Consider the following 57,671-nt stretch of genomic DNA (forward strand, 5'->3'; position numbering starts at 1 on the left):
GTGAACCCGTTATAGACGAACGGGTTCACGCGAGATTCTTCGCTTCGCTCTGAATGACAGTCAGTTTACAGCAAACAACTAGCGCCGGCTGCCGGCCGGGGCGGCGAAACGCATGCGGTAGTCGGCATCCACGTCGCCCTTGCTGATGCGGGCGAGCTTGCCCTTGAGCAGCTGCTTGCGCAGGCCCGAGGTGTAATCGGTGAACAGCACGCCTTCCAGGTGGTCGTACTCGTGCTGAATGACGCGGGCCGTGAGACCCGAAAAGGTTTCTTCGTGGATCTGGCGCTGCTCGTCCTCGTAGCGCAGCCGGATAACCGGGCAGCGCGTTACCCGCTCGCGGATGCCGGGAATGCTCAGGCAACCCTCCTCGAAAGCCCACGGCTCGCCGGTTTCACTCAGCATTTCGGGGTTGATGAAGGCGCGCTTGACGGGGCCCGCCGTGGGCTCGTCCACAATCGGGTTGCCGTCCTCGTCCTCATCCAGCATGGGCGCCGAGTCGATAACGAACAGGCGAATGCTCTTGCTCACCTGCGGGGCGGCTAGGCCCACGCCGTGGGCGTGGTACATGGTCTCGTACATGTTGGCAATCAGCAGGTCGAGCTCGGCCGCCGGGAAGTTGGCGGGCAGGGGTTTGGCGAGGGTTTTCAGTACCGGGTCGCCGAAGGCAACGATGGGGAAAATCATCGGGATTCGAGGTAAGATTGAAGGATAATAGTGGCCGCCACCCGGTCGACAGTGGCCTTGTCGCGGCGGTCCTTTTTGCCCAGGCCGCCGGCCAGCATGGCCGCGTGGGCCATCCGGGAGGTAAACCGCTCGTCGATTTCGTGCACCGGCACAGCCGGGAAATCCTTACGGAGCCGCCGGATCAGGCCCACTACGGCACTGGTGGCATCGGTGGGCTCGTTGCCGAGGGTGCGGGGCATTCCGACCACCAGCGCTTCCAGCGGATCACGCTCGTGGTAGGCTTTCAGGTAGGCCAGCAGCTCCTGGCTATGGATGGTGGTCAGGGGCGTAGCAATCAGCTGGAGCGGGTCGGTAACGGCCAGCCCCACGCGTTTGTGCCCGTAATCAATGGCCATAACGCGCCCCATTGCATCGAAAAAAAGAGTGTGGCGCGGGCCTGCCAACTGGCGGGCTCCGCTCCGCAAAGGTACGACAGACAGCCCGAATCACCCGGCCGGAGTTGGTTATTGGCCACAGCCTCCACACTGCCGTCGGGCGAGCAAAAGCTCCAGTTGAGCGAAAAACAGAATCGTTCTATAATTATAGAAAAACCTTTGTATTGAATAGGCGCTGGCATGTCTCTCTGTTAGGATAAAACACGTAAAAATGGCTATTTATTGACTTAAGATTATAAAAAATTGGATACTTATTCGAAAATCGATATGCCGCTATGTAACGCGCCGGTTTCTTTGAAAAGTTTCAATAAGTTTGGAGAACCGCTCCATGCCTATTGCCCGTTTATTGACTGAACTTCTACTCGCTTAGCGCTTTATGACCTTTCAGCCAAAGCAGCCACCCCGGCCCGATTCGGAGCCCGGAACCCGCAATTGGCGGTGGCAGGTGCGCCAGCCTTGGCTGCTGGGCCTGGTACTGGCCTGTGGCGTGCTGATTGGCGCCAACCCCTTCCGGCCTTCCAGCCAGAACCCCGACCTGACGGCCCGCGGCTACCTCAAGTTCAAGGAAATCCTCAGCTACATCGACCGCGACTACGTGGACTCGGTGAATGCCGAGGAGCTGTCGGATTACGCCATTACCCGCATGCTGGAGCGCCTCGACCCGCATTCGGTGTTCATTCCGGCCAAGCAGCAGCAGCAGGCTTCTTCTTTTCTGCAGAGCGACTACGACGGCATTGGCGTCGAATTCAACCTATTCCGCGACACGGTAACGGTAGTGGCGCCGCTGAGCGAAGGCCCCGCCGAGCAGGCCGGTCTGCAGCCCGGCGACCGAATTCTGGCCGTAGACGGGCAGGCCGTATCGGGCGTGCACTTCGCGATGCAGGACCTGTTTGGCAAGCTGCGCGGCCCCCGCGGCAGCCAGGTTCGGCTGCAGCTGTTGCGCCGGGGCCTGCCCCGGGCCATCACCGTGGCCGTCATGCGCAACCGCATCCCCAATTCGTCAGTCGATGTGGCTTACATGGTGGACAACGAGACCGGCTACCTGAAAATCAGCCGCTTCGCCAGCGGCACCTACGATGAGTTCAAGGCCGCCCTGGGCGACTTGCGCCGCCAAGGCCTAACGCGGCTCGTGCTCGATTTGCGCGGCAACCCCGGCGGCTACCTCGACCGGGCCACCAAAATTGCCGACGAGTTCATCGGAGGCACCAAGAAAATTGTGTACACCGAGGGCAAGGGCGACCAATACGACACCCAGACCTACTCGCGGGTGGCCGGCGAGTTTGAGGACGGCGCGCTGGTGGTGCTAGTAGACGAGGGCAGCGCCTCGGCCTCCGAGGTTCTGGCCGGCGCCCTGCAGGACCACGACCGGGCCCTGCTGGTCGGCCGGCGCACCTTCGGCAAGGGCCTGGTGCAGCAGCCCATCACCCTCAACGACGGCTCGGAGCTGCGCCTCACCATTGCCCGCTACTACACGCCTTCGGGCCGCAGCATTCAGAAATCGTACGGCCATGGGCTGGCCGAATACGAGAAAGAGCTGCAGAACCGGGCCCGCAACGGCGAATATTTCCACGCCGACAGCATTCACTTTGCCGATTCGCTGCGCTACCGCACGGCCCGGGGCCGGATGGTGTACGGCGGTGGCGGCATCATGCCCGACCTGTTCGTGTCGCGCGATACCTCGGCGCAGTCGGGTTACTACCTGAAGCTGCAAAGCCTGAACCTAGTGCGAGAATTCGCCCTCAGCTACTACCAGGACCACAAAGCTGAACTGGAGGCGCTGCGCTTCGAGCAGTTCAGCGAGCAGTTCCGCATCAGCGACGTGCAGCTGCAGCTACTGGCTACCCGCGCAATGCAAAACGGCCTGCCCGCCGACGCCGCCGGCCTGCGCCGCTGCGCACCCCTGCTGCGCACCCAGCTGAAAGCCTACATTGCCCGCAACGCCTACGGCAAGCCTGCCTACTTCCGCGTCCTCAACCACGACGATACCGAGATGCGGCAGGCCCTGAACGCCATTCGTGAGCCCGGCAACACGGCTCTGCTCGGGCTGGCCGGGCAGTAGCGCTTCAGTTGCCAGTGAAGGCACGTCATTCAGAGCGAAGCGAAGAATCTCGCGTGCGGTTGTTGCAGCAACTGTCCAACGATTCACGCGAGATTCTTCGCTTCGCTCTGAATGACGTGCCTTCACTGGCAGCTGAATCCTATTTATCCTGAAAACGGAAGCTATGGCTTACGCCGGCTAGCGGCTGGCCGTCGGCTTCGGCGTAGGGATAGATAAAGTAGTTGAGCGCCGGGCCGTGCTGGCGTGGGGCCAAGGCCAGGTCGCGGCCCCGGCTGAATTCGAGGCGGTTTTCGTCGTGGGCGCCGAAGAAGTAGTTGCGGCGGGTGGGGTTTTTGGCGGCTTCGGAGGCATCGATGGGCACCCAACCGGTGGCGGGAGTGAAGAACTCGGCCCAGCAGTGGTAGCCCTTTACTTCGGCCGTGCCGCGCTCGGGCGGCAGCGGGAAGCCGATGCTGAAGCGGGCCGGAATGCCCAGCGCCCGGCAGTAGCCAATGAACACGGCGTGGAAGTCGGTGCAGTTGCCGCGGCGGGCGTCGCAGGCGTAGTAGATGTCGCCCCGGCCCCAGCCCTGGCCGGTTTTGTCGTACGTAACGGTGCTGACGACGTGCTCATAGATGGCGCGGGCCTTTTCGAGGTCGGTTTTCGCGCCGGCTTTCGCCACTACCTCCTGGGCCCAGAGGCGGATTTTGGGGTCGAGCGGCACGAGGTTATCGGGGGCCAGCCAGCGGTTCAGGTTGGGGTCGGGCGCTTCGGGAGCGGGGCGCGGGCCGGCCGGCAACGACAGGCTGAGGTGTTCCTGGCGAGTGGCTTCCAGGCTCATTTTCACCTCGAAACCCTTGAGTTCTGGCCCCGTGGCCCGCAGGTGCAGGATGCGGTTGCCGTACTCGCCGGTCTGGATATCGTAGGCCACCGGCGCCGTTATGCGCAGCTGGCGCACCTGCTGCGACGCATCATCGTGGGGCACAGGCAGCCATAGCTCCACGGCTTTGGTGCCGGCCGGAGCCGCGGGCACAGTGGCGGTATAGTCGAAGTGAAAGGTGCGGCTGCGGGGCACTGAGGCCGGATTAGAAGGAGCGAGCAGGGCCAACAGTGGCAGCAGAAACGAGAGCATAAAAATGGTAAAGCGCCGACAAAGGTATTCGGTTGTCAGTTGCCAAACCTTGGCAACTCATAAACTTTGTACCTTCACCGACCGGTATTTCCCACCCGAAAGACTCGTTCGTTATGCCTTTTTATCAACGTTTAGGCCAGATTCCGCGCAAGCGACATACCCAGTTCCGGCAGCCCGACGGCTCGCTTTACCACGAGCAGTTGGTGGGTACGCTGGGCTTTCACGGCGTGTCGTCGCTGCTTTACCACCAGCACGCACCCACCGAAATCCGGCGCGTGGGGGCGGCCCGGCCTTTTGCACCCAAGCTACTCAAAGACCGGCCGCTGGCCCCGGCCCACCTGCGCACTCTAGCCCAGACCAGCACCGGCGGCGACTACCTCGAAGCCCGCCAAACCATGCTCGGCAACTCCGATGTGACAATGAGCGTCTGCAATCCGACGGAGAAGCGCATGGATTACTACTACAAAAACGCGCTGGCCGACGAGGTGATTTTCGTGCACGAGGGCCGCGGCGAACTGTGGAGCCAGTTGGGTAAACTTGCTTTCGAGCCGGGCGACTACATCGTGATTCCGCGCACGATTATCCACCAGATGCACTTCGAGGAAGGGCCGGTGCGGCTGCTCATTATCGAGTCGTTCAGCCCGGTGGAAACCTGCCGGCGCTACCGCAACCACTTCGGGCAGCTGCTGGAGCACGCGCCCTACTGCGAGCGGGACTTCCGCACGCCCTCGGAGCTGATTGAGAACGACGTGCGCGAGTCAGGCGAGTATGAGGTGCGGATCCAGAAAGACGGCCAGCTCCACTCGCTTTTCTACGGCAACTCGCCCTTCGATGTGGTGGGCTGGGACGGCTACTTCTACCCTTACGCCACCAGCATCCACGATTTCGAGCCCATTACCGGCCGCATTCATCAGCCGCCGCCGGTACACCAGCAGTTCGAGGGCAACAACTTCGTCATCTGCTCCTTCGTGCCCCGGCTGTTCGACTATCACCCGCAGGCCATTCCGGCCCCCTACAACCACTCCAACGTCGATTCCGACGAGGTGCTGTACTACGTGGCCGGCAATTTCATGTCGCGCCGCGGGGTCGATTTGGCCTCGTTCACCTGGCATCCTAGCGGCATCCCCCACGGGCCACACCCCGGAACGGTGGAGGCCAGCATCGGCAAAAAGGAAACCCACGAACTGGCCGTTATGCTCGACACCTTCCGGCCGCTCTACCTCACCGAGGCCGCTTTGGCCTACGAGGATGAAGGCTACCCGCTCAGCTGGCGCCCCGAAGCCCACAACCCGCCTAAAGCAGCTGATATGATGGATTAGGGAGGTATTTCACCCACTGCGGGACACTGCGGGACACTGCGTGAAATGCTAAAAGGTACGGTAGCCGCCCCCCTACTTCCCCACCGGCAGCTTGAAAATGTGGTAGTGCTGGTCCTGCTGGCCGACGCCCTGGTTCCAAGTAGCCGTTTTGTGGATGGCCGAGTTGGTGACGTAGAGCGTGCGGCCATCGGCGGAAAAGGCAAACGTATCGGGCCACTCCAAGCGCGGGTCCTGCACTACGGTTTCTATTTTGCCATCGGGGGTGCGCCGCTTGATGGAGTGGTCTTCGAAGGCCGATAGGTAAAGATTATTCTGCGCGTCAAGAATCATCCCATCGGAGGCCGGCACCTTGCCTAGGTCTTCAATTTGGGCGGCCAGCTGGGCATCGGTAAGGGCCGGGTTGCGCAGGGCTTCGGTCTTGATGCGGTAGAGCGCGTAGCTGGTCAGCGGCTTCCAGTACAGGTATTGGCGGTCGTGGCTCAGGGCAATACCGTCGGCGTTGAACTGGCCCTGCTTGCCGGTCGGGTCCACGAGTAGCTTGCCATCGGCCTTGATGTTGAGCGTGGTGTCGCCGAGCATGGACTTGTGGCGCGCCAGCAGCTGCCGCGACTTGCCCGTTTTCAGGTCGATAACCACCAGGCTGCCAATGCCCGACTCGGTGATGTAGGCGTACTGGGCCTCGGGGTCAACGCGCACGTCGTTGAGGTAGGATTTGCCGGGGGCCACGTTGGCGGGAATGGCAATGTTCTGCACCACTTTATCGGTGGTCGGGTCGATTTTAACCAGTTTGGGGCCGCCGGCCACCGTGCCTTTGATACCGGGCGAGGCCGGGTCGAGCACCCACAGCATCCCGTTCGGGTCGACGTACACGCTCTGGGGGCAGATCCAGTGTTTCTGGGGTTCGTTGCGCACCGTTTCATCCCACTTGCACCATTCAGCGTCAGGGTAAGGCGTCAACGAGTTACCGGGGCCGATTTCGGCCACCGGGGCCACCGGGTTGTTGTCCCAGCGCGGAAAGTCGCCGAACATGCGACCATCTGGCAGCACGGCCACGCCCACAATCTGCGGCTCCCGGAATTGCGCCACTATCTGCAGCGGTGAACCGGCCGGGGCAACGGGGGCAGCTGCGCCCAGCGAGTCGGCTGCGGTGGCAGGGCCGGCGCCCACGTTGGGCTCGGAAGAAGGTGCGGAACAGGCACCCAGGCAGCCCAGTGCCAGCAAGACTGCGGCGCGGGCAGGCGCAAAAAACGAGTGGGGGAGCATAGGAACGCTAGTTAGCCGGAAAGTGCGCCGGCCACGGCAACAGTGGTCGACCGCATACAATACGGGGCCTGCCGCACCAGGTTTAGCCGCTGGAAGGAACCTTAATCGTCCCGCCGCCGTATGGGCGTTCCGTTGTTCCGCAACCAGTTGGCAGCGCTTTAGGATGGGGTTGCAGCGCGCCAACCCTACTGGCACGCCAGAAAGGCCCATTTATGGTTGTTCCATAAAAAGCGCTTATCTTTGGCCCCTTCAAACAGAAACAGCATACTTAATACAACTAAATCATCAAATTGTATTAATTTATGCCGATTTTCTTCCTCTGTTGTCTGCTTTCGGTCTTTAGGCCGCAACCATAGATAAGGAAACACCGAAATATTTCAAAAAAGGTGTTTTTGCCCTTTTGCCGAGTCGGGCCGGCTGCCTACCCTCTCCAGGCCAAGCGAGAGTTCACTGACCCTATTGCCATGTCCATTGCGTTACTCCTGCTGACTTTCCTCTTCCCTCCCCGTACTGTTTCCTCAACGGCGTTGGCCTTGCCCTCCACCGTTGCCACCCTGAGCCCCCGTCCGGTAGCCGTGTCGCTGCCGGTGCTGCCCATCAAAAAGGCACCTGAAATGCTGTCGTACAAAGTTACGGCTACCACCTACTGGCCCGAAGTGGGCCAGACCGACGACAACCCGATGGAAACCGCCGACGGCTCCATCATTCCCCAGCGCCATTCCAGCAAAACCCGCTGGGTAGCCGTATCCCGCGACTTGCTCAGCAAGTGGGGCGGACCGTTTAAGTTCGGTGAAAAAGTCCGCGTTACCGGCCTCGGCAACGGCCTCGATGGCGTGTACATTATTCATGACACCATGAACCGGCGCCACCGCCATTGCGTGGACGTACTGGTGAGTGAGCAAGAATGCAAAAACGGCCTCGAAGGCCGTTGGACCGGTATTCAGCTCCAGAAATATGCCCCTAAGCCTGCTTGGCAGGCAGGTTGATCTGAGCTTAGTGCTTGGTTGACAGTGCTTAGGCGCTGTCGTTTTTTGGCCTGCTGGTACTCCGGCCAATAGCTTCGGCTCACTGCGCTTTTGCGGCCCGCTTTCCTTTTTGGCCTCACTCCTCGCCCTCTGGGTACCGTGGCAGGTGCCGGGGCTGGTCGTGCGCGTCGTACAGGTAACTTAGCGGGCGGTTCGGGTCGGCCATAATACGCTCAAGCGGAATCTGCCAGCGCTTCCACATTTCCAGCAGCGACTGGGCGTAGGCACTATTTTCCCAGGGATTGAAAATGGCCCCGGTTACGTCGTCGATGAGCGAATCCATTACTACCTCCTGGTCGCCCGGCTTCAGGGCGCGGGGGAAGTAGTCGGGCACCACATTGAGCAGGTAGGCGGCATAGTACACGCGCGCCTTGAATTCGGCTACCTGCACCGGGTGCAGCGGCCGGCGGGCATCGGCATCGACGCGCCGCATGGCCTGCCCGATGATGCCGTTATCGACCAGACAGGCCACCAACACGGTTTCATCGAGCTTGATGCTGAAGGTCAGCGTGCTCAGGTCGTCATCGTACTCGAAGGGCAACTCGTCGTGGGTGGCGTCGGTTTCGAGCACGAATATCGAGGCGGGCGCGAAATCGTCGTAGCTGATGGGTACGCGCAGGGCCTGCAGGGGCTGGAAAAAGGCCTGGAAACGGCGCAGCATCTGGGCGTTTTCGGCCAGCGGGTACTGCGGCATAGCTAACGGGTCCTGCTGGTTGATGAGCTCGGTTATCAGAATACCGTAGAACATCTTGCCCAGCCACAGAAACAGTGTCTGCTCATCCAGTTCGCGAAACCCGCGCACGCCCTGCCGACTGACGGCCTCCACGTGCGCTTCTAACGGCTCGACGTGCCGCGTGCGGCAACGGGCACAGCAGGCAATGCGCAACTCCGGATAGGTAACAATGCGCAGGTCAAGCAGCCTGATGGGCCGCTCGCGCAGCTGGTAGCGGTCCATGAGCCAGTCGGCGAAAACCGGAACCGTATCCTGGGGCGGCGTGGTGGGGGTTCCGCACAAAAAGCACGCCTCCGGCCCGAAGCGCATGCCGTCGAATGGTTCGTAAAGGGTCAGGTCGGCGACGAAGGGAGCAGAGTCAGACATAAAATAAGCAGCAAGCAGAGGCGTAAAGTTACGTCGGCGGCTGCCCGAACCCACTCATCCTCGGGCACGGCGTGCCGAAGGATGAGCGGGTTTTTTACTTTGACAGCTGCGAGCCGAGCTTCATCAGGGTTTTGCCAAGCTGAGCAAGCGGCGTAGCATAGTCGTTGGAGGTTTCTTCGGCCACCTTACTGGTTTCGTTGCCCAGCGAGGCCAGCGTTTCGGCCAGGTCGTGGGTATCGGTGTCTGACGAGGACAACTGCTTATGCACCAACTGTAGCTCCTGGGTTACTTTGGCCAGACCAGCGCGCTCGGTCGCCTTCAGCACTTCAATCCAGCGGTCGATTTCGGCCAGCGCCTGCCCCACGTCGGGCAATTTGGCGCCCAGCAGGCTAAGCGTGTCGGTAAGCAGGGCCGAGTTCTGCTCATCGGTAACGGTGAGCGGTACAGAAGGGGCGGGCTGGTTGGCAGGGGTGGAGGCGGTGGAATCCATAGGAAAGGCAGAAAAGCGAAAGAAACGACATAGATGAACTACCCGGCTATACTTGCCCGTGGCCCGAAAAGTTGGCGCATCCGGACGGCGGCGGCCTGCGTACCCTACCTTTGCACCGGCCTGTTTGGGTCGGAAAGTTGCGGCCACACCGCTTGTTCATGCTGCATCAGTACCAATCTTCCCCGTTTTTCTCACCCATCCGTCAGAAGCAGTTTGAGGCCATAGCCGCCGCGCTGGCCGCCGAAGCCGGCGCGCCGCCCACGCTGCTGCTGGGCCAAGTGCCGCTGCCGGCCGGCGAGGCCCCCATTGATGCGCTGCTGCTGCGCCCCCGCAGCCTCACCATTGTGCAGCTGCTGCCCGCCGGCGGCGAGCTGGAGCTACCCGACCTGCGCACCGGGCCCTGGTACCTCGACGGTACGCCGCTGGAGCTACCGACCCCCGAAGCCGATGAAGCCGACAACCCATTTGCCCGCTTCGAGCGGCAACGAAGTGCGCTGGCAGCTTTGCTGGGGCCATACCTGCCGGCCGAAGCGGCCAACCTGCACTTTATAACCGGGCTGGTCCTGTTCAGCGCCCCCGTGCAGTTCGGGCCCACCGTAGAGGCCCGCATGGGGGCCGTACCGGCTGCCTCCACCTTTCATCTGCTGCCCGACCCGAGCCGGTTTACGCGCCGCCTGGCCCAGCTGGCCTCGCCCGAAATCGACCTCACGCCCACCGACTTCGAGCAGGTAGCTGCCCTGCTTACGGGCGTGGAAGGGCTGGTTAGCGCCCCCACACCCGGACCGGCCGAAACGGCTGCGGCAGCCGGGCCACCAATGGCCGCCGGCATCCACGAAGCAGAACCTACCGGCTCCGGCGAGCAGCTGGGCAAGTGGGCCGGGCAGCTGTGGCGCTGGCTGGGGGCCGAAGACGTGGCCGAGCTCGACCGCACCTCTACCGGCTACGAAATCGACATTGACGCGCATTACCAGGAAAAGCAGGAGCTGGAGGCCCTGCGCCAACAGATGCAGCAGGAAGTGCAGCAGCAGCTAAATGCCCTCGAAGCGCGTGAAACCGCCCGCGAGCAGCGCATGACGGAGCTACAGGAGCAGTTGCAGGCGGCCCCGGTTGCGCCCGAAGCGCCCCACTTAGCCTCCCTCCTGAGCGCCGAGCGGCAGGAGAAACAGGCCCTCGAAGCCTCCATCGACCGCCACCGTTCCGACCTGGAGGCCCGCAACCAGGAGCTGGGCCAGAAAATCGGGCAGCTCGAACAGCTCATCAGCCAACTGGCCACGGCTCCGGCCGGAACTCCGGCGGCCAGCCCCGCCCCGGCGGCACCCCGCCCGGTAGCCGACAACAGCCTGCCCGCGCCCACACCGCACCTGCCGCCCTCGGTTGCCGCAACGCAGCTCACCGCCAGCCAGCCAAGCGCCTGGGCCAGCTATTGGGCCCGGGCGCAGGCTATTGACTGGAAACGGTTGCCAGAGCAGGGCCGGGCTACTATTGGGGAGCAGCTGGCGGCCCTGCCACCCCGCACCCGCTACGTGGCGCTGGCCGGTGGAGCGGCCCTTATCCTGGCCCTGGGTGTAACCCGGTGCAGCCCCGAAGAACCCATACCATTCGAGCATAATGGCCAGTACGGCCTCTTGCAGCCCGGCGGCGACACGCTGCTGCCCGCCCGCTACGCCCGCATCAACGAGTTCCGGGAGGGCCGGGCGATAGTGGAGCAGGATGGCGTATCCGGGTTCGTGGCCGCCGACGGAACGGAAGTCATCAAGCCGGCCTACGATGCCTTGTATCCTTACGCCGACGGATATGCCCGGGCCCGGGCCGGCGAGCTGTACACGTTTCTGAATGAAGGCGGCGAGGAGTTCAACTCGTTTTACTACGCCGCCCGCGACTTCTCGGAAGGCTACGCGGCCGTGCTCACCGCCCAGGGCTGGCACTACATTCAGGGGCCCGAGGAGCCCGCCGCGCCCGTTATCTTTCAGGAAGCCTATTCCTTCGACCAGAAGCTGGCCCGCGTGAAAACAGGGGGCTACTTCACCTTCATCGGCCCAGACTACCTGGCCGACACCACCGCCGGCAGCGCCCCTTTCGGCCGCTACGCCAGCGCCACCGACTTCGACGACCGGGGCCGGGCGCAGGTGACGCAAAACGGCCGCATCTTCTTTATCGACCGCCAGGCGCAGGAGGCCGGGAAGTAGGGCCGGCGGTGGCCCACGCTAATCGTCGTGGCGCTTGCGCTTGTACTTGCCTTTGCCTTTCCACTTTTTGCCCGACCAGAACCCCGAGCGCCCCTGCCCGGCCTGGGTAGCGGCAGGGCCGGGGCTGTGCAGCGTCAGCCGGCCGCGGCTATCGGGTTCGGCGCGGGCGGCCTCGCCGAGCATAGTGCAGCCCTGGCCGTCGCGCAGCTCGGTGCGGCGGCCGTCGCGCTCCACCACCCAGCCGTCGCGCGTAACGCGGCGGCCGTTGGGCAGCTGCACATCGTGGGGCATGGGCCGGACTTCGCCGTTGCGAACCACGAACATAGTACCGTCGCGCCGCTGGAAACCATCGTTGGCCTGGGCCGCTGCCAGGTGAGTTAGTAGAAAACAGGCAAATAAGAGCAGGCAAAAACGCATAGGGAGCAGGCAAATGGTGGCTGCCGGCCGGGGCGGCGGCCCTTCCATACGGCGAAGTCGGCTAGGAGTTGAAAGATTCGGTATGAGGCGGCCCTGACGGAACGATCCGGACAGCGCAACACAGCGAGTCCGATAAAATTCTTCCGGAAGCGGGTTACTTTTTTCGGTCACGCTTATAAAAACCTGTCCGACAGGCCGTCGGTATCCATTTCTTCCCTTTTGATTTCTACTCCGATGAAAACCCTGTTCAAAACCCTCTTCGTTGCCGCTGCCGTTACGCTCTCCGCTGCTTCCTGCACCGAGCAGAACCAGGAGAATGCCGAAGCCAACACCGAAGCTGCCGCTGACAATGCCGCCGTAGCCACCGATGACGCCCTCGAAAACGCTGGTCAGGCAGTTGAAAACACGGCCGAGAATGCCGCCGCCAACACCGAAGCCGCCGCTGAAAAAGCCGCTGCCGAAACCAAAGCTGCTGCCGACAAAGCCGACAACAAAATGGATGCCGCCGCCGGCGACGCCAAAGCCGAAATCAACGCCGCTACCCGCACCAACTAGTAGCGCGCCCGGCGCTTAGCCGCCAGCGCGGGATAAGCTGCCTGGCCGGCTGAAGCGAAACGAAGGACCTTATTACACTGAGACGAGTCGTTTTTACGGCCGCTGCAGTGTAATAATGTCCTTTTGCGTTGCGCAGCCGAGCCGTTTTTTAGGCTCGGGGCTCCGATTCGGGGGCGTTGGCCAGCTCCAGCAGCACGCTGTAGTAAGGCTGGCCCGTGACCTGCGAGCGAAGCCAGCTGAAGAAGCTCAGGGCCTGCAAATCTTCCTGGCCCAGCGACACGAACGACGGAATCTGGAGCAGGCGGGCGGCGAAGGCGGGGCAGCTGGCGGTGGCCGGATCGTCGATAAGCTCGCCCACCAGCTGCAGGTAGCTCAGCACGGTCGAGTAGCCGCCGCCGCCGGCCCCGAACCGCTCCTTCAGTAGCCGCTCGATGGCCCGTAGGCGGTTGTGGGCCAGGTCGGGGTTGCCCAGCTCGAACTGGATCAGCATTTCGCCCATGCCGCGGTTGATAACCCACTCGACGCCCATTTCCTGCTCGCAGTAGTGGTCGGTGCGCCCGATGGCCTGCAGCGTTTGGTTGGCTTTCTGAAACTGCCCTTCGGCAAAGTAGTGGAAGCCCAGGCCCAGGCGGCCCGTCAGCTCTTCGCGGGGGCTGAGCGGCAGCCGCAGCATCTGTTCAAGCAAACAGATGCTCTCGGAGTTGCGGCGCAGAAAGGCGTAGTTGGCGGCCAGCAGAAAGGTGTAGCGCGGCCACATAGCCGCCCGCAGCAGGCGCGGACCGGCTTCGAGCAGCGCCCGCAGCCGCTCCAGATACTCCACCGACTCGGTGAAGCGGCGGGTGCGGTACAGGGCGTGGGCAATCATCAGCAGCAGCCCCAGCTGGGCCTCGCGGTGGGCCGGCCGGAAGCCGTGGCGCTTCTCCATCAGGTGGTAGCAGCGCATCACGAAGGGCGCAAACGAGGCGTAGTCGCGGCGCACGAGCATGGCCGCGCGGGTAATGGACATAAGCCGCAGCAGCAGCGCGGGCCGGCGCGCAAAGGCCTCCTGCAGGTCGTACTCGCGCAGCACCTGCTGCAGAATCTCGTCAAACGACTCGGCGGCCCGACCCTTCAGGCGCGAATGGCGCAGACGCTGGCGGATGAGGCTGTCGGCAATGTTGGCCCGCTCCTCCTCGTCGGCGTCCTTTTTGTTGAGGTTGCGCTGGCGGATGATATCGTCGAGCGGGTCGGCGTGGGGGCTGTGGGCGCGGGCTATCTGGAGGTTATACACGGCGTTGAGCTGTTCGTACTGCTCGTTGGTGCGGGCCAGCTTTTCGGCCTTGCGCAGCGTGCTCCAGGCCAGCCGCTCGATGCCGGCCTCAAACAGGTACTGGGCCAGCGTGAGCAGCCCGCGCACCGAAGCGGCCGCCGTGGGGTCTTGCTGGTGCTGGCGCAGCAGCAGAAAGTCGAGCAAGTGGCGCAGCAGACGTTTGCGCAGGGCATAATAAGCTACGGCGTTGGGCTCGTTGGGGTAGAGACGGGCCAGCAACTCGGGGGTGGTATGCTCGCGCGACTGGGCCAGCAGCTCGTAGAGGCGCACATCCATGCGGCCGTTCTGCTTGCGGCGCTGGCGCTGAATAAATTGCCGAAACTCCTTGTGGTCGTCGGGCGAGAAGGTGGCAAGCGTGGTGCGCAGGTCGTCCATGAGCGGGCGGAGCTTTCTAAAGTCTAAATCTATTGCTATAAACCACTGATTTACAAACGCATTTATTGTAACCAGCGGCGGCTATCGGGTCTAAATATAGAACATCCTGGTTGCAACTAAGCGTGGCTGAATTGGCATCTTTCCGGAGAGTTTCACCCTAAGCCCCGCTACTATGCTCCCTCGTTTACTCAGCTTACTACTGCTGCTGCTGGTTTCAGCCTTCGCCGCGCAGGCCCAGGATGTGCTCACCAAGCAATCGGGCGAAGAAATTGCCGTGAAAGTGCTGGAGATTTCGCCCACCGGCGTAACCTACCGCCGCACCGACAACCCCGACGGACCGCTGATTACGGTGCGTAAAACCGACGTTTTCATGATTCGCTACGCCAACGGCACCAAGGAAGTATTTGACGTAGGCAACGCGCCCCGGTCGTTGCCGGCCGGACCGCCCGCACCAGCTGGCCAGACCTACTCCGGTCCCGCCGTACCCGGCGACGAGCTCCTGACCGAGCCCACCGTCAACCTCGGCGGGCCGCGCATCGGCTTCACGGTGCTCACGGGCGGAGCGGCTGATAAGGCCCGCAAGGACTTTAAACTCAACCCCTTTCTCACGCAGTTCGGCTGGCAGTTCGAAACGCGCATCTTCCGGCTTTCCTCGGGGCTGTCGGGGTTGGTTGAGGTGGTACCGCTGATTGGCGGGCTGGAACAGGGCAAATTTATCCCCAGCCTGAATGCGCTGGTTGGCATCCGCGGGCCCAAGGGCTTCGAGTTCGGCCTAGGGCCTAACATAACGCCGGCCGGCGCCAACATTGCCCTGGCTATCGGCACTTCATTTAAGGTTGAAGACGTTAATTTTCCGGTAAACCTGGCTGTAGTGCCCGGCAACGGCGGCGTGCGGTTCAGCCTGCTGTTGGGCTTCAACTACCGCCGCCGCTAAGGGGGCGGGCGTTTTCACCGTTTCTCGTCTTTCCTTATTTGCGGAGGCTATGCACCCCTTGTTCTGCCTGCTGCTGACTACCACGACCCTGCTGGGGGCCAGCCGGGCCCAGGTCCAGCAGCCTCCTGCCGCCGTAGCCGATTCGGCCGCCGTACAGGCCGTGCCCCATGCCCTGGGTACTGCCGACGTGATTGTGCGCACCAACGGCGACGAGCTGCCGGCCCGGGTGTTGGGCGTTACGCCGCAGGTAGTGCGCTACCTGCCGCCGCCGGACCTGCCGGGTTGGTGGTGGGCAGCGCGGTGGCCCTCAGTCCGCCGTTGCACCTCAGCCTGAAAGCGCCTGCTCCGGTACTACTCCAAGACCCAGACTACTACAAGGGTTACTACCAGCAGGCTAAAAGACGCAAAGCAGGCAAAGCCACTCTGGGCTTCGGACTCGGCGCGGCAAGCCTCACGCTTGTACTCGCAATAGTCAGCAGCACTATATTTAGTGGCAGCTTGCTGAATTTGTATTAAATCCGCCGCTATGCAAGGCGCAGCCCGGCGTCATAGCGGCGCACATGTATTATAGGCCCTAAGCCCTCATTTGAAGAAACCATGCGTACCATATTCTTTTCCCTGCTGACGACCACCGCACTGCTGGTTGCCAGCTTCAGCCAGGCCCAGCAGACTCCCGTCGCGCCCGACTCGAGCACCCGGCCGGCAATAAGTCCGGCGGCCCGCACGGGAACGGGCACTGCCACCGACGTGATTGTGCGCACCAACGGCGACGAGCTGCCGGCCCGGGTGCTGCGCATTACGCCCCAGCTGGTGCGCTACCTGCCCCTGCCCCTGCCGCCACCCACCGACTCGCTGGGCCGAGCCACGGCCGCCGATACGCTGCAGCTGGCTGCCACCGACGTGTTCATGATTCGCTACGCCAATGGCACGCGGGAAGTGCTACGGGCAACTTCGGCTCCGGCGCCCGGCACCAGCTTGGTGGGCTTGAGCACGGCGCAGCGCACCGCGCTAGGCCGCCAGGACAGCAGAAAGTATTACAAGCCCGACAAGGGAGTATTCTGGGGCACGTTTGGGGCTACGCTGGTACCCGCCATATACGGGCCCGTTGGGGGCATTATAACGGGCTCGGTAATGGCGCTTACCCCGCCCCCCCGCCGCAACCTGAACGCGCCCGAGCCCGCCCTGCTCGACGACCCGGCCTATTACAATGGCTACCGCAAGCAGGCGCAGAACCGCAAGCTGGGCAAAGCCGCCGCCGGTTTCGGCACCGGCGTAGCCGTGGGCACAGTGATACTGCTGTACCTGCTCAGCACAATTACTCACATCTAGTGGCAGCGCGCAGCAGTGGAGTTCAACCTTAGGCCACGCTAACACGTAAAGCAGGTATCTTCCACCCTAACCCTACCATTATGGACGCTAATAACAACGGCATCGACGACAGCACCGAACTCCGCGCCCGCGGCAACTGGAACGAAATCAAAGGCCAGACCAAGCAGAAGTGGGGCAACCTCACCGACGACGACATGGACTATGAGGAAGGCAAGCAGGATGAGTGGTTCGGTAATCTGCAGCAGAAAACCGGCGAAACGATGGACGACATCAAGCACTGGTTCCAGCGCACGTTCTAGCCCACTGCAATAGAATATACCTGCAACGGCCCACTGCTCCTGCAGTGCGTTGCAGGTATAAGCCAGCTTGTTTATCTTACTGATCGTAATTATATCAATATTTTATTTAACTTTATTAGTAAAAAGCTATATTTCTCTCTATGCTGACGCTGCCGGAAGAACTACGCACCCTGGGTAGCATGGCCTTGCTGGCTTTGTCTAAAACGGTGTTTTTGTGTTCTCGCGCCTATCCGGCAGCCATTGAGCGCGACACCTACCGTTGGGCCATGGAGCAGCGGCAGCAGCGGCGCTGCATTGCGTCAGGGTTTCATTCGCGGCTGGAGCAGACGGTATATCATTTTCTGCGCCAGGCACCCGAGCAACCCATCTTGTACGTGCTAGGGCGGGGCATTCAGCCAAATACGGCCTCTGAGCACGAAGCCGACCTGAAACGGGGACATTTGCTATTCATCACTCCTTTCGAGCCCGAGGTGAATGCCGTGAGCTTCGAAACAGCCGCTATTCGCAACCTGCTGCTGGCCGACATGGCCGACGATTTTTTCATTCCTTACATGACCCCCGGCGGCAATCTGGCGCAGTTGATGGCCGACTCCATGGTCCGCGATAAGCCCCTGCTCACGCTCGATGTACCCGGCAACGCTGCCCTGGCCCACCCGGGTGTGCGCGTATACCGGCCCGATTGGCTGCTGAACAGCCGCCGCCGGGCCACCTTTTAGAGTGTCTTGCCGTAAGAGGTCGGGTAGCCGGGCAAAGGCTGCCGGTTTGCCCGGCCACCCTGTGCCCGGCAGGCCTTTCTGTTCATTCTGTTCCGGCAACGGCACAATGGTCATTGTAACCTCAGCAAGCAGCTAACTCATGACACTTTCCGACACCCTTTCGAACACCCTGCCCGCCAATTCGCAGTCGAGGGGCCTACGGACGCTGGCTCGCCTGGGATTCGCCGCCAAAGGCACCGTTTATGGGCTGATGGGCATGTTGGCCCTGCTGGCGGCCACCGGACAGCAGGAAGGCCAGACGGCCGACAAGAAACAGGCCGTTCAGACGTTGCAGAGCCTGCCCGGCGGCCCCGTGTTGCTGGGGCTTATTGCGCTGGGGCTGCTCGCCTACATTGTGTGGCGGGTGGTGCAGGCAGTGCGCGACACCGAAGACAAAGGCAGCGACACTGCCGGCATTGCACGGCGCCTGGGCTACGCCGCCAGCGGCTTGGTGTATGCCAGCCTGGCCTGGTATGCCGCCCAGCTGGCCCTAAGCGGCTCGGCCGACAGCAGCGGTAACGCCCAGCAAACCCTCACGGCCCGGGTGCTGGCCTGGCCCGGCGGCGACTGGATTATTATGCTGGTAGGAGTAGCCACTATCGGGGTTGGCCTTTACCAATTTTACCAGGCGTATTCCGGCAGGTTCCACAAGCATGTGCAGGGCAGCGACATTCCGGGCGGCCAGCAGAACACGGTGTACCGGCTGGGGCAAATAGGCTACACGGCCCGGGGCATTGTGCTGGGCATCATCGGCTACTTCTTCATCCAGGCCGGTCAACAGTCGCGCGCCACGGCCGTTGGCAGCACCGATGAGGCGTTCGACCTGCTGGCCAGCATGGGGCCGGTGGTACTAGGCGTTGTGGCGCTGGGCCTGATGGCATACGGCCTCTACATGCTGGTGCAGGCCAAATACCCCGTACTAAAGGTGTAGGGCATGTTTTCATATTAACATAAGCGCGTCATCTGGCCTCGGCCGGATGACGCGCTTGTGTTAATATGAAAAGCGAACCTAATCGGCCACGTAGTCGGCCAGGTACTGGTAGCGGGGCAGGAGCTGGCCGGCACGGGCAATGGTGGCGCGCTCGATTACCTCATCGGGGCCGCCTTCGGCCAGCAGGTGGGGCAGCACGTGGGAGATGAGCTGGCGGGCGAAGTCACGCGAGGCGTTGCGGGGCAGCTCGCAGGGCAGGTTGTCAACGGCCATCACCGTGAGGTGCCCGGGTGCGGAATAGGCGCGGGCCAGCTCGCCGGTGGCGGGGTTGTAGTCGTAGGCGGGCTCCTGGATGGTGGTGCTGCGGCGGGTGGTGGGCACCGAGCCGTCGATGTCGCAGGTAACGTCGGCAATGGTGTTGATGCGGAAATAGGGGCGGCGGGTGTCTTCCTCGGCAAACAGGCGCGGGGCCTGGGGGTGCCAGTAAGCGCAGGCAATCAGCAGGTCGGTAACGGGCAGGAAGTTCTGGAAGGTGCTCTCGTATTGCTCGGGGTGGCGGTGGAAATCGGGCGTATCCCAGACGCGGCCGTCGCGGCGGCGGTTGTAGTCGGAAGAGCGCAGCTGGGTATACACCGGCTCGTTGAAATCGAGGTAGAGGTAATCGTACACGCTCACCCGGCGAATTCCCATCAGCTCGAGCACCTCCACCGCGCCCTGGGCCACGCGGCCGGTGCCGGTTACCACTATTTTGATGGGCGGCAGCTTTTTCACCTTGAAAAACTCCTCCTGCATATCCTCCATATCCACGCACTCGTAGGCGGGCTTGAGCTGGAACAGGTCGTGCTTACGGCCGTAGGTGAGCAGGCCGTTGTAGGCGCCTACAATGCCCGCCCAGCGCCCAAACGCCACAATGCGCTGGCCCTGCTCGTCGGTGAGCAGCTCGTAATCGATGAGCGTGATGTTGCGGGCCAGCACCTGGCGCAGCAGCTCGCGGTTGGCGGGCTGCTTCTTGATGGTGTGGGAAAAGAAGCAGTAGGTTTTGTTAGGCAGCAGGTCGGCCACCGGCACTTCCTTCACGCCCATCAACACGTCGCAGTCGGCCACGCTAGGGCGCACCTCCAGGCCCACATCGCGGTACTCCTGGTCGGCAAAAGCGCGAATTTCGCTCTGCTGGGCTACTATCGTCAGGCCCGGAAAATGGTCCTGGGCCTCGATGCACTTTTTGGGAGTAAGCGGAACGCGCTTATCGGGGGGCGTTTTGCCTTCGCGCAGCAGACCGATGGTAAGAGTAGGCATAAGCAGTAGTTGGATGGGATGGGGCTTAAAGGTAGCAAGCCCACCCAAGTTGCGGGCAGTTTATAGTGGCTCTGCGGCCGTGGCCAGTCACAGAATCCGAAATGCGCCTGCTTCTGGCAGCGGCGGCAAACATTTGCCCGCTTATCGGTTTAAGGGTGAAGCCTTTTCGCGCTACCTTTGTTGGAGGTTCTACCCAAGCCTTTCGTTGCCACCCTCATCCACCTCTTTATGTTGCTGAAGACCAAGCCCGCCGATGTGTTCGTGGACCGCCACAATGGACCCGATGCAACCGGCGTAGCCGAAATGCTACGTGTTATCGGCGTCGAGTCGATTGACCAGCTCATCGACGAAACCGTGCCGGCGGCCATCCGTCTCAAAAAGCCGCTGAACCTACCTACGGCCCTCACGGAGCGGGCTTTTCTAGCCAAGTTCAAAGGCATTGCCGAGAAGAACCAGCTGTTCAAGAACTACATCGGCCTGGGCTACCACCCTACCCAGCTGCCGGCTGTTATTCAGCGCAACATCCTCGAGAATCCGGGCTGGTACACGGCCTACACGCCTTACCAGGCCGAAATTGCCCAGGGTCGCCTCGAAGCCCTCATCAACTACCAGACGATGGTGATGGAGCTCACGGGCCTCGATATTGCCAACGCCAGCCTGCTCGACGAAGGCACTGCCGCCGCCGAGACGCTGCACATGTTCCACTCGCTCAGCAAGAAGAAGAACGCCACGCGCTACTTCGTCTCCGAGCAGGTGCTGCCCCAGACCATCGACGTACTGCGCACCCGCGCCACGCCGCTGGGCATTGAACTGGTTATTGGCGACCACCGCACCGCCGACCTTGCCGACGAGTCGTTTTTCGGCGCTATCCTGCAGTACCCGGCCGCCGACGGCGCCGTGTACGACTACACCGACTTCATTACCAAGGCCCACGAGCACAACCTGTTCGTGACCGTAGCGGCCGATTTGCTGTCGCTGACGCTGCTCACGCCTCCCGGCGAGATGGGCGCCGACGCCGTGGTGGGTAACTCGCAGCGCTTCGGCGTGCCGATGGGCTACGGCGGCCCGCACGCTGGTTTCCTGGCCACCCGCGACCAGTTCAAGCGCGTGATTCCGGGCCGCATTATCGGCCAGAGCATCGATGCGGCCGGCAACAAGGCCTACCGCATGGCTTTGCAAACCCGCGAGCAGCACATCCGCCGCGAGAAGGCTACCAGCAACATCTGTACTGCCCAGGTTCTCTTGAGTGTGCTGGCCGGCATGTACGCCGTGTACCACGGCCCCCAGCGCCTGCGCCAGTTCGCCAGTAACATCCACGCCCAGGCCCAGGTATTGGCCGGCGCCTTGGGTGAGCTGGGCCTGAACCAGCGCAACGAGTTCTACTTCGATACGCTCGACATCAAGCTGGAAAGCGAGGAGCTGCAGAACGCGGTGAAGAAAGAAGCCGAAGCCGCCCGCATCAACTTCCGCTATTTCTCCGAGCACGGCACACCCCGCGTGGGCATCTCGCTCAACCAGAATACCGAAATTGAGGACGTGCAGGACATCGTGGCCGTGTTTGCCAAGGTGCTCGGTAAGGACGCGCCCCAAGTGGAGCTGCCCACCGAGGTGGACGTGAACTGGGACGACGTGCTGATTCGCAAGAGCGACTACCTGACGCACCCCATCTTCAACACCCACCACTCCGAGCATGAGATGCTGCGCTACATGAAGCAGCTCGAAAACAAGGACCTGAGCCTGGCACACTCCATGATTGCGCTCGGCTCGTGTACCATGAAGCTCAACGCCACGGCCGAGATGATTCCGGTTACCTGGCCCGAAATCGGCAACCTGCACCCGTTCGCGCCCCGCGAGCAGGCCCAGGGCTACGCCGAAATCTTCGCCGACCTGGAGAAGTGGCTGTGCGAGGTGACTGGCTTTGATGCCGTATCGTTGCAGCCCAACTCGGGCGCTCAGGGCGAGTACGCCGGCCTGCTGGCCATCAAAGGCTACCACGATTCGCGCGGCGACCAACACCGCAACGTGGCCCTGATTCCGGCTTCGGCCCACGGCACCAACCCCGCGTCGGCCGTTATGGCCGGCATGCAGGTGGTAGTGGTGAAGAGCACCGAGGATGGCAACATCGACGTGGCCGATCTGGAGGCCAAAGCCACCCAGTACGCCGACAAGCTGAGCTGCCTGATGGTGACGTACCCCAGCACCCACGGCGTGTATGAGGAAACCATCATCGATATCTGCCAGACCATCCACAACCACGGCGGCCGGGTATACATGGACGGCGCCAATATGAATGCCCAGGTGGGCCTTACCTCGCCCGCCATCATCGGGGCCGACGTGTGCCACCTGAACCTGCACAAAACGTTCTGCATCCCGCATGGCGGCGGCGGACCCGGCGTGGGCCCCATCGGCGTAGTAGCCGACTTGGCGCCCTTCCTGCCCGGCCACGTGCTGATTGACGCAGACGGCCGCACGGCCAGCGCCGTTTCGTCGGCGCCGTGGGGTTCGGCCAGCATTCTGCCCATCAGCTACGCCTACATCAACATGATGGGCGGCGAGGGGCTGACGGAAGCCACGCGCATTGCTATTCTGAACGCTAACTACATCAAGGCCAAGCTAGAGGAGCACTACCCGGTGCTTTACACCGGCGCCAATGGCCGTTGCGCCCACGAGATGATTCTGGATTGCCGCCAGTTCAAAAAGGCCGGCATCGAGGTGGAAGACATTGCCAAGCGCCTGATGGACTACGGTTTCCACGCGCCTACGGTAAGCTTCCCGGTAGCCGGTACGCTGATGGTGGAGCCTACCGAAAGCGAAAGCAAGGAGGAGCTGGACCGCTTCATTGAAGCCATGATTTCCATTCGCATGGAGGTAGCAGAGGTAGAAGAAGGCCGCGCCGATGCCAAGGATAACCTGCTCAAGCACGCCCCGCACACGGCGGCCACCGTGCTCGTGCACGACTGGACGCGCCCCTACTCGCGCGAGCAGGCCGTGTACCCCACCGAGTACGCCCGCGCCTACAAGTTCTGGCCGTCCGTGTCGCGCATCGACTCGGCCTACGGCGACCGGAACCTCATCTGCTCCTGCACCTCGGTGGATGAGTACGTGGACGCCGAAGAGCAGCTCGTACAGGCCGACAAAGGCCCGTCATATTAGGGCTTAGGGCTTAGGGCTTAGGGCTTAAAATGTATGTAGAAGGTCCCGCAACGATTGTTGCGGGACCTTTCTTTTTGGCCGATTGAGCCAATAACCGCAAGGGTGTAGAAACGCATCCTTGCGTCTCTACACCCTTGCGGACAACCCTGCAAATCCTATAAACTGGCAACTGCCCCAATAGCCAGTGCAACGGTCAGGCCCAATCCTAAGCCAGCCCATACTTGGGCGGGCGTGTGGGCATCGAGGACCAGCCGGGCGCGGCTTACGGCAGCGGCCAAAACCGCGCAGCCGACCAGCCACCAGAGGCCGGCGGTCTGCTGTTGCTGCTGAGATGCAGCAGCAACAGCAGACCAAACGCGCCACCCACACCCACGCTGTGGGCCGAAATTTTCCAGCGGAGCGTGATGAAAAACGTCAGCAGTACGACCAGCGTCATGCCCGCCATAATCCAGCCGAACAGCGCATCAAATTGACCCGGCCGGTAGAGCAGCGCGGTGGCGGTGGCGAAACCCACGACGGCCAGTAGCAGCGGTATGGTCCGTTGCTGCCGCTGCCGCAGCTCCACCGAATCGGCGTAGCCCAGCTGCACGAGTAAAGCGGTGCCCAGTCCGGGCAGGCCCAGCGTGCAGGCGGCCACGATGCCCATTACCAGCCCCCTGCCCGAGGCGGTAGGTATCAGCACCACACCGGGCAGCTGGTAGCACACGATGTAAAACAGATAAAGCGGTACCAGCAGCGGATGAAACACCGCCGACAGCACCAAGGCCAACAGTCGGGGCACGAGCCGGGAGAGACAAATGAGGAAGGCACCAAAGGTACGCCTATGTTGAGCTGTTAGCTGAGAGCCATTAGCTACTAGCTTTGACTGAGAGAACGGGGGCTGACAGCTAACGGCTCTCGGCTAGCAGCTAACCAAAAAGGAACCTGTTACCCCATTTCCATTGTCCGTCTTACACTGCCTGACGGGGCGAAAGTTGTATCTTTCCCGGACCTGAATCGGGCAGCTAAAAGGTCGAACTGACGTCTCTTGCACAAAAGACTTTGTAATTTGTTGTCAGCCAGAACAAAGCTAACGGCTAGTAGCTGACAGCTAATAGCTTACTGAATACGTTTATGGGAGTGGAGCAAGACCCCGCGACGACCCGGGCTTTGGACGATGTGCTGGCCCGCCTCGATGCGTTTAAGCGAAAGTTTTACCTCAGCTTGCTGGTGCGCGGGGCCCTGGTGGCCGGCGGCTTGCTGCTGAGCCTGTTTCTGGTGTTCAACCTACTCGAATACTTCCTCTACCTACCCACCTGGGTGCGGGCCGGGCTGCTGTTTGGGTTCGTGGGAGGCATGGTGTACGCCTTCGTGCGCTGGATTTGGCAGCCGCTGGCGGCCCTTACGCACCTGCGCCGCATGCTCAGCGACGAGCAAGCCGCCCGCCGGGTGGGGGAGCTGTTCCCCGACGTGCAGGATAAGCTGCTTAACGCGCTGCAGTTGCGCGGACAGGCCCAGGAAAACGCGCTGCTGGCCGCCAGTCTGGAGCAGCGGGCCGGGCAGCTGCGGGGCGTTGAGTTTTCGCAGGGAATTGATATTCAGCGCCAGACGCGGCCGCTGTGGAAGTACGTGGCCGTGCCCGCGGGCGTGGTGGCGGTGCTGCTGCTGGCTTACCCGGCTTTTTTCGTGCAGGGTACCGGCCGCATCCTCAACTACAACCAGAAATACAGTCCGCCCGCGCCGTTTACGTTTGTGGTGGAGAATAAGAGCCTGACCGCATTCAAGGGCGAGGATTTCAGCCTGAACGTGACGGTGGAAGGGGAGGTGCTACCCAACGAAATCAGCATTCAGTACGAGGGCAAGGAGCGCCGCCTGACCCGCGAAACCGGTAACCATTTCCGCTACGACTTCAAGCAGCTGCGCCAGAACGTGGACTTCCAGCTGGCCGCGGCGGGCTTTTCGTCTTCCGAATACAAGCTGAAGGTAAAGGCCCGGCCTAACCTGCGCGACTTCGCCATCCGGGCCGTGTACCCGGCCTACGTGGGCCGGCCGGCCGAAACCATCCGCAACACCGGCAACCTGACGGTGCCCGAGGGCACGGAACTGCGCTGGGAGTTCCAGACCGAAGCCACCGACCAGCTGCAGCTAAACTTCCAGAACCCGGCCGAAACCGTGGCCGCCACGCCTGACGAGGCTGCCGCTGGCCAGTTTTATCTGCGCCGCCGGGCCCGCCGGAGCCAGAACTACGCCGTACGCCTGCGCAACGCCGCCAGCCCCAACCGCGACCCGATTGAGTACCAACTGACCGTTGTTGCGGACGCGGTGCCCGAGGTGACGCTCGAAAGCTTTCAGGATACCACGGCCCGGCAGTTTCTGGCTTTGGGCGGCAACCTGCGCGACGACTACGGCTTCTCGCGCCTGCAGCTGCACTACCGCATCCTCGGCAAGAACAACCCGAACGCCGCCTACCAGACCCGCGCCCTACCGCTGGGCGCGGGCCCCAGCCAGAGCTACGCCTACGCCTGGGACGTGCGCCGGCTCAGCTTGAAGCCCGGCGACCGGCTTGAATACTTTGTGCAGGTGTGGGACAACGACGGCGTGAACGGGGCCAAGCCCGGCCGGAGCCGGGTGGCCGAGTTCCGGCTGCCCTCGCGCACCGAGCAGCGCCAGCAACTGGCTTCCCAGAGCCAGGCCATGCAGAGCGAGCTGAGCCAGGCGGCCCAGGACTCGAAGAAGATGGAGCGCGAGTTGGCCAAGGCCCAGGACAAGCTGAAAGTGAAGCGCGACCTCAACTTCCAGGACCGCAAGCAGCTCAAGGACATGCTCGATGGCAAGCAGCAGATGGACCAGGCCCTGGCCGACCTCAAGCGCCAGTTCGAGCAGTTGCAGGAGCAGCAGAACCAGCTCGACCCGCAGAAAAACGAGGAGTTGGCCGAGAAAGCCAAGGAGCTGCAGAAGCTGATGGACGACCTGCTCGACCCCGAAACCAAGAAGCTCTATGAGGAGCTGCGCAAGCTGCTCGAACAGCAGGAAGACCAGAATCAGCCCGACATTCAGAAACTATTGCAGCAGCTCGAAAACAAGGAAAACACCCTGCAGAAGGAGCTGGAGCGGGCCCTCGAAATGTTCAAGCAGTTGCGGTTTGAACAGAAGCAGGACCAGGCCCTCGAAAAGCTCCAGCAACTGGCCCAGGAGCAGCAGAAACTAGCCGAGCAAACCGAGAAGAACGACAAGCAGAACCCCGACAATAAGCTCAGCAACGAGCAACAGAAAGCCAAGAACGAAGACCTCAAAAACCAGCAGACCGAGCAGCAGCAGAAGTTTGAGGAGGTGAAGGAAGACCTCAAAAATCTCAAGGAACTAGACAAGCAACTCGACGGCGAAAACGGAGCCGACGAGATGAAGCAGGACCAGCAGGAGGTGGACCAGCAGCAGCAGCAAAGCCAGCAGCAGCTGGGTAAAAACCAGAACCAGAAGGCTTCCCAAAGCCAGAGCAAGGCTGCCCAGAAGATGCAGCAGATGGCTCAGCAAATGCAGCAGCAAATGGAGCAGGAGGAATCGGACCAGCAACAGGAGAACATTGACGACCTGCGCGACATCCTCGAAAACCTGCTCAAGCTCAGCTTCGATGAGGAGGGCCTTATGCAGCAGTTCCGGCAGGTGGACCAGAGCGACCCGCGCTTCGTGCAGCTCGGCCAGACCCAGCGCAAGCTCAAAGACGACGCCCGCGTAGTGCAGGATTCGCTGTACGCGCTGGCCAGCCGCGTTTCCCAGATTAAGAGCTTCGTGACCCGCGAGGTGGGCGAGATGAACGGCCGCATGGACGAGGCGCTCGACCAGATAAAACAGCGCAATGTGGGCCGGGCCACCAGCTCGCAGCAGCAGGCCATGACCAGCATGAACAACCTGGCCCTGATGCTCAACGATGCCCTGCAGCAGATGCAGCAGCAGCAGCGCGAAAGCCAGAGCCAGCAACAGATGCAGGGTGGGGGCAAGCCGGGCCGCAAGAAGAAAAAGGGTAGCTCGGCCGGCGAGGGCCAGATGGGCCGCATGCAGCAACAACTCAATCAGCAGATTCAGCAGCTCCAGCAGAGTGGTAAAACCGGCCGGGCGCTATCCGAGGAGCTGGCCAAGCTGGCCGGCCAGCAGCAGATGCTGCGCCAAGCAATGCAGGAGCTGGAGAAAATGCAGGGCAACAAGCCCGGCGGTGGCAAACCCAACCCCAACAAGGACGGGCAGGGCCAGGACGGCGCCGGTGGCCTCGGCGACATCAAGAAAATGATGGAACAAACCGAAACCGACCTCGTAAACAAACGGCTGACGGAGCAAACCGTTATGCGCCAGCGCCAAATCCTGACCCGCCTGCTCGAAGCCGAGAAATCGGCCCGCGAGCGGGACCAGGATGATAAGCGCGAAGCCCAGACGGCCCAGCAACGTCCGCCTGTTTTTCCGCCCGCTTTCCAGCAGTACCAGCGCCAGCAAACCCGCCAAACCGAGTTGCTTCGCGCCGTTCCTCCTACCCTCACCCCGTACTATCAGCGTAAGGTGAGCGAGTATTTTCAGCAAATGAAGTAGCGTTCTGCTATTTTTACCTTTTACCCGCCGCCCTTCTCTTTTTTACCCAGTATGAAGCAGGTTAAAATTCAAATTCCTTCGCTCGTTGAGAACATCCGCGTGGTGGAGAGCTTTATCGACAACTCGAAGGATACGTTTCACATCGACGACGATATTTACGGTAACATTATGGTGGCCGTCACCGAGGCCGTCAACAACGCCATCCGTCACGGCAACAAGTTCGACAAGGATAAAAACGTACTGCTTTCGCTGCAGGTGGAGTCCGATCGGGTACGGTTTGAGATTGAGGATGAGGGCACCGGCTTCGATTACGAAAATCTGCTTGACCCGACGGCGCCCGAAAACATCGAGAACCCCGGGGGCCGCGGCATCTTCCTCATCCGCCACCTCGCCGATGAAGTAGAATTCAACAAGGACGGCCGCCATGTGCTGCTCACCTTCCTGCTGTCCAGTTCCGCGGCCGACGCCGAGGAGCGCCACTCAACCATCAACGGCGCTGAAGCGCCGGCTGCCCGCTAGGCTTTAACCAGGCCGGGTTTTGCTTTTTTTGTTTACTGATTTTCCGTTCCACCCCCGTTTTCGGCTTTCATGAGCGACCTGCCCACTGAGTTCGATGAGTTAGATGAGCCGGGACCCGATGCCGAATCGCATGGCATCGAGTTTATGGTGGAGGAGGTGAATTTCGAGCTCGACGACGCCCGCGAACTAACCTCCTGGATTGAGCGTGTGGCCGAAGTGCACGAGCACGAAATCGTGCAGCTCACCTACATCTTCTGCTCCGACGAGTACCTGCACAAAGTGAACGTGGAGTACCTCGACCACGATACTTACACCGACGTCATCTCGTTCGACAACGCCGACGACGCCGATATGCTCGAAGGCGACATCTTTATCTCGGTAGACCGGGTACGCGAAAACGCCGTCACCCACGGCGTCACTTTCCGCGACGAGCTGCACCGCGTCATGATTCATGGCGTGCTGCATCTGCTCGGCTACGCCGATAAGGACCTGCTCAGCCAGACCGCCATGCGCAAAAAGGAAGATGACTGCCTGCTGCTCCGCACGTTTTAATCTTCTCTTCGTCTGATTTGAAAACGCCTGCCGAAACGCGGGCGTTTTTTGTTCTACTGGCACACCCCATATGTCCGCCACGCCGCCGCTTGTCATTCCGGGCCGGGCCCTGGATTTTTACCTGGGCCAGGGCTATTACCGCATGCATCAGGACCTTTTTACCTGTATGTTTCTGCCCGTGGAGAACGAGGTGTACACCGTACACTGGCTCCGTATGGTGCTGGCCCATGTGGAATACGGCCCAGTTCAGCGCCGCCTGTTGCGCCAGGCCGAGCGGTTCACGCTTCAGCTACGGCCTTTCGAGCTTACAGTCGAGTTGGAAGAACTCTACGCCCGCTACCGCCAGAGCATCCGCTTCGACGCGCCCGATACGGTGGAAACCTTCCTGCTGAACGGGGCCACCCACAACGTGTTCCAGACCGAAGTGCTGGAAGTGCGCGACGCGGGCCGGCTGGTGGCGGCCGGCATCTTCGACAGCGGGGAGCGCACGATGGCCGGCATCATGAACTTCTACGACCCCGAATACCGCAAATTCAGCCTGGGCAAGGTGCTGATGCTGCTGAAGATGGAGGAGGCCCGCCGCCGCAATTACACGCACTACTACCCCGGTTACGTGGTCCACGGCTACCCCAAGTTCGATTACAAGTTGTTCCCCTGCCCGGCCGCCACGGAGGTATTTGACTGCCTGCGGGAAGAGTGGCACCCATTTTCTTGGGAGCGAGTGAATACTCAGAACGCGCTACTATCTTCCTGATTGATTTCACGCAGAGTCTCGCAGTGGGTGACGCAGTGTTTCGGGGTGGTCGTTCACTGCGAAACACTGCGTCATCCACCCCGAGACACTGCGTGAAAAGCATCGACACCGTGAAGGACTCCCATTTAAAAGGCGGTAAATTTGCGGCTGTCAATCCGCGTTGAACTCTTTCCGGCGCAGGCAGATTAACCAACTATGTTTCAGCAAGAAGAATACGATGTGATTGTGGTGGGCGCGGGCCACGCGGGCTGTGAGGCCGCCGCCGCCGCCGCCACGCTGGGTTCCAAGGTCCTACTCGTGACCATGAACATGAACACCATTGCCCAGATGTCGTGCAACCCGGCGATGGGCGGCGTGGCTAAGGGGCAGATTGTGCGCGAGGTGGATGCGCTGGGTGGGTTGTCGGGCATCATCACCGACAAAACCATGATTCAGTTCCGGATGCTGAACCGCTCCAAAGGCCCCGCAATGTGGAGCCCGCGGGCGCAATCGGACCGGATGCGCTTTGCCGAGGAGTGGCGCCTGGCGCTGGAGCAAACGCCCAACGTGGATTTCTGGCAGGAGGCCGTAACTGGTTTGCTGGTGGAAGGCGGCGTGTGCGTGGGCGTGAAAACCCAGCTCGGCATCGAGTTCCGGGCCAAGTCGGTGGTGCTCACCAACGGCACCTTCCTCAACGGCCTCATCCACATCGGCGAGAAGCAGTTTGGCGGGGGCCGCATGGCCGAGAAGGGCAGCACCGGCCTCACCGAGCAGCTATTGGAGCTGGGCTTCGAGGCAGGCCGCATGAAAACCGGTACCCCACCCCGCGTGGACGGCCGCAGCCTTGATTATAGTAAGATGGAAGCCCAGCCCGGCGACGAGGTGCCCGGCAAGTTCAGCTACCTCGACACGCCCACGCTGCCCAAGCAGCGGCCCTGCTATATCACGTACACCAACCCCGAGGTCCACGAAATCCTGAAGGAGGGCTTCGAGAAGTCGCCCATGTTTCAGGGACGTATTAAGGGGCTGGGGCCGCGCTACTGCCCGAGCGTGGAGGACAAAATCAACCGCTTCGCCGACAAGGACCGCCACCAGATTTTCGTGGAGCCCGAGGGCTGGAACACGGTGGAAGTGTACGTGAACGGCTTTTCGAGCAGCCTGCCCGAAGACGTGCAGTACCGCGCTTTGCGTAAAATCGTGGGCTTCGAGAATGCCAAGATGTTCCGCCCCGGCTACGCCATCGAGTACGACTACTTCCCGCCCACCCAGCTCCACCTGACGTTGGAAACCAAGCGGGTGGCCAACCTGTATTTCGCGGGCCAGATAAACGGCACCACCGGCTACGAGGAGGCCGCTTGCCAGGGCCTGATGGCCGGCATCAACGCTCACCGCAAGGTGCACGGCGAGGCCCCGTTCGTGCTTTCGCGCAGTCAGGCTTATATCGGTGTGCTCATTGATGACCTGGTGAACAAGGGCACCGACGAGCCCTACCGCATGTTCACGAGCCGCGCCGAGCACCGCCTGCTACTGCGCCAGGACAACGCCGACCTGCGCCTGACGCCGCTGGGCTACGAACTGGGCCTGGCCTCGGAGGAGCGCATGCAGCTGGTGCGCGAAAAGGAGCAGCAGACCCAAGAAGTAGCCAAGATTCTGAAGAATTTCGGCGTCGAAGCGGTAGAAATCAACGGCTGGCTCACGGAAATGGGCTCGGCTGAAATCAGTGAGAAAACCCGGGCCGTAAACCTGCTGCGCCGCCCCGGCGTGGAGCTGCCGGCCCTGGCTCAGGCGCTGCCCGGCCTCGCGCTGGCTCTGGCCCCCTACCGCCCCGATGCGCTGGAGCAAGCCGAAATTTTGGTGAAGTACGAGGCCTATCTCGAAAAGGAGCACCAGCAGGCCGCCCGCATGCAGGAGCTGGAGAACTTCATCATCCAGGGCCGCCTCGATTACCAGGCTATGCCTGCCCTCTCGCACGAGGCCCGCGAAAAGCTGCTCAAGATTCAGCCCGAAACCCTGGGCCAAGCCAGCCGCATCAGCGGCGTGAGCCCGGCCGATGTGTCGGTGTTGATGGTGTATTTGGGCCGGTAGGTCGGGAACCGGAAAGCGCAAGAACGGTCATTCTGAGCAGCGCGAAGAATCTCGCGTGCCAAAGTAATCCCTTACAACAGGGTTACTACTGCACGCGAGATTCTTCGCGCTGCTCAGAATGACAGCTAGCTCTGGTTCCGCTTTGAATGACCGTTCTTTTTAAGCCTACCAGCGGCCGCAGTTTCATTCGGATTCTGCGGCGCTTTGGTTTTGTACCTTCGCCTTGTGGCTGGCTTTTCGATGTACACCACTCGTGGCAATCAGCAAAATCAAATTAATTAGCGAGAATCAGTGATTTACGAACGGTTGGATGAGTGCCCGGTGTGCGGCAAAACGGAACTGCGCAACAAGCTGGTGGTGGAGGATAAGTCGGTGAGCCGCGAGAGTTTTGCCATTCAGCAGTGCGCGGCCTGCACGTTCCAGTTCACCAACCCCCGGCCCGACGCGGCTCATATCGGGCGCTATTACGAGTCGGACGAGTACGTGTCGCACAATAGCGGAGCGGGCGGTATTATCAACCAGGCCTACAAAGTAGCGCGTGTGTTTACCATGCGCCGCAAGGTAGGGCTGCTCAATAAACTGGTACCGGCCAAGGGCAAATTGTTCGATTACGGCTGCGGCACGGGCCACTTTCTGGCCGCCGCCAAGACCGATGGCTGGCAGGTAGCCGGCTGGGAGCCCAACGTCGGGGCCCGCGAGGAGGCCAGCCGGCGCGTGGGCCAGCCCATCGGCCTGGCCGGGCTGGTCAATTTCCAGGAGGCTTCCTTCGACGCCATCACGCTCTGGCACGTGCTCGAACACGTGCACGAGCTCAACAGTACGCTCAAACAGCTCATCCGGCTGCTACGGCCCGGCGGTACGCTGGTTATTGCCGTGCCCAACGTAGAAAGCCTCGATGCCCAGCACTACGGTCCCGACTGGGCTGCCTACGATGTGCCCCGTCACCTCTACCATTTCAGCCCCAAAACCATGAAGCTGCTGCTTAAAAAGCACCGGCTGCAGGTGGAGCAGGAGCTGCCCATGCCGCTGGATGCCTATTACGTGAGTATGCTCAGCGAAAAGCACCGGGGCAGCCAGCGCGGTGGCCTGCTCTCGGTTTTGAAAACCGGCTATAACTCCAACCAGTACGCTGCCCGCCACGAGGGCCAGTACAGCAGCGTGATGTACGTAGCCCGCAAGCGGTAGGAGAGGGGAGTGGTTGAAACAGGGAGCCATTGCAGATAACGAGAACGTCATGCTGAGCGCAGCCGAAGCATCTCTACCGCAACACTAACCCCACCGTTTGATTGCCAGTGCAACGAAGCAGTAGAGATGCTTCGGCTGCGCTCAGCATGACGTTCTCGTTATCTGCAATGGCTTTCTGAACAACTGCAATTAGTTTTCCGGCACCATCGTTCTCAAAATCCGCGTACTCTTTACCAATCTGCAAAACCCACGATGCGCATAGCTTTCCTTCTGATTACGGCCGGAACCCTGGGCAGCTGCGCGGCCATCAGCTCGCCCGAGGGCGGTATCCGCGACACTACGCTGCCCAAGCTCATCAGCTCCACACCTGCCAATGGCGCCCGTAACGTAACGGGACAAAGTATCCGGCTGGATTTTTCGGAGCAGGTGCAGCTGACGGATCTGGCCAAGAACCTGCTCGTGGCTCCGGTGCTCGACCCGGCCAACACCTACAAAATCCGGGAAGACCGCACGTCCGTTACGCTCACTTTCGAGCAGCCTTTTAAGCCCAACACCACCTACTCGTTCAATTTCGGCGACGCCATCAGCGACATCACCGAAAAGAACAAGGCGGCCAACGTTTCGGTCAGCTTCAGCACCGGGGCCCAGCTCGATTCGGGCGCGGTTCGTGGCAGCGTGGTGGGCCTGCTCAGCCAGCAGCCAGCCGAGGGCGTATCGGTACTACTCTATCCCGAGGCCGATACCTCGGACATCAAGCGGGGCATACCCACGTACCTGGCCCGCACTGATAAGCAGGGCAATTTTGCCCTGCGCTACCTGAAGGAAGGCCGCTACCGCGCCTACGCGCTGGCCGACAAGAACCAGACGAACCGCTACGAGGAGCCCGAAGCCGTAGCCTACCGGCCCGGCGGCCAGCTGCTTACGGTGGGCCCCCGGCCCGACACGCTGCGCTTCGTGCTGACCAAGCCCGACAGCCGCCGCCCACTCGTTACGACCCAGAAAAGCTCGCCCACCGACCAGCGCATCAGCTACAACGAGGGCCTGCTGACGGCTACGCTCGCGCCGCTCGGCAGCGCGGCCGCCCCGCCGCCGCCGGCCCTGCAGGAAGCCCTGCAGCTGACCGAGCGCAACCGCACGGCTGTTCTTTACCGCACCGCCGCCCTCACCGAAGGCCGCTACCTGCTGGCCGCCACCGACAGCGCCGGCAACGTGGCCCGCGATACCATTGCCGTGAAGTTCGCCGAGCCTCCGCCGAAGGCGCCCAAGCCGGTGCCGGCCTATACCGTGGAAGGCAGCCCCAGGGAAGTGTACCGCCAGGGCCAGGTAAAGTTCGTGTTCACCGAGCCCATCCGGTTCGACCCCAAAAAGCCCATTGGTACGCTGGTGGAAGACTCGCTCAAGCGCCGCCCGCTACGCCTGCCGCAGGATGCAGCCTCAGTCCCGACCGCACCACGCTGGCTCTCACCCTCGATACCAAGGCCCAGAAAACGGTGACGCTGCTGCTCGACAGCACCGCCATCCAGAGCATTACGGACCGGCCGCTGGGGCTGCGGCCGCTCAAGCTCAAGGTAGTCGACCAGACCACGACCGGCACGCTCAGCGGCCCCATCCTGACCACCGCCAAACGCTACTGGGTGCAGCTACTCGACGAAAAGGGCCAGGTGCTGCTCAGCCTCGATACGCCCAAGGGCAACTACCGCTTCGATAACCTCGCACCCGCCACCTACCGCCTGCGCGTGCTCATCGACACCAACCAGGACGGCCGCTGGCAGGGCGGCGACCCGGACCTGAAAGCCGCGCCCGAGCCGGTTTTCCTCTTCCCCAAGCCCATCACCATCCGCTCGAACTTCGACAACGTGGAAACGCTGAGCTTCTGACGCGGCCCTTTAGGCCTCCACATCCTCAAAAAGCCCGAATCCGTCCTCCGGATTCGGGCTTTTGCTTTAGGACGGAGCAGGCAGAAGCAGTGTTTCTGTTCGGCGGTCCATTTGAGTGCCCCGGGTCGGTTTGTTTGGGGTGATAATTACCCCGATTCGGACAGCTGGCTATGGCTGGGTATTGACAATCGGGTCCGGCCAGCTTCCGGTGGGCAACCGGCCGGACATAGTCCTATTTTGCGCTATATAGAGGTCGGGCTTGAAAGATATCCACAGCGCAAATCGGCGGTTGGGTGCTGTCAGTGGCTTTTTACCAACCCCGGCCAGGGCTAATCCACATAGTTTTCCACGTCTGCAACGCCTGCACGCACAACCTGTGGATAAGAGTGGGGAAACATGGGGATAACACGTGGAGAAGTTGCGGACATCTTTTTTTGGTAGTTCGGCCGCTCCGACAGCCCTGTTATCCACTTGAGGGGTGGTGGATAAGGGTGGATAACTATCCCCCGAAAATCACACAATCCACATCGGTCCGGGGCTGTGGATTGTGGATATCGGGATAAGTCCTGTGGATTGTGAAAAACCTCGTTAATCGTCTGATAATAAATGTTTTATTATCCACACACCCTGTTGGCAGACGGTGGATAAGTCTGGTCTTGTACACATGTTATCCCGACCGTGGATAACTCTCTTTTCTTATCCACTTATCAACAGCCCTAACGATGGGGATTAAAAAGAATTATTTAAAAAAATATTTTTCAAAAGTTATTAAGCTTGTGGATAAGCGGGTTGGTTTCCGGAAATAGCCCGAACCCCGGCAGGAACTCAGGCAAGGTCGGGGACGGCCGGCGCAGGGCCAATGCGGCCGGGTTTGCGGGTTTCGCCGCAACCGGGGCAGCCCCCCCGAGCGAAGCCGCGTATATAGGGCGTTGCTCCTTGCCGGTTGTTACCCGGCCGCCGCCTATGCCCTTCGACTACAACCTCGATTTCACTGCCGTGGATTTCCGCCGCCACCCCGAGCTGTACCGGGTGGGCAAGGGCGAGCAGGGGGTACTGCTGGTGCAGCCCTATAAAGGCGAGATTCTGCCCCACTGGCGCTTCCGAACGCCCGAGGTGGCCCGGGAGTCGGCCGATACCATTTACGGGCTGTTTGAGGCCTACCTGAAGGCCTCCGACTTTGTGGGCGCCGACATGGCCCGCAAGTTTCTACAGATGGGCTATACCCGCGCCCGGCGCTACGCCAATCACCGCGGCGGCAAAAAGTACGACGGCCCCGTGCCCGACGACAAAAAGGGCCAGAGCGGGTCCCACGGCCGCGCCGAGCTGCCCCGCGCGCCCGAAGACCCTGTAAAAGCCGAAGCCGCTGCCATCTTCAAGGCCAAATGGGACGAGGCCCGCGCTAATCCAGACTACCAGGAGCAGCGCGCCGAGTTTCAGGAGCGCTATGGCAAATGAGCCTCTTGTGAGCTGTTAGCTGACAGCGGTTAGCCCTTCGCTTTTGGCGTTTAGCCCATAAAGCCGTTAAGCGAGCCAAGGCAGATAACCTGACCTATTGGTTCGCCCGTACCTTTGAGTACTTGTTCAGAAACTGAGTCGGCGCAAACGCAAGCCCGGGAAGTAGCCAAGTAAAACAAAACCTATCAGCCAACCGCCGGTAGCTATGAGCTTAAAAAACCTTCACCCTTTTCCCTAGATACCATGCAAACCCCCACCCAACCATCCAGCACCGATGAACATGAAATCCGCCTCGGCACCGGTATGGGGCCGCTCAAGTTCGGCGCTTCCCAGGACGAGGTTCGCTCGCTGATGGGCGAGCCCGAGGAGATTGAAGAGTCGGAAGATGACGACGAATTTGAGCACAGGCCTGGAACTACCTCGACGAAGGCTACTCGCTCTACTTCGACCGCGAAGACGATTACCGCCTGAGCTGCATCGAAACCGACCACCCCGGCATCCGCCTCTACGGCGAAGCCATCCATGGCCGCAACCCCGAGCAGATTCAGGAGCTGATGCAGCGCCACGGCCACGAGCACAGCGAAATAGAGAAAATGGACACCGGCGAGATGCGCATCTCCTACGAAAAGGAAATGATTGACATGTATTTCGAAGATGAGGAGCTACAGTTCGTCAACTTCGGTGTCTTCATCGATGAGGATTTAGAGGTGCAATGGCCCTCCTAAACGGCAGTTATCCACAAAATCCAGGTTTTTAGCTGTTGATAAGTTGATAACTTCTTCATTCCCCGTCTTTTCACAGCTTTAGTAATTAGTTTTAGGACGGTTGCCCCATTCTGACACTGGGCTGAAAAACAGCTATTCATCAAAAAAGCCGCCCCGGAATCCGGAGCGGCTTTTTGTCTTATTCCGGGATGCTGCTAAGCAGATTAGCCCGGCAGGATGGCGCGGAACAGCAGGAACAGGAGGCCCGACAGCGTCATGGTCACGGGCAGCGTGAGCACCCAGGCCAGGGCAATATTGCGCACCATCACGGGGTTCACGTTTTTCACGCCCCTGCTGGCCACCATGCTGCCCGCAATAGACGAGGTGAGCACGTGGGTGGTAGAAGCGGCAAAGCCCAGCGCCGAGCTAATGCCAATCATGGAGGCCGTAATCAGCTCCGACGATGCGCCCTGGGCGTAGCTCAGATGCTCCTTGCCAATTCGCTCGCCAATGGTTTTCACGATGCGCTGCCAGCCCACCATCGTGCCCACGCCCAACGACAGCGACACGATGATAAATACCCAGGTGGGGGCGTAATCGGTGAACGACTTGAGTCCTTTCAACCCATCGTCGAGCGTCTGCCGGTCGCGGGTGCTCAAGCGGACTTTGTCGCTGTCTTGGATTTTTTTGGCGCGGTTAGAAACCAGTAGAATACCCTTGCGAAGATAGAAGCGGTCAGATTCCGGAATCTGTTCTACCTGCGTTTTACCTTCGAAAATACGGTCCAGTGCGTTGGTTTGTACCCGTATTTCAGCTACCATTTTCTGGTCTTCCTGGCTGAGCTCGGCCACGTTTACGCGGCTCATCACCTGCTCTACCCGCACGAGTGATTCGCGCATATCGAGCGGGTTTTTGGTGTGGTCGAGGGCGAAGTAGGTGGGCACAATACCGATGAGGACGAGCATAATCAGGCCCACACCCTTCTGACCGTCGTTCGAGCCGTGAAAATAGCTGACCAGCGTACAAGTAACTACCAGAATCAGCCGGATCCAGAGCGGTGGTGGCTTATGCTTGTGGGGCTCCTTGAAGATGGATTTGTTCTTAACCACCCGCCGTAGCAGAAACATCAGTAGAATAGTCAGGGTGAAACCGAAGGCCGGACCGAGGAGCAGGGCGATGCCGGTTTCACCCGCTTTGCCCCAGTTTACGCCCGAATTGACCACACCGGGCAGGAAACTATAGGCAATGCCCACGCCTAGGATGGAGCCGATAAGCGCGTGCGAAGACGAGGAGGGCAGCCCGTAGTACCAGGTGCCGATGTTCCAGATGATGGCGCCGATGATGAGCGCGCCTACCATGGCAATGCCGTGGTACACGTTCTGATCAACCAGACTCTCGACGGGCAGCAAATACACGATGCCCATGGCCACGGCTACGCCGCCGGTAAGCACCCCGATGAAGTTCCAGAACGCCGACCAGATAACGGCCACCCAAGGGCGCAAGGCATTCGTGTAGATGACCGTCGCCACGGCGTTGGCCGTGTCGTGGAAGCCATTCACGAATTCAAAAGCGCAGGCTGCTACCAGGCACAGACCAGCAGCATCAGCACATGAGGCTCTAAGCCGAACATAGGGGAGGAGTTGGATGAGAAATCGGGAAAAATAAAACCCAAAGGTACTTTGACCCTTAAGCAGCGCAAGATTATGAAATTGTTACCGCACCAGTGCGAAGCCGGCTGAAGCGCTAAACGCAAGGTGGCAGATAAGGGTTGAAACCTGCGTCCGGACCACCGAAAAGCCTGTTTTGCGCCGGCTTGCGGTTACGGACAAGGCTTTGGCTACTTTTGCCTGTCGTTGCGCGCTTCGTCCGCAGCAACCATTCCATCAACCCTACATCTGCCATGAGCAACGCCCCCAAACCCGCCGCCGCGGCCACTACCGAAGGCACGCTGGCCAACATCGTGTCGCACGCTAAGGAGTACGGCTTCGTATTTCAGTCGTCGGAAATTTATGACGGCCTGGCCGCCGTGTACGACTACGGCCCCAACGGCGTGGAGCTGAAAAACAACCTCAAGCAGCTCTGGTGGAAGGCCATGACCCAGTTGCACCAGAACGTGGTGGGCCTGGATGCCGCCATTTTCATGCACCCGCTCACCTGGAAAGCTTCGGGCCACGTCGATGGCTTTTCGGACCCCATGATTGACAACCTCGACAGCAAGAAGCGCTACCGCGCCGACGTGCTGCTCGAAGACCGGGCCGCCGAGCACGAGAAGAACGGCGAGCTGGCCCGCGCCGAAACCCTGCTGGCCGAAATGGGCCGCCTGCTGACGAGCGAGGACCTGCTCGGTGTCAAGCAGCTCATTATTGATGAGCAAATCGTCTGCCCCGTCAGCAAAACCGGCAACTGGACCGAGGTGCGCCAGTTCAACCTTATGTTCAGCACGCAGGTTGGCGCGGTGGCCGAAGATTCGAGTCAGATTTACCTGCGCCCCGAAACGGCCCAGGGCATTTTTGTCAACTTCCTGAACGTGCAGAAGTCAGCCCGCCAGAAGGTGCCGTTTGGCATTGCCCAGATTGGCAAGGCCTTCCGCAACGAAATCATAGCCCGGCAGTTCATCTTCCGGATGCGCGAATTCGAGCAGATGGAGCTGCAATTTTTCGTGCGCCCCGGCACCGAGGGCGAATGGTACGAGCACTGGAAAACCATGCGCCGCCGCTGGCACGAAGTAATGGGCCTGCCCGCCGACAAGCTCCGCTTCCACGACCACGACAAGCTGGCCCATTACGCCAAGGCCGCCGTTGATATCGAGTACGAATTCCCGTTTGGCTTCAAGGAAATCGAGGGCATCCACTCCCGTGGCGACTTCGACCTAACCCAGCACCAGGCCCTGTCGAAAAAGAAGCAGCAGTACTTCGACGCCGACATCGACCCCGAAACCGGCAAGGCCTACGGCAACTACGTGCCCTTCGTGGTTGAAACCTCAGCCGGCGCCGACCGCCTGTTCCTGGCCACGCTCTGCCAGGCTTATCAGGAGGAAACTATTACGGAGGGCGAAGGCGAGCAGCAGCAGACCAAAACCCGCACCCTGTTGCGCCTGCACCCAGCCGTGGCGCCCGTGAAAGCGGCCATCTTCCCGCTCGTGAAGAAGGACGGGATGCCCGAGAAGGCCACCGAAATCTTCAACAGCCTGCGCCACGACTTCCGGGTGATTATGGAGGAGCGCGACGCCATTGGCAAGCGCTACACCCGCCAGGACCTCATCGGCACGCCCTTCTGCATTGTGGTGGATGGCCAGACGCTGGAGGATGACACGGTAACAGTACGCCACCGCGACTCGCGCGAGCAGACCCGCATGCCCATCTCGGAGCTGCACGGCTACATTGGCGAGGCCGTGAGCTTCTCACGGATATTCGAGCAGCTGTAAGCATTGCGCTAACGCAAGATGAAGGCCCCGTTCCAGTACAGGAACGGGGCCTTTTTGTATCTTGGCAGACCTTCTTCTTGTCAGCTATGCAGTATATCCACGACCGAATTACACTCGACCCGCACCTGTGCGGCGGTAAGCCGACCATCCGAGGGCTACGCCTGACGGTGCAGACGGTGCTGGAGTTTCTGGCTGCCGGCGACTCACCGCAGGATGTGTTGGAGAGCTATCCGTTTTTGGAAATGGCCGACATTCAGGCTTGCCTACGATTCGCATCCGAGAATCTGGCCCGGCAGAATTTTATCAGTTTCGCAGCCTAAGCCTAAGCAGTTCGGAGCGAGATGGCCAAATACTTAATCGACGCCAATTTGCCGCACCGTTTTGCCATCTGGCACACGCCAGATTACGAATCGGTACCTGACCCTACGTGGAGCGATGAGCAAGTGTGGAAGTATGCCGTTTTACACAACCTCACTGTTATCACCAAAGATGTGGATTACGAAGTATTGGTCGCGGCGCAGGCGCCGCCGCACGTTATCCGGCTCTGCATTGGAAATATGCGCCGCCGCGACTTGTGGCAGTTTCTGGAGCGAGTGTGGCCGGCCGTACTACAGGCCAGTGAGAAGCCCGGCGTGAGGCTGACGCGCGTTTTTGCCACTCATATTGAAACCACCTAATGGGCTAAAAAGCCGCCGGCCGGTCATCCTGAAGTCAGGGCGACCGGCGGCGGCTTTTTGGCCCGCTAGGGGTTGCTTAGTTCTCGCTCAGCCACTGGGTGGCGTCGTGGCGGGAGGTGAAGTAGTTGAACTCGACCTGGGCCGGCGGCAGGGAGGAGGAGGCCAGCGAATTGCCAATCTGATACTGATACTGGCCTTCTGAAACGAGGGCGGCAATAAACAGGGACTGGTCTGGCTGCCGGGCTACGGCTTCGCCGAGCGGGGCCAGCAGCTCCTCCAGGTCGTCGGTGGGGGGGGCATTGCGCTTGAGGTCGAGTAGCAGCCTGCCAATGTTTTGGGCCAGCATTTCCTCCAGCGCCAGCTGGTAGGCCTGTCCAAATGAAACCGACAGGCCGGTAGCCGTGTAGCTCAGCAGCAACGTTGCGGAATCAGCGTCGAAGGTGAGGGATGTATCGGGCGAATGGTACAATACCATGCTGGTTTAAAATTAACAAGACAATATTAGGATAGTGCAATTAAAGATGATTGCAACCGTCTGAAAAAGCTGTGTTTACGAGAATTGCTGCGCAAAATGTTTCATATATTTCAAATAAAAAATATTTTATCTAAAATAATTCTCGGCTGAAGCGGCTGGCCATCCGGCACTTACTGGCTGGCCAACGCCCGCTACCTGAACCGGGTTGCGTACCTTTGCTGCATTTTAACGGTCTATGTGGCGGAATCTTGCCCTGTTTGTAATTAAGAATCGTCGGCTGCTCGTGGGGCTGCTGGCGGCTATTACCGTGTTCATGGCCTGGCAGGCGCGCAAGGTGGAAATGACCTACGATTTTGCCCAGGTAGTCGCACCCGACGATCCGGACATGGTGTATTTCCAGCAGTTCAAGCGCCAGTTCGGCGAAGACGGCAACGTGCTCGTGCTCGGCATGCAGGACAGCTCCGTGTACGAACTGGGCAAGTTCAACCAACTGCACCAACTCACCGACACGCTTAGCCAAGTGGAGGGCGTAAGCGGCGTGCTGAGCGTAACGCGGCTGCCGCGGCTCGAAAAAGATACCGTCAACCGCACCTTCCGGGCCGTGCCCATCTTTCAGGGCCCGCCCCGCTTCCAGGCCGAGCTCGACTCGCTGATGCGGGTGGTGAACGAGCAGCAGTTTTATAAGGGCCAGCTGATTTCGCCCACCACTGGCGCCACGCTGCTGGCCCTTACCATCGACCCTAAATACCTCAATTCGAGCCGGCGCGAGGCCGTAATGGCTGAAATCCTGGGCCACGCCCACCGCTTCGAGAAGGACGCCCAGATCCGGCTGCACTACGCCGGCCTGCCCTACGTGCGGGCCACCATGACCACCAAAGTGGCTTCAGAAATGAAGCTATTCGTGGGCCTGACCATCGTGATGATGGCCCTGACGCTGTTCATGTTCTTCCGGACGTGGTCGGCGGTGGTGTTTCCGCTGCTGATTGTGCTGATTGTGGTGACCTGGTGCATCGGGAGCATGGTGCTGATGGGCTACAAAATCAACCTGCTCACGGGCCTGATTCCGAGCATCATCATCGTTATCGGCATTCCTAACTGCACTTACCTGCTCAGCCGCTACCACTACGACTACCGCAAATCGGGCAACCAGGTGCTGGCCATGACGCGGGTGGTGCGCAAAATCGGCCTCGTTACGCTGATGAATAACACCACCACGGCCATCGGCTTTGTGGTGTTCTGCTTCACCAACATTGCCATTCTGTTCCAGTTCGGGCTGGTGGCCACCATCAATATCTACGTCGCCTTTCTGGTGTCGTTTATTTTGATGCCCATCATCTTCACCATTCTGCCGCCGCCCACCACCAAGCAGCTGGAGCACCTGGAGGCCAAGCCGCTCATCAAGCTGCTGGAGTTTTTCGATTACCTGGTGCTGGAGCGCCGCCGCACGGTGTACCTGACGGCCCTGGCGCTGGCCGTGCTGGCGGGCGTGGGGGTGAGCAAGGTGAAGTCGGTATCGTATATGGTCGACGATTTGCCCAAAGATTCGTCGGTGAATTCCGACCTCAAGTTCTTCGAGCAGCACTTTAATGGCGTAATGCCGCTGGAAATTGTGGTAGACACCGGCAAGGCGAAAGGCCTGCTGAAACTCAAGAACCTGGAGCGCATCGACCGGCTCGAAAACTACCTGCGCACCCTGCCGGTTCTCACGAGCCCGGTGAGCGTGGTAACCGCTCTGAAGGCCTCCAACCAAGCCTTTTATAACGGCAGCCCCGAGTTCTACCGCCTGCCCGACAACTCCGAGAAGAACTACATCTTCAGCTACCTGGCCCGCTCGCAGAAGCAGCCCGGCGCCGAGGGCAACCTTACCGGCAAGCTGCTCCGCTCGTTCACCGACAGCACCATGCGGGAGGCCCGCATCTCGCTCAAAATTGCTGACATCGGTTCGCAGAACCTCGACACGCTGCTCACCAACCAGATTCGGCCCCAGATTGACAAGATTTTCAAGGACACCGACCTCACCGCCCGCCTCACCGGCACCACCATCATCTTCACCAAGGGCAACGAGTTCCTGATTGGGACGCTCAAAAACAGCCTGCTGCACGCGTTTATCCTGGTGGGCCTGGTGGTGCTGATTCTCTTCCGCTCCTTCCGGACGGTGTTCTTCGCGCTGTTGCCCAACTTCTTCACCCTGCTGCTCACGGGCGGCATTATGGGCTATTTCGGCATCCCACTCAAGCCCAGCACCGCCCTCATTTTCAGCATCGCGCTGGGTATCGATGGCGACAACTCCATCCACCTGCTGGCCAAGTTCCGGCAGGAAATGGCCAGCAACGGCCGCCGGGTGCGAGCCGCCATCAGCACCACGCTGAGCGAGGCCGGCACGAGCATGATTTACACCAGCATCGTGCTGTTTCTGGGCTTTTCGGTGTTTGCCTTCTCGGAGTTCGGCGGCACCAAAGCCCTGGGCCTGCTCATGTCGGCCAGCCTGCTTATCACCAACTTCTCTAACCTGATTCTGCTGCCCTGCCTGCTCGTTACCTTCGAGCACGGTACCAACGAGGATATCATCGACCAGTCCAGCATTCGCCACTACGACGATAACTACCACGCCGAGGACGACGACCTGGAGCTGGATTTGGGACGGATGAAGCCCAATAAAAGCTAGCCTTTAGTCACCTCACCCCCTAGCCCCCTCTCCAAAAGGAGAGGGGGAACTAGTCTAAAAATTGAATTCGAATCTAAATTCTAGCCCGTTGCATCTACTTCTAGTTCCCCCTCTCCTTTTTCGGAGAGGGGGCTAGGGGGTGAGGCGACCGTGAGGAGGCTGGAAATACTTACCAACAAAATGTCCTACCCCGAATACAAGCAGCCGCTCAATTATGGCCAGGTTGGCACCGATATCCTGGCGTGGTGGAAGCAGAACCACATCTTTGAAAAGAGCGTGAGCAGCCGCGAAGGCCAGCCCACGTTCGTGTTCTACGAGGGTCCGCCCTCGGCCAACGGCGCGCCCGGCATCCACCACGTGATGGCCCGGACGGTGAAGGACATCTTCTGCCGCTACCAAACGCTGCTCGGCAAGCAGGTGCCCCGCAAGGGCGGCTGGGACACCCACGGCCTGCCCATCGAGCTGCAGGTGGAAAAGGAGTTGGGCATCACCAAGGAGGACATCGGCAAGAAAATCAGCATTGAGAAGTACAACCAGCGCTGCCGCGAAACCGTCATGCGCTTCAAGGCCCAGTGGGACGACCTGACCGAGAAGATGGGCTACTGGGTGGACCTCGACGACCCCTACATCACCTTCGAGCCCGAGTACATCGAAAGCTGCTGGGCGCTGCTCAAGAAGCTCTACGACAAAGGTTTTCTCTACAAAGGCTACACCATCCAACCCTACTCGCCGGCGGCCGGCACCGGCCTGTCGTCGCACGAGCTGAACCAGCCCGGCACCTACCGCGACGTGATGGACACGACCGTCGTGGCCCAGTTCAAGGTGGTGCAGGATGCGACTTCGGAGAAGCTCTTCGCGGCTGATGACGCTGTTCCGCTCCACATTTTGGCCTGGACGACGACACCCTGGACGCTGCCAGCCAACACCGGTCTGGCCGTGGGCAAGAACATTCCTTACGCGCTGGTGCGCACGTTCAACCCCTATACCGGCACGCCTATTCGGGTGGTGCTGGCAGAGGCGCTGGTGGGTAAATACTTCACCGAGAAGGGCAAAGAGGCGTCGTTTGAGGACTTCAAATCCGGCGATAAAGTATTGCCCTGGCGCATTGAAAACACCTTCAAAGGCTCCGAACTCGTCGGCATTAAGTACGAACGGCTCTTCGGCCACGCCACCGGCTATCCGGCTTTCGAGGGCGAGGAAAATGCCTTCCGCGTGATTCCCGGCGACTTCGTGACTACCGAGGACGGTACCGGCATCGTACATATCTCGCCAACGTTTGGCGCCGACGACTTCCGGGTGGCCCAGCAGAACGGTATTCCTGCTTTGCTGCTGGCTGATGCCGAGGGTAAGCTCGGTCCGATTGTGGACCGTACTGGCCGCTACGTGGCCCAGATGGGCGAATTTGGCGGCCGTTGGGTGAAGAACTACGACGACCACGACCAGAGCGGGGCCGACTACAAAACGCTCGACGAAAGCATTGCCATCCGCATGAAAGGCGACGGCACGGCCTTCAAAGTGGAGAAGTACGAGCACACCTACCCGCACTGCTGGCGCACCGACAAGCCCGTGCTCTACTACCCGCTCGACTCCTGGTTCATCAAGACCACGGCGGTGAAAGACCGGCTCATCGAGCTCAACAAAACCATCAACTGGCAGCCCGCCAGCACTGGTATCGGCCGCTTCGGCAACTGGCTCGAAAACCTGGTCGACTGGAACCTGAGTCGCTCGCGCTACTGGGGCACGCCGCTGCCCATCTGGCGCACCCAGGACGGCACCGAGGAAATCTGCATCGGCTCGATTGAGGAGATGAAGCAGGAGATTGACAAGGCCGTAACGGCCGAAATCATGACCCATAACCCCTACGCCAACGGCGAAAAGGTGGACCTGCACCGGCCCTACGTGGACGATATTTTCCTGCTGAGCCCCAGCGGCCAGCCCATGTATCGGGAGCCTGACCTCATCGACGTGTGGTTCGATTCCGGGGCCATGCCCTATGCTCAGTGGCACTATCCGCTCGAAAACAGCGAGAAGTTCCACCAGAATTTCCCGGCCGATTTCATTGCCGAAGGCGTGGACCAGACCCGCGGCTGGTTCTTCACGCTGCACGCGCTGGCCGTGATGCTGGAAGACTCAGTGGCCTTCAAGAACGTGATGGCCAACGGCCTCGTGCTCGATAAGAACGGCAACAAGATGAGCAAGCGCCTCGGCAACGCCGTCGACCCGTTTGCCACCATCAGCCAGTACGGCCCCGATGCCACGCGCTGGTACATGATTGCCAACGCCCAGCCCTGGGACAACCTCAAGTTCGACGTGGCCGGCATCACGGAGGTGCAGCGCCGTTTCTTCGGCACGCTATTCAACACTTACTCGTTCTACGCCCTCTACGCCAACCTCGACGGCTTCCATCCGGGCCAAAAACCGCGGGTGCCGCACGCCGAACTGGGCGAGCTGGACCGCTGGATTCTGAGCAAGCTCCAGTCGCTCATCCTCGAAGTACGCGGCCACTACGACGCCTACGACCCCACCAAGGCCGCCCGCGCCATCCAGGATTTCGTTACCGACCAGCTCTCCAACTGGCACGTGCGCCTCTCGCGCCGGCGGTTCTGGAAGGGCGAGCTGACCACCGATAAGCGCGCTGCCTACGAAACGCTGCAGGAGTGCCTCGAAGTGGTGGCCCAGCTCATGTCGCCCATCGCGCCCTTCTTCGCCGAGTGGCTCTACCAGAACCTGAATACCGACAACCAAGCCGCCGATAAGGCCGAATCCATCCACCTAACGCTGCTCGTGCAGGCCGATGAGGCCCGCATTGACAAGGCGCTGGAGGAGCGGATGGAGCTGGCCCAGCGGATTTCCTCGCTCACCCACTCGCTCCGCAAGAAGTCGGTGCTGAAGGTGCGCCAGCCGCTGCAACGCATTCTGGTGCCGGTGCTCAACGACCGCACCCGCGAGCAGGTGGGCAAGGTCGAGGACCTGATTTGCGCCGAGGTGAACGTGAAGCACGTGGAGTTTCTCGACGACACCAGCGGCGTGCTGGTGAAGTCGGTGAAGCCCAACTTCAAACGCCTAGGCCAGCAGTACGGGGCCAAGCTGAAAGCCGTGGGCGCCCGCATCCAGCAGATGACGGCGGCGGAAATCAGCCAGCTGGAGAAGGAGGGAAGCCTGACGGTGGAAATCGACGGCGAAACCTACACCCTGGCCCCCGACGACGTGGAAATCCGCACCGATGACCTGCCCGGCTGGCTCGTGGCCACCGACGGCCCCCTCACGGTGGCCCTCGACGTGACCCTGACCGATGAGCTGCGCCGCGAAGGCGTGGCCCGCGAGCTGGTGAATCGCCTCCAGAACCTGCGCAAAGACAGCGGCCTGGAAGTACAGGACAAGGTGAACGTGACGCTGGGCCAGCAGCCTGAGCTGGAAGCTGCCGTGCAAAGCTTCGGCGACTACATCAAAGCTGAAATCCAGGCTCTTACCCTCGACTTCGCCCCCGAAATCAGCGGCGACACGGTGCTCGAATTCGACGAGTTTTCGGTACCCGTCCAGCTGCAGGTGGCAACTGCCTGAGGCTGAGTTGCCAACGCCGGCTCCAAACCGGCGGTTGGCACACCGGCGCACAAAGCGTTGAGCCGGCCCCGAAATCGGGCTCAAAAGGGCACAAACCGACCATCAGTACATATACTGCCCGGCAAACAGTCGGGCTTCATGGCCACGGGACCAAGTCTAAAAATCTTCGTCCCTTTGTGCTACGAGAGGGAACGAGGCGTTAAGCTGACAGCCTGTCAGCACCGTACCCCGTTTCTCACTTTTAACCGCTCACTTCTCCTGAATGAAGTACTGGAAATACTACCTCGTGGCGCTACTCGTCATCGTCATAGACCAGCTCTCGAAATGGGCCGTGCACCGCTATATGCCCATGGGTATGGGCGGCGAAATTCCCGTGTTTGGCGACTGGTTTAAGCTGCACTACACGCTCAATCCGGGCATGGCTTTCGGTGTAGAGCTGCCGGAGCCCTACGGCAAGGCGCTGCTGACGCTGTTTCGGCTGGTGGCCGTAACGGGCATCAGCTACTATATTTACCGCCTCTGGAAGCAGCACGCGCCCAATGCTCTCATGATTTGCATCGCCCTGATTCTGGGAGGCGCCATCGGCAACTTGGTCGACTCCATTTTCTACGGCGTCATCTATGATAACGCGCCTTTCGGAGCCTCCACGCCCTGGCTGCACGGGCAGGTAATTGATATGCTCTACGTGGACATCTACGAAGGCATTCTGCCCTCTACCTGGCCGCTGGTGGGTGGTGCGCACCTCTCGCTCTGGCCCATCTTCAACATTGCCGACGCCGCCATTTTCGTGGGTGTAGCCCTGATTCTGCTGTTTCAGAACCGCTTCTACGGCGAGCATTTCGAGGCCGCCGAGGCTGAAGAGCGCGCCGCCAAAGAAGCCGCCCAGGCCCGCCGCGACGCCGAGGCGCCGGAAGTGGCGTAAGTGTCAGTTGACAGTTGACAGTTCCACGGCCCGCCTCATGGGGGGCGTTTGCGTAGCGGACTAAGCCGTGTTGCGCCCATTATCTTTACCACATGCCCGCTCCCATACTCTCCGTCCGCGACCTGACCATCGACTTTCACAGCCACCGCGGCAATACGCGGGCCGTGGAGGGCATTTCGTTTGATTTGCACCGGGGCGAGACGCTGGCCATCGTGGGCGAATCGGGCTCGGGTAAGTCGGTGACGTCGCTGGCACTGATGGGACTGGTACCGATGCCGCCCGGCCGGATTGCGTCGGGAGAGGCGCGGTTTCAGTCGGAGGCGCTGGGCGAGGTAGACCTGCTGCAACTCACCGACGCGCAGCTGCGGCAGGTGCGCGGCAACGACATCGGGATGATTTTTCAGGAGCCCATGACCTCGCTAAACCCCGTGTACCACTGCGGCCCCCAGGTGGTGGAGGCCCTGCGGCTGCACACCAGCCTGAGCGAAAAAGAGGCCCACGCCCGCACCGTGGAACTGTTCACGATGGCCCGCCTGCCCCGGCCCGAGAAGATATTCGCCAGCTACCCCCACGAAATCAGCGGCGGCCAGAAGCAGCGCGTGATGATTGCCATGGCCATGGCCTGCAACCCCGCCCTGCTCATTGCCGACGAGCCCACCACGGCCCTCGACGTAACCGTGCAGGCGCAGGTACTGCGCCTCATCGACGAGCTGCGCCGGGAACACAATACGGCCGTCATCTTCATCACCCACGACCTGGGCGTGGTGGCCGAAATAGCCGACCGGATTCTGGTGATGTACCGCGGCCGGGTGGTGGAGCAGGGCACGGTGCTCGACATCTTCACCAACCCCCAGCACCCCTACACTAAGGGCCTGTTGGCCTGCCGCCCAAAACTTTCAGTAGGCCGCAAAAAACTTCCCGTAGTGGCCGATTTCATGCAGGAAACGGCGACGGGAGCTTTATTTCCACTGGAAGCGCCACTGCGCAAGTAATTGAGGCTGAAACGGCTGATGGAGCTGGACCGTTACCTGCCAGCGGAGCCGACACCACCAAAATGTTTCCCGTGGAACATTCTGTTTCACGCCCCGAAACCCCGCATTTCGGCCTCGAATCGGCCCCCTCGGCCGAATCGGGCCTGCCGCTGCCACTCGCTATCGACCCGCTGGCGGAGGCCTCGCAGATGACCTTAACACCTCAGGCACCCCAGGCGTCCCTGGGCCCAAGCCCTGGACTAGTTAGCGTGTCGCAGAACGACGGTATAGGGAGTGGGGGAGATGTAGCAGCAAGCGAAGCCGTAGAGGCAGCTGCTCCGGCCACGCCCCGCTCCGTGGGTCAGGGTTTCAACTCTGGGGCATCAGGCCCCAACAGCCCGCTCCTGGAAGTCGAAAACCTGCAGGTGTACTTCCCGATTCGCAAGGGCTTTTTCAGCCGGAAGCAGGAGTTTGTGCGGGCCGTGGATGGGGTGAGCTTCGCCATTTACCCGGGCGAAACCGTGGGGCTGGTGGGCGAATCTGGCTGCGGCAAGACTACGCTGGGCCGGGCGCTGCTACGGCTGGTGGAACCAACGGCCGGCCGCATCCTGTTTGGGGGCGACGATTGGGCCCAGCTACCAGCTGAAGCCCTGCGGCGGCGGCGGCGCGATTTCCAGATGGTGTTCCAGGACCCCTACGCCGCCCTCAACCCCATGCTGACGGTGGGCGAGGCTATCTGGGAGCCCATGCGAGTACACGGAGTAGGCGGCAGCGGTGAGCAGCAAAAAGCCAGGGTGCTGGAGCTGCTGCGCACGGTGGGCCTGCGCGAGGAGCACTTCATGCGCTACCCGCATGAGTTCAGCGGTGGCCAGCGCCAGCGCATCTGCATTGCCCGCGCCTTAGCCCTGCAGCCCAAGTGCATCATCTGCGACGAGTCGGTTTCGGCCCTCGATGTATCGGTGCAGGCGCAGGTGCTCAACTTGCTCAACGACCTCAAACGCGAGTTCGGCATCACTTATCTATTCATCACCCACGACCTCTCGGTGGCCCGGTTTATGAGCGACCGGCTGTTGGTGATGCGCCAGGGCCAAATCGTGGAAAGCGGCCCCGCCGCCAACATCTACGCCAACCCCCAGCACGAGTACACCCGGCAGCTGTTAGCCGCTATTCCCCGCGACTCGCCGGCCGATATCCGCGCCGCCGTGGCCAGCCGGGCGTAGCAGGAGGCTATACAGAGCACAGTAAAGCATGATATTCTATTAACCCCGATATAGTTATTCCTCGTTATATTCCGTAGTATCTTACGGCGGCCGCTGTGCCGCTTCCTTTTTCAATTTCCCGAAGGCGTTCAACTGGAAGCCTTCCCCTCATTCAACCTCTGCCGCCTGAGAAAACGACAATACCGGCGGCCCGACTACATGAAACAACCCTCTCAATCGGCCCCCCGCGCCTCCCGCGCGAAGGCCACTTCTACCGAGCCCGCGGCCGCCGCGGCCCCTATCAGCCAGGACCAGATTATGCGGATTTTCCGCGACAACCCCGGCAAAGTCCTCACCTACCGGCAGCTCTCGCGCCGCCTTGGCGTAACCACCAAAGACCAGCGCGAAGTGGTGTTTGCCCACCTGCGCGAGCTGCGTGAGCAAAACCAGCTGCTGCTGATTCAGAACGACGAGTACCGCCTGACCGACGAGGCTCAGGAGACTCAGGCTGCCGCTCCCAAGGGCCGTCGTAAGGGCGCCGCCGCTAAGCAAGGCGAGGAGGTGGAAACCCCAGCTACGCCGGTTACCGAGCCCGGCGAGCTGCCGCCTGGCAAACGGCTGCCCCGCGGAGGTCGGGTAGCCGAAAGCGAATTCGGCCAGAACCCGGTGGTGCACCGTCGCCGCGAAGCCGGCTTCGACTTTGCCGATGCCGACGACCCGCAGGCCCCGCGCCGCCGCCGCGAGAGCGGGGGCGACACCATTGTAGGCACCGTGGCGCTGGCCACCGAGAAATACGCCTTCGTGATTAGCGAGGAGACGGAGAACGACGTGCGCGTGTTCACCGACCGCCTGCGCTTTGCCATGCAGGGCGACACCGTGCGCCTGCGCCTGCGCGGCTCCCGCGATGGCCGCCCCGTTGGCGACGTGGTAGAAGTGCTCGACCGCAAGCGCCCCGAGGTAGTGGGCCGCCTGCAGACTCGCGACCATGTATCCTTCGTGAAGGCCGATAACCGCAAGATGTATTTCGATGTGTACGTAAGCCACGACGACCTCAATGGCGCCCAGAACGGCGACAAGGTGCTGGTGCACGTGACCGAGTTTCCGGAGGACGGCTCCGACCGCTCGCCGGCCGGCGTAGTAGTCCGGAGCTTCGGGCAGGCCGGTGGCAACGAAGCTGAAATCAACGCCATCATGGCCGAGTTCGGACTGCCGTTTGAGTTTCCGGCCGAAGTGGAGGCCGATGCCCAGGCGATGCCCGTGGAGATTCCGGCCGAGGAAATTGCGCGCCGCCGCGACTTCCGCGACATCACCACTTTCACCATTGACCCGGCCGACGCCAAGGACTTTGATGATGCGCTTTCCATTCAGCAGCTCGAAAACGGGCACTGGGAAATCGGCGTTCATATTGCCGACGTGACGCATTACGTGCGCCTCGATACAGCCCTTGAAAACGAGGCCCGGAGCCGCGCCACTTCGGTATACCTCGTGGACCGCGTGATTCCGATGCTGCCCGAGCACCTGAGCAACGGCCTCTGTTCGTTGCGGCCTAACGAGGACAAGCTGACTTTTTCGGCCGTGTTTGAGCTGGATGAGAATGGCAAGCTGTACTCGACCTGGCTGGGCAAAACCGTCATTCACTCCAACCGCCGCTTCGCTTACGAAGATGCGCAGGAGCGGATTGAGGGCCTTGAATCGGACTACACCCAGGAGGTGCAGCTGATGAACCGCATCGCCAAAAAGCTGTGCGCGGCCCGCTTCAAACAAGGCGCCATCAGCTTCGAAACCCAGGAAGTGAAGTTCCGCCTCGATGAGGACGGCAAGCCGCTGGGCGTGTACGTGAAGGAGCGCAAGGACGCCCACAAGATGATTGAGGAGTTCATGCTGCTGGCCAACCGCAAGGTGGCCGAGTTCGTCTTCAAGCTGAAAAAGACCAAGCCGCGCTTCACGATGGTGTACCGGGTGCACGACTCGCCCGACCCCGAGCGCCTGCAGAACTTCGCTCTGTTCGCCAAGAAATTCGGCTACCACCTGGAGCTGAAAGACGTGCAGAAGCTTAGCACCGAACTCAACGACCTGAACCTAGAAGTGGTGGGCCGCCCCGAGCAGAACGTGCTCCAGACGCTGGCCATCCGCACGATGGCCAAGGCCACCTACACCACCGACCCGCGCGGGCATTTCGGCCTGGCTTTCGAGCACTACTCGCACTTCACCTCACCCATCCGCCGCTACCCCGACATGATGGCTCACCGCCTGCTCGAGCACTACCTTGAGGGTGGCAAGAACGTGGAAGTGGAGCCGATTGAGGAGGAGTGCAAGCATTCGTCGGAGCGCGAGAAACTGGCTGCCAGCGCCGAGCGCGCCAGCATCAAGTTCAAGCAGGTCGAGTTCCTGCAGGACCACATCGGCGAGCAGTTCACCGGCGTGGTTTCGGGCCTTACCGAGTGGGGCATGTACGTGGAAATTGCCGAAAACAAGTGCGAGGGCATGATCCGCATCAACGACATTCCCGGCGACACCTTCGAGCTCGACAAGGACAACTACCGCCTCGTGGGCCAGGGCAGCAAGCGCATCATCCAGTTCGGCGACGAGCTGCAGGTGGAAGTGAAAGCTGTGAACCTGCTCGACCGCACCATCGACTTCGCCCTGGTAGACGACCGCCCCGACGACGTGAAGCAGCGCGAGCAGCAGGAGCGTCGCGAAAACGGCAGCCGGCCCCGTGGCGGCCGTCCTGAGCGCAACGGCGGCGGCAAGTCCGGCGGCCGTGGCGAGGGTGGCCGTAGCGACGGCAAGAACAGCAGCAACAGCGCCAGCGGCCGTTCCGACGGCAAGAGCAGCAGCAAAGGAGGCGGGGGCAAGCGCCGCCGGTAACGCCCCGGCTGGCAAAACCCGAAGTCTGAATTAAACGAGAAGCCCCTGTTACCGGCAACGGTAGCAGGGGCTTTTTGCTGACTATGGCCAGCCGCCTACCGAAACTCTACCGGTACCGTCAGCACCATATCGACGGGCTGCCCGCCGCGTTTACCTGGGGTAAAGGTGTTCAACCGGCCTACCGCCGCCACCGCCGCGGCATCATAGGCCGGGTTTAGGCCCCGGCCCGGCACTACCCCAATGCCGGATAAGGCCCCTGATGCCAGCACCGTGAACTGCACCATCACCTGCCCACGCTGTCGGGGGCCGGGCGGGCGTTTCAGGTTCCTGCTGATGACTGTGTACATGGCCTGCGCCCCGCCTAGAAAGCTGGGCATCGACTCCACCCGTACGTACTTGCCTGTAGTAAGCGCTACCGAATCGGGGGCGGCGGGAGTTGTTGGATTGGCCTTAGGAGCTGTTGGCTGCCGGTTCGTTTTGCGGGGCAGTGGCACGATGGGTGCGGCCGGCCGGGCATCCCAGCGGTTGTAACTCTCCTGCGCTACGGCTATTGCCGGGAGCAGCAGCAAAATCAGCAGTGGTAGTAGCAGGGGTTTGGCTCTCATGGCACGGAAGATACGAAGTTGGGCGAAGCATTGCTTCCCGCAACCCGCCGTACCTTTCCCTGCTCAACCTGTTCTCTTGCATGGACCTTTCTTTCTTCACTGATAAACTCACGGCCGGCCTCACCGACCTGCGCTACGGGCAGGAGCCGGCCAGCCTCTACGAGCCCATCCGCTACATCATGCGCCTCGGCGGCAAGCGCATCCGGCCGGTGCTGGCTCTCATGGGCGCCCACCTGTTCACCGATGACCTCGACGCCGTAGTGAAGCCCGCGCTGGCCACCGAAGTCTTCCACAACTTCACCCTGCTCCACGACGATCTAATGGACCAGGCCCCGCTGCGCCGCGGCCAACCCACGGTGCACGAGAAATGGAACCCCAACGTGGCCATTCTCAGCGGCGACGTGATGCTGGTGCGCGCCTACGAGCTGCTGTTTGACATGCCCGCGCCGCTGCTGGCTCCGCTGCTGCGCCGCTTCTCGCAAACGGCCGCCGAAGTCTGCGAAGGCCAGCAGTGGGACATGGAGTTTGAAACCCGCACCGACGTCAGCATTTCGCAGTACCTGGATATGATTCGGCTGAAAACGGCCGTGCTGCTTGGCTTCGCGCTGGAGCTGGGCGCCCGGCTCGGCGGCGCTTCCGAAGAGGACGCCGACCACCTGCGCCAGTTCGGCGTGGATATCGGCCTGGCCTTCCAACTGCGCGACGACCTGCTCGACGTGTACGGCGACGCGGCCACGTTCGGCAAGCGCGTGGGCGGCGACATCCTGGCCGACAAAAAGACCTTCCTGCTGCTCACGGCCCAGGCCCAGGCCAGCCCCGCCCAGCAGGCCATCCTGGCCCAGCACGTTGGCCAGCCGGTAACGGATGAGGAAACGAAAGTCCGGGCCGTTCGCGCCATCTACGACGAGCTCGAAATTCGTCCCCAGACCGAAGCCCTCATCAACGATTACTTCGTGGATGCCCTCCAGCACCTGGAGCGCGTGACGGCCCCCGAAACGCGCAAAAAGCCCCTGCACCAACTGGCCCTGCAGCTGCTGGAGCGCGAGCAGTAGCCATAGCGCGTTTGAACAATAAACGGGCAGGGGCGGGGCTTGCCCCCGCCCGCCATTGAGCGGAACCGTTCAGCACATCCGGCAGGCATCGTTCAAAGGCGGGCGGGGACAGGCCCCGCCCCTACGGTAACAACACCAACTTCACTCCTCACTCCCCTGAATGGAAATTTCCGCCACCCTTGTTCTGGCCGTACTTACGGTCGGCATTTCCCTCTACGCCTGGTCGAACCCGGATTTTCTGGAAAGCTGGATTCTGGAGCCCTACGTGGTGCGCCGCCGCAACGAGTGGTACCGCTTCCTCACCTCGGGTTTCCTGCACGCCGACTTCACCCACCTGCTTTTCAACATGATTGCCTTCTACTCGTTCAGCCGGGTAGTCGAAACTATTTTCGGATACGCCTTTGGGCCCACGATGGGGTTGCTGTGGTACCTGCTGCTGTACTTGGGCGGCATCATCGTGTCCGACATCCCGACGTATCTGCGCCACCGCGACGACCCTGGCTACCGCTCGCTCGGAGCCTCAGGCGGCGTGTCGGCCGTTGTGTTCTCGGCCATCCTGTTCAACCCGGCGGCTGGCCTCTACATCTTCCCGATACCCTTCGAAATCCCGGGCTTCATCTTCGGCTTTCTGTACCTGGGCTACTCCTACTACATGAGCCAGCGCCAGGGCGACAACATCAACCACGACGCCCACTTCTACGGCGCCCTCTACGGCGTCGTGCTCACGCTGATACTGATTCCGCGGGCAGCTGGCATTTTTCTGGAGCAAATCCAGTTATATATCGGTAAGTATCTGTAAATCAACTAATTGATATAAATTATCCTGAATTTTCAATATCTATTTCGAATTCATTGCGTAAAGGGGCCCATAACTCTCCAATCCTAACCTTTTCCTGCCATGAACGCCATCAACACGCTCACCAAACGCCTGCCCGGTGCCAGCTTGCTTCTCTCGCTGCTCACGGTTTCGCTGCTCACCTCGTGCAGCCGTTTCAACAACGACGGCAGCCTGGCTACCTGGGGCTACGTCATCCTGGCCCTCGACGTATTCGCGCTCTTCGATATCTTCCGCCAGGACTGGGGCATCGGCAAGAAAATCCTGTGGGCCGCCATCGTATTCCTCTTCCCGCTGGGTGGCCTGATTCTCTACTTCCTGTTCGCAGGTCGTGGTAAATCGAGCACTTAAGCTACCCGGCTATTTTCATCAGCCAGCACTAAAAAGCCCCGCTGTACTTAGGTACGGCGGGGCTTTTTGCTTGAAAGTGTGACCAGGTAGAGGTGGGGCTACTTGCCGCCTACCAGCCGGCGTTTTTCCATACGCGCCACGTGCTGCAGTATGGCGCCGGTGTTCGTGATTTCGGTGGCCTGCCAGTAGTCGCCGCGCTTGCGCATCTTCACTTCCAGCACCAGCGTGGTATCGTAGCGGGGCTGGGTGAACTCCAGGCCCACCAGCGCCTGCTCACCTTCCTCGCGCGAGTAGGCAATGCCCTGGAACTTGCTGTTCTCGCCCACCACTTTGCCGGCCAGCCCCATCATCGACACGTTGACCAGCCGGTTGGGCGCGGCCGCGGCCGCCGCCTCTACCGAGCCGGTTTCTACGTAGCGCTGCACCTCCTTGCGGGCCGCCTGCGCCAGTTGGGGCTTGAGCAGACGCAGGGCACCGGTCATAACCATGCCGCCGGGGTTAAGCACGCCCAGGGCCGAGCCATTCTTGGCCACATCATCCACGAGGCTGCCCGTCACGCTGTTCACATCTACGTACCGCTCGAAGGCCGCCGGATCGTGGTCGTCGATGGCTTTGTAGGCCTGCATGAGCGAGTACTCGGGCGCGGTGCGCACCTTGTAGTAGTAGAGGTAGCCACCGATGCCCACGGCCGCAAGTATAAGCTGGATAAGAAGTTTTTTCATGGGTTGCCGAAGTGAAGCAGTGAGGGAAAACGGGAATGAGAAAGTAAAAGTAGCCCGATTTGCTTACGCCTGAGCGCAGGCTGCGTAAGCAACGGGGCCCGGCCACATCATCGCGCCCGGCGCCATTCATACGCCTATGTTATTGCCTTTATCCGGGCGTTTCCCCGAAGTCCACGGCCACCGCGGCTGTCGGGGGCTACGACCCGAGAATACGTTGCCCGCTTTCCGCGAAGCCCTGCGCCTGGGCGTCGATGCCGTGGAGCTGGACGTGGTGGTTTCCGCCGACCGGCAGGTGGTGGTTTCGCATGAGCCCTGGATGTCGGCCAGCATCTGCCTGCTGCCTTCGGGCGCGCCCATCGGGCCCGCCGAGGCCCGGCAGCACAACCTCTACCAGCTGCCCTATGCCCGCATCAGAGAGTACGACTGCGGCCGCACGCGCCACCCCAATTTTCCGGAGCAACAGCCTGCGCCCGCCGCCAAGCCGCTGCTGCGTGAAGTGGTAGCCGACCTCGAAAACCTGACCCAACAGATGGGCCGCACCCCGGTACAATACAGCGTCGAAATCAAGAGCGAGCCGGCCCACGATGGCCTGTTTCAGCCGCCTCCCGCCGAGCTGCTGGCCCTGGTGCTGGCCGAGCTTCAGGCCCTGCAAATCCT

At 61.1% G+C, this 57,671-nt stretch carries 48 protein-coding genes and 1 pseudogene (1 of these 49 running past the window's edge); 35 read left to right on the forward strand and 14 right to left on the reverse strand.

Annotated elements, in window-relative coordinates; all coding sequences use genetic code 11:
- Positions 1–78 precede the first annotated feature (78 nt).
- Positions 79–684: a peptide deformylase gene (gene def, locus D0N36_RS14495; protein WP_116942575.1), complete on the reverse strand. Its 606-nt coding sequence runs from the start codon at positions 682–684 to the stop codon at positions 79–81.
- Entirely contained in the window at positions 681–1,091 is a 411-nt protein-coding gene (ruvX, locus tag D0N36_RS14500; RefSeq protein WP_116942576.1) for a Holliday junction resolvase RuvX, read from the reverse strand. Before ruvX ends, def begins: the two co-directional genes overlap by 4 nt.
- 403 nt (positions 1,092–1,494) lie before the next feature.
- On the opposite strand from ruvX, the gene D0N36_RS14505 reads away from it, so the two are divergent.
- Positions 1,495–3,177: a S41 family peptidase gene (locus D0N36_RS14505; protein ID WP_116942577.1), complete on the forward strand. Its 1,683-nt coding sequence runs from the start codon at positions 1,495–1,497 to the stop codon at positions 3,175–3,177.
- Positions 3,178–3,316: 139 nt separating this feature from the next.
- Here the strand turns inward: D0N36_RS14505 and D0N36_RS14510 are convergent, their stop codons facing one another.
- Positions 3,317–4,288 carry a transglutaminase-like domain-containing protein gene (locus D0N36_RS14510; protein WP_116942578.1) on the reverse strand — a complete coding sequence of 324 codons (972 nt, stop codon included), beginning with the start codon at positions 4,286–4,288 and terminating at the stop codon, positions 3,317–3,319.
- 113 nt (positions 4,289–4,401) lie between these two features.
- On the opposite strand from D0N36_RS14510, the gene D0N36_RS14515 reads away from it, so the two are divergent.
- Positions 4,402–5,607 carry a homogentisate 1,2-dioxygenase gene (locus tag D0N36_RS14515; protein WP_116942579.1) on the forward strand — a complete coding sequence of 402 codons (1,206 nt, stop codon included), beginning with the start codon at positions 4,402–4,404 and terminating at the stop codon, positions 5,605–5,607.
- A 72-nt stretch (positions 5,608–5,679) separates the two neighbouring features.
- Here the strand turns inward: D0N36_RS14515 and D0N36_RS14520 are convergent, their stop codons facing one another.
- Positions 5,680–6,870 (reverse strand): SMP-30/gluconolactonase/LRE family protein, encoded by a 1,191-nt coding sequence (locus D0N36_RS14520; RefSeq protein WP_190242694.1) that lies wholly within the window; start codon positions 6,868–6,870, stop codon positions 5,680–5,682.
- Between the two features lie 533 nt (positions 6,871–7,403).
- Here D0N36_RS14520 and D0N36_RS14525 point away from each other — a divergent pair.
- Complete coding sequence (locus D0N36_RS14525) at positions 7,404–7,856, forward strand: RlpA-like double-psi beta-barrel domain-containing protein (protein WP_147320922.1); 453 nt, start codon at positions 7,404–7,406, stop codon at positions 7,854–7,856.
- A 115-nt stretch (positions 7,857–7,971) separates the two neighbouring features.
- Here D0N36_RS14525 and D0N36_RS14530 read toward each other — a convergent pair whose 3' ends face one another.
- The gene (locus D0N36_RS14530; protein WP_116942582.1) at positions 7,972–8,994 is read right to left on the reverse strand and encodes a hypothetical protein; all 1,023 of its coding nucleotides are present in this window, start codon (positions 8,992–8,994) and stop codon (positions 7,972–7,974) included.
- 94 nt (positions 8,995–9,088) lie between these two features.
- A complete protein-coding gene (locus D0N36_RS14535; RefSeq protein WP_116942583.1) occupies positions 9,089–9,484 on the reverse strand; it encodes a hypothetical protein in 396 nt (131 codons plus the stop codon).
- Between the two features lie 158 nt (positions 9,485–9,642).
- Between D0N36_RS14535 and D0N36_RS14540 the strand changes: the two genes are divergently transcribed.
- On the forward strand, positions 9,643–11,670 hold the full coding sequence (locus D0N36_RS14540; protein WP_147320923.1) for a WG repeat-containing protein: 2,028 nt from the start codon (positions 9,643–9,645) through the stop codon (positions 11,668–11,670).
- 18 nt (positions 11,671–11,688) lie between these two features.
- Here the strand turns inward: D0N36_RS14540 and D0N36_RS14545 are convergent, their stop codons facing one another.
- Positions 11,689–12,087 carry a DUF6799 domain-containing protein gene (locus D0N36_RS14545; protein WP_147320924.1) on the reverse strand — a complete coding sequence of 133 codons (399 nt, stop codon included), beginning with the start codon at positions 12,085–12,087 and terminating at the stop codon, positions 11,689–11,691.
- 234 nt (positions 12,088–12,321) lie between these two features.
- On the opposite strand from D0N36_RS14545, the gene D0N36_RS14550 reads away from it, so the two are divergent.
- A complete protein-coding gene (locus tag D0N36_RS14550) occupies positions 12,322–12,642 on the forward strand; it encodes a hypothetical protein (RefSeq protein ID WP_116942586.1) in 321 nt (106 codons plus the stop codon).
- Between the two features lie 148 nt (positions 12,643–12,790).
- On the opposite strand, the gene D0N36_RS14555 is transcribed toward D0N36_RS14550, so the two are convergent.
- Positions 12,791–14,326 (reverse strand): hypothetical protein, encoded by a 1,536-nt coding sequence (locus D0N36_RS14555; RefSeq protein ID WP_116942587.1) that lies wholly within the window; start codon positions 14,324–14,326, stop codon positions 12,791–12,793.
- A 172-nt stretch (positions 14,327–14,498) separates the two neighbouring features.
- Here D0N36_RS14555 and D0N36_RS14560 point away from each other — a divergent pair, with 172 nt between their 5' ends.
- The 6 genes from D0N36_RS14560 to D0N36_RS14585 all read left to right on the forward strand — a co-directional run bounded on the left by D0N36_RS14560 (position 14,499) and on the right by D0N36_RS14585 (position 18,574).
- A complete protein-coding gene (locus D0N36_RS14560) occupies positions 14,499–15,260 on the forward strand; it encodes a hypothetical protein (RefSeq protein ID WP_116942588.1) in 762 nt (253 codons plus the stop codon).
- 49 nt (positions 15,261–15,309) lie between these two features.
- Positions 15,310–15,594, forward strand: a complete 285-nt coding sequence (locus D0N36_RS14565; protein WP_116942589.1) for a hypothetical protein — start codon at positions 15,310–15,312, stop codon at positions 15,592–15,594.
- Between the two features lie 263 nt (positions 15,595–15,857).
- Entirely contained in the window at positions 15,858–16,589 is a 732-nt protein-coding gene (locus tag D0N36_RS14570) for a hypothetical protein (RefSeq protein WP_116942590.1), read from the forward strand.
- An 80-nt stretch (positions 16,590–16,669) separates the two neighbouring features.
- The gene (locus D0N36_RS14575) at positions 16,670–16,888 is read left to right on the forward strand and encodes a CsbD family protein (protein WP_092739817.1); all 219 of its coding nucleotides are present in this window, start codon (positions 16,670–16,672) and stop codon (positions 16,886–16,888) included.
- Positions 16,889–17,028: 140 nt separating this feature from the next.
- Positions 17,029–17,604, forward strand: coding sequence for a DNA-binding protein (locus D0N36_RS14580; protein ID WP_116942591.1), 576 nt, complete (start codon positions 17,029–17,031; stop codon positions 17,602–17,604).
- 139 nt (positions 17,605–17,743) lie between these two features.
- Positions 17,744–18,574, forward strand: coding sequence for a DUF1206 domain-containing protein (locus D0N36_RS14585; protein WP_116942592.1), 831 nt, complete (start codon positions 17,744–17,746; stop codon positions 18,572–18,574).
- 78 nt (positions 18,575–18,652) lie between these two features.
- Here D0N36_RS14585 and D0N36_RS14590 read toward each other — a convergent pair whose 3' ends face one another.
- Positions 18,653–19,870 (reverse strand): NAD(P)-dependent oxidoreductase, encoded by a 1,218-nt coding sequence (locus D0N36_RS14590; protein WP_116942593.1) that lies wholly within the window; start codon positions 19,868–19,870, stop codon positions 18,653–18,655.
- Between the two features lie 228 nt (positions 19,871–20,098).
- On the opposite strand from D0N36_RS14590, the gene gcvP reads away from it, so the two are divergent.
- Positions 20,099–23,023 carry an aminomethyl-transferring glycine dehydrogenase gene (gcvP, locus tag D0N36_RS14595; protein ID WP_116942626.1) on the forward strand — a complete coding sequence of 975 codons (2,925 nt, stop codon included), beginning with the start codon at positions 20,099–20,101 and terminating at the stop codon, positions 23,021–23,023.
- A 262-nt stretch (positions 23,024–23,285) separates the two neighbouring features.
- Here the strand turns inward: gcvP and D0N36_RS14600 are convergent, their stop codons facing one another.
- Positions 23,286–23,804, reverse strand: coding sequence for a hypothetical protein (locus tag D0N36_RS14600; RefSeq protein ID WP_147320925.1), 519 nt, complete (start codon positions 23,802–23,804; stop codon positions 23,286–23,288).
- Positions 23,805–24,136: 332 nt separating this feature from the next.
- On the opposite strand from D0N36_RS14600, the gene D0N36_RS14605 reads away from it, so the two are divergent.
- The 11 genes from D0N36_RS14605 (at position 24,137) to D0N36_RS19750 (ending at position 36,708) form a co-directional block, all read left to right on the forward strand.
- Positions 24,137–27,577, forward strand: coding sequence for a DUF4175 family protein (locus tag D0N36_RS14605; RefSeq protein ID WP_116942595.1), 3,441 nt, complete (start codon positions 24,137–24,139; stop codon positions 27,575–27,577).
- Positions 27,578–27,628: 51 nt separating this feature from the next.
- Entirely contained in the window at positions 27,629–28,096 is a 468-nt protein-coding gene (locus D0N36_RS14610) for an ATP-binding protein (protein ID WP_116942596.1), read from the forward strand.
- Between the two features lie 69 nt (positions 28,097–28,165).
- Positions 28,166–28,648, forward strand: a complete 483-nt coding sequence (ybeY, locus tag D0N36_RS14615; RefSeq protein ID WP_116942597.1) for an rRNA maturation RNase YbeY — start codon at positions 28,166–28,168, stop codon at positions 28,646–28,648.
- 70 nt (positions 28,649–28,718) lie between these two features.
- A complete protein-coding gene (locus D0N36_RS14620; protein ID WP_116942598.1) occupies positions 28,719–29,402 on the forward strand; it encodes a GNAT family N-acetyltransferase in 684 nt (227 codons plus the stop codon).
- A 195-nt stretch (positions 29,403–29,597) separates the two neighbouring features.
- Positions 29,598–31,466 carry a tRNA uridine-5-carboxymethylaminomethyl(34) synthesis enzyme MnmG gene (mnmG, locus tag D0N36_RS14625; protein WP_116942599.1) on the forward strand — a complete coding sequence of 623 codons (1,869 nt, stop codon included), beginning with the start codon at positions 29,598–29,600 and terminating at the stop codon, positions 31,464–31,466.
- Positions 31,467–31,757: 291 nt separating this feature from the next.
- Positions 31,758–32,651 carry a class I SAM-dependent methyltransferase gene (locus D0N36_RS14630; RefSeq protein ID WP_116942600.1) on the forward strand — a complete coding sequence of 298 codons (894 nt, stop codon included), beginning with the start codon at positions 31,758–31,760 and terminating at the stop codon, positions 32,649–32,651.
- A 252-nt stretch (positions 32,652–32,903) separates the two neighbouring features.
- Positions 32,904–34,145: an Ig-like domain-containing domain gene (locus D0N36_RS14635; RefSeq protein WP_116942601.1), complete on the forward strand. Its 1,242-nt coding sequence runs from the start codon at positions 32,904–32,906 to the stop codon at positions 34,143–34,145.
- A complete protein-coding gene (locus tag D0N36_RS14640; protein WP_116942602.1) occupies positions 34,142–34,528 on the forward strand; it encodes a hypothetical protein in 387 nt (128 codons plus the stop codon). The genes D0N36_RS14635 and D0N36_RS14640 overlap by 4 nt, the downstream gene beginning before the upstream one ends.
- Before the next feature lie 963 nt (positions 34,529–35,491).
- A complete protein-coding gene (locus D0N36_RS14645) occupies positions 35,492–35,983 on the forward strand; it encodes a DUF4385 domain-containing protein (protein ID WP_116942603.1) in 492 nt (163 codons plus the stop codon).
- A 243-nt stretch (positions 35,984–36,226) separates the two neighbouring features.
- Positions 36,227–36,454 (forward strand): hypothetical protein, encoded by a 228-nt coding sequence (locus D0N36_RS19745; protein ID WP_242478933.1) that lies wholly within the window; start codon positions 36,227–36,229, stop codon positions 36,452–36,454.
- A gap of 83 nt (positions 36,455–36,537) precedes the next feature.
- Entirely contained in the window at positions 36,538–36,708 is a 171-nt protein-coding gene (locus D0N36_RS19750; protein ID WP_242478934.1) for a hypothetical protein, read from the forward strand.
- A gap of 203 nt (positions 36,709–36,911) precedes the next feature.
- Here D0N36_RS19750 and D0N36_RS14655 read toward each other — a convergent pair whose 3' ends face one another.
- Entirely contained in the window at positions 36,912–38,246 is a 1,335-nt protein-coding gene (locus D0N36_RS14655) for an inorganic phosphate transporter (RefSeq protein WP_317191482.1), read from the reverse strand.
- Positions 38,247–38,587: 341 nt separating this feature from the next.
- Here D0N36_RS14655 and D0N36_RS14660 point away from each other — a divergent pair, with 341 nt between their 5' ends.
- The 3 genes from D0N36_RS14660 to D0N36_RS14670 all read left to right on the forward strand — a co-directional run bounded on the left by D0N36_RS14660 (position 38,588) and on the right by D0N36_RS14670 (position 40,788).
- Positions 38,588–40,111: a glycine--tRNA ligase gene (locus D0N36_RS14660; RefSeq protein ID WP_116942604.1), complete on the forward strand. Its 1,524-nt coding sequence runs from the start codon at positions 38,588–38,590 to the stop codon at positions 40,109–40,111.
- A gap of 86 nt (positions 40,112–40,197) precedes the next feature.
- Positions 40,198–40,431, forward strand: a complete 234-nt coding sequence (locus D0N36_RS14665; RefSeq protein WP_116942605.1) for a DUF433 domain-containing protein — start codon at positions 40,198–40,200, stop codon at positions 40,429–40,431.
- Positions 40,432–40,452: 21 nt separating this feature from the next.
- Positions 40,453–40,788 carry a DUF5615 family PIN-like protein gene (locus tag D0N36_RS14670; protein WP_116942606.1) on the forward strand — a complete coding sequence of 112 codons (336 nt, stop codon included), beginning with the start codon at positions 40,453–40,455 and terminating at the stop codon, positions 40,786–40,788.
- Between the two features lie 76 nt (positions 40,789–40,864).
- Here D0N36_RS14670 and D0N36_RS14675 read toward each other — a convergent pair whose 3' ends face one another.
- Positions 40,865–41,263, reverse strand: coding sequence for a hypothetical protein (locus tag D0N36_RS14675; protein WP_116942607.1), 399 nt, complete (start codon positions 41,261–41,263; stop codon positions 40,865–40,867).
- A 235-nt stretch (positions 41,264–41,498) separates the two neighbouring features.
- On the opposite strand from D0N36_RS14675, the gene D0N36_RS14680 reads away from it, so the two are divergent.
- The 5 genes and pseudogenes from D0N36_RS14680 to rnr all read left to right on the forward strand — a co-directional run bounded on the left by D0N36_RS14680 (position 41,499) and on the right by rnr (position 53,449).
- On the forward strand, positions 41,499–43,928 hold the full coding sequence (locus tag D0N36_RS14680) for an efflux RND transporter permease subunit (RefSeq protein ID WP_116942608.1): 2,430 nt from the start codon (positions 41,499–41,501) through the stop codon (positions 43,926–43,928).
- Positions 43,929–44,108: 180 nt separating this feature from the next.
- The gene (ileS, locus tag D0N36_RS14685; protein ID WP_116942609.1) at positions 44,109–47,489 is read left to right on the forward strand and encodes an isoleucine--tRNA ligase; all 3,381 of its coding nucleotides are present in this window, start codon (positions 44,109–44,111) and stop codon (positions 47,487–47,489) included.
- Positions 47,490–47,751: 262 nt separating this feature from the next.
- Entirely contained in the window at positions 47,752–48,411 is a 660-nt protein-coding gene (locus D0N36_RS14690; protein WP_116942610.1) for a lipoprotein signal peptidase, read from the forward strand.
- A gap of 92 nt (positions 48,412–48,503) precedes the next feature.
- Positions 48,504–50,602 (forward strand): annotated as a pseudogene (locus tag D0N36_RS20345) (ABC transporter ATP-binding protein).
- Positions 50,603–50,800: 198 nt separating this feature from the next.
- Positions 50,801–53,449, forward strand: a complete 2,649-nt coding sequence (gene rnr / locus D0N36_RS14705) for a ribonuclease R (RefSeq protein ID WP_116942613.1) — start codon at positions 50,801–50,803, stop codon at positions 53,447–53,449.
- A gap of 95 nt (positions 53,450–53,544) precedes the next feature.
- On the opposite strand, the gene D0N36_RS14710 is transcribed toward rnr, so the two are convergent.
- The gene (locus D0N36_RS14710) at positions 53,545–54,054 is read right to left on the reverse strand and encodes a TonB family protein (RefSeq protein WP_116942614.1); all 510 of its coding nucleotides are present in this window, start codon (positions 54,052–54,054) and stop codon (positions 53,545–53,547) included.
- A gap of 80 nt (positions 54,055–54,134) precedes the next feature.
- Here D0N36_RS14710 and D0N36_RS14715 point away from each other — a divergent pair, with 80 nt between their 5' ends.
- The 3 genes from D0N36_RS14715 (at position 54,135) to D0N36_RS14725 (ending at position 56,292) form a co-directional block, all read left to right on the forward strand.
- Positions 54,135–55,106, forward strand: coding sequence for a polyprenyl synthetase family protein (locus tag D0N36_RS14715; RefSeq protein WP_116942615.1), 972 nt, complete (start codon positions 54,135–54,137; stop codon positions 55,104–55,106).
- A 160-nt stretch (positions 55,107–55,266) separates the two neighbouring features.
- Positions 55,267–55,905 (forward strand): rhomboid family intramembrane serine protease, encoded by a 639-nt coding sequence (locus tag D0N36_RS14720; protein WP_190242695.1) that lies wholly within the window; start codon positions 55,267–55,269, stop codon positions 55,903–55,905.
- A gap of 99 nt (positions 55,906–56,004) precedes the next feature.
- Positions 56,005–56,292, forward strand: a complete 288-nt coding sequence (locus D0N36_RS14725; protein WP_116942616.1) for a PLD nuclease N-terminal domain-containing protein — start codon at positions 56,005–56,007, stop codon at positions 56,290–56,292.
- A gap of 98 nt (positions 56,293–56,390) precedes the next feature.
- Here D0N36_RS14725 and D0N36_RS14730 read toward each other — a convergent pair whose 3' ends face one another.
- Complete coding sequence (locus D0N36_RS14730) at positions 56,391–57,014, reverse strand: hypothetical protein (protein ID WP_116942617.1); 624 nt, start codon at positions 57,012–57,014, stop codon at positions 56,391–56,393.
- A gap of 136 nt (positions 57,015–57,150) precedes the next feature.
- Here D0N36_RS14730 and D0N36_RS14735 point away from each other — a divergent pair, with 136 nt between their 5' ends.
- Positions 57,151–57,671, forward strand: the 5' portion of a protein-coding gene (locus D0N36_RS14735) for a glycerophosphodiester phosphodiesterase family protein (RefSeq protein ID WP_116942618.1). It continues 319 nt past the right edge of the window; the window shows 521 of its 840 coding nt (coding positions 1–521); the start codon lies at positions 57,151–57,153; the stop codon falls past the right edge of the window.

The sequence above is a fragment of the Hymenobacter lapidiphilus genome (assembly GCF_003417065.2).
In the GTDB taxonomy this organism is placed as follows: Bacteria; Bacteroidota; Bacteroidia; order Cytophagales; family Hymenobacteraceae; genus Hymenobacter.

Bases quoted from the DNA above. Each gene is read 5' to 3' on its own strand.
- def (WP_116942575.1), bottom strand. From the start codon at position 684: ATGATTTTCCCCATCGTTGCCTTCGGCGACCCGGTACTGAAAACCCTC.
- ruvX (WP_116942576.1), bottom strand. From the start codon at position 1,091: ATGGGGCGCGTTATGGCCATTGATTACGGGCACAAACGCGTGGGGCTG.
- D0N36_RS14505 (WP_116942577.1), top strand. From the start codon at position 1,495: ATGACCTTTCAGCCAAAGCAGCCACCCCGGCCCGATTCGGAGCCCGGA.
- D0N36_RS14510 (WP_116942578.1), bottom strand. From the start codon at position 4,288: ATGCTCTCGTTTCTGCTGCCACTGTTGGCCCTGCTCGCTCCTTCTAAT.
- D0N36_RS14515 (WP_116942579.1), top strand. From the start codon at position 4,402: ATGCCTTTTTATCAACGTTTAGGCCAGATTCCGCGCAAGCGACATACC.
- D0N36_RS14520 (WP_190242694.1), bottom strand. From the start codon at position 6,870: ATGCTCCCCCACTCGTTTTTTGCGCCTGCCCGCGCCGCAGTCTTGCTG.
- D0N36_RS14530 (WP_116942582.1), bottom strand. From the start codon at position 8,994: ATGTCTGACTCTGCTCCCTTCGTCGCCGACCTGACCCTTTACGAACCA.
- D0N36_RS14535 (WP_116942583.1), bottom strand. From the start codon at position 9,484: ATGGATTCCACCGCCTCCACCCCTGCCAACCAGCCCGCCCCTTCTGTA.
- D0N36_RS14540 (WP_147320923.1), top strand. From the start codon at position 9,643: ATGCTGCATCAGTACCAATCTTCCCCGTTTTTCTCACCCATCCGTCAG.
- D0N36_RS14545 (WP_147320924.1), bottom strand. From the start codon at position 12,087: ATGCGTTTTTGCCTGCTCTTATTTGCCTGTTTTCTACTAACTCACCTG.
- D0N36_RS14550 (WP_116942586.1), top strand. From the start codon at position 12,322: ATGAAAACCCTGTTCAAAACCCTCTTCGTTGCCGCTGCCGTTACGCTC.
- D0N36_RS14555 (WP_116942587.1), bottom strand. From the start codon at position 14,326: ATGGACGACCTGCGCACCACGCTTGCCACCTTCTCGCCCGACGACCAC.
- D0N36_RS14560 (WP_116942588.1), top strand. From the start codon at position 14,499: ATGCTCCCTCGTTTACTCAGCTTACTACTGCTGCTGCTGGTTTCAGCC.
- D0N36_RS14565 (WP_116942589.1), top strand. From the start codon at position 15,310: ATGCACCCCTTGTTCTGCCTGCTGCTGACTACCACGACCCTGCTGGGG.
- D0N36_RS14570 (WP_116942590.1), top strand. From the start codon at position 15,858: ATGCGTACCATATTCTTTTCCCTGCTGACGACCACCGCACTGCTGGTT.
- D0N36_RS14575 (WP_092739817.1), top strand. From the start codon at position 16,670: ATGGACGCTAATAACAACGGCATCGACGACAGCACCGAACTCCGCGCC.
- D0N36_RS14580 (WP_116942591.1), top strand. From the start codon at position 17,029: ATGCTGACGCTGCCGGAAGAACTACGCACCCTGGGTAGCATGGCCTTG.
- D0N36_RS14585 (WP_116942592.1), top strand. From the start codon at position 17,744: ATGACACTTTCCGACACCCTTTCGAACACCCTGCCCGCCAATTCGCAG.
- D0N36_RS14590 (WP_116942593.1), bottom strand. From the start codon at position 19,870: ATGCCTACTCTTACCATCGGTCTGCTGCGCGAAGGCAAAACGCCCCCC.
- gcvP (WP_116942626.1), top strand. From the start codon at position 20,099: ATGTTGCTGAAGACCAAGCCCGCCGATGTGTTCGTGGACCGCCACAAT.
- D0N36_RS14605 (WP_116942595.1), top strand. From the start codon at position 24,137: ATGGGAGTGGAGCAAGACCCCGCGACGACCCGGGCTTTGGACGATGTG.
- D0N36_RS14610 (WP_116942596.1), top strand. From the start codon at position 27,629: ATGAAGCAGGTTAAAATTCAAATTCCTTCGCTCGTTGAGAACATCCGC.
- ybeY (WP_116942597.1), top strand. From the start codon at position 28,166: ATGAGCGACCTGCCCACTGAGTTCGATGAGTTAGATGAGCCGGGACCC.
- D0N36_RS14620 (WP_116942598.1), top strand. From the start codon at position 28,719: ATGTCCGCCACGCCGCCGCTTGTCATTCCGGGCCGGGCCCTGGATTTT.
- mnmG (WP_116942599.1), top strand. From the start codon at position 29,598: ATGTTTCAGCAAGAAGAATACGATGTGATTGTGGTGGGCGCGGGCCAC.
- D0N36_RS14635 (WP_116942601.1), top strand. From the start codon at position 32,904: ATGCGCATAGCTTTCCTTCTGATTACGGCCGGAACCCTGGGCAGCTGC.
- D0N36_RS14645 (WP_116942603.1), top strand. From the start codon at position 35,492: ATGCCCTTCGACTACAACCTCGATTTCACTGCCGTGGATTTCCGCCGC.
- D0N36_RS19745 (WP_242478933.1), top strand. From the start codon at position 36,227: ATGCAAACCCCCACCCAACCATCCAGCACCGATGAACATGAAATCCGC.
- D0N36_RS19750 (WP_242478934.1), top strand. From the start codon at position 36,538: ATGCAGCGCCACGGCCACGAGCACAGCGAAATAGAGAAAATGGACACC.
- D0N36_RS14660 (WP_116942604.1), top strand. From the start codon at position 38,588: ATGAGCAACGCCCCCAAACCCGCCGCCGCGGCCACTACCGAAGGCACG.
- D0N36_RS14665 (WP_116942605.1), top strand. From the start codon at position 40,198: ATGCAGTATATCCACGACCGAATTACACTCGACCCGCACCTGTGCGGC.
- D0N36_RS14670 (WP_116942606.1), top strand. From the start codon at position 40,453: ATGGCCAAATACTTAATCGACGCCAATTTGCCGCACCGTTTTGCCATC.
- D0N36_RS14675 (WP_116942607.1), bottom strand. From the start codon at position 41,263: ATGGTATTGTACCATTCGCCCGATACATCCCTCACCTTCGACGCTGAT.
- D0N36_RS14680 (WP_116942608.1), top strand. From the start codon at position 41,499: ATGTGGCGGAATCTTGCCCTGTTTGTAATTAAGAATCGTCGGCTGCTC.
- ileS (WP_116942609.1), top strand. From the start codon at position 44,109: ATGTCCTACCCCGAATACAAGCAGCCGCTCAATTATGGCCAGGTTGGC.
- D0N36_RS14690 (WP_116942610.1), top strand. From the start codon at position 47,752: ATGAAGTACTGGAAATACTACCTCGTGGCGCTACTCGTCATCGTCATA.
- rnr (WP_116942613.1), top strand. From the start codon at position 50,801: ATGAAACAACCCTCTCAATCGGCCCCCCGCGCCTCCCGCGCGAAGGCC.
- D0N36_RS14710 (WP_116942614.1), bottom strand. From the start codon at position 54,054: ATGAGAGCCAAACCCCTGCTACTACCACTGCTGATTTTGCTGCTGCTC.
- D0N36_RS14715 (WP_116942615.1), top strand. From the start codon at position 54,135: ATGGACCTTTCTTTCTTCACTGATAAACTCACGGCCGGCCTCACCGAC.
- D0N36_RS14720 (WP_190242695.1), top strand. From the start codon at position 55,267: ATGGAAATTTCCGCCACCCTTGTTCTGGCCGTACTTACGGTCGGCATT.
- D0N36_RS14725 (WP_116942616.1), top strand. From the start codon at position 56,005: ATGAACGCCATCAACACGCTCACCAAACGCCTGCCCGGTGCCAGCTTG.
- D0N36_RS14730 (WP_116942617.1), bottom strand. From the start codon at position 57,014: ATGAAAAAACTTCTTATCCAGCTTATACTTGCGGCCGTGGGCATCGGT.